Here is a 56,100-nt window from a genome sequence, read left to right as displayed (position 1 = left end):
AGCAGGCCGACATGGGCCTCGACCGTATCGAAGGGGCGTGCGGCGAAGTCGGCGGTCAGGCCGGCGCAATAGAACACGCGGCCGAGCTCGCGCGTCAGCAGGCCGGGGTCGTCGCGGCCGGGCACATGGACTTCATGCCCGGCCTGGCGCAGCGCCTGGACCAGGCGCTGGCCGACAAAGCCGGCGCCACCGATCACGGTACAAGGCATGGAGCCAGGGATCGAGCGGCTCACGACAGCGGGTGATGCAGGGCCGGGTCGCGGTGCCACAACAGCTTGGGGCTCACGCCATGGCAGACGGAGAAGTCCGCGCCCTGCAGCAGGGCCGGATCCTTGACCGCCACCATGTTGAAGCCGTGTGCCGGGCCTTCCAGGTAGACCTCGTCGACCGGGATCAGCTCGATCGGGCGGCCGGCCATGTCCACGTTGGAGTTGAAGTCGCGCACGGCGAACACGGTGTAGCCAAAGCCCCGCAGCGACTGGATGATCTCGGCGTTCTCCAGGCCCTTGCTCCAGTCCACATAGTGGCGGTGCACCTCGAACACGATGTTGGGCGCGTCGGGCGCCGGGCGCGACAACTGCGCGCGCGCGCCCTTGAACACGTCCAGCTCGGCGCCTTCGATGTCCAGCATGATCAGGCTGAGTTTGTCCAGCTTCTGCTGCGCGCAGTAGTCGTCGATGGTGATGGTGGCGAAGGTGTCGTCGCCGGCGGCGACATCGGCGCGCTCGGCGTGGGCGAAGGAGTCGTTGCCGACCAGGCGCAACTGGGTGCTGCTGTCGGACCACAGGCCCAGGCGCCAGCTATGGATGTTCTCCACGTTGTTGAGCCGGGCGTTGTTGCGCAGCATGCCGAGCTGGTCGGCATTGGGCTCGAAGGCGTGGCAGGCACCGCCGGCGGCGGCCAGCTGTTTTGCCATCAGGATCACCTGGTCGCCAAAGTAAGCGCCCCCGATCACCGCGTTGCCGCCTTGCCGGCACAGCTTGACCAGCAGCTTGGTGGTCTGCGGCTCCCACACGTGGTCCGGCTGCGCCGGCGTGCTCATCAGGAAATCGCGCGCGATCTTGGTGCGGTAGAGGAATTCGAACACCGTGCCGTCGGCCAGCGTCTTGCGCAGGCGGGACTCGTCGTTGTACATGGCATCGACGATGGGGCCGGTGATGTCATCGCGCACGCTGCCTTCGTAGGCGGAAAGATCCTGCTCGATGCTCTTGCACAGCGCGACCAGCCGGTCGCGCGCGGCCGCGCTGGTGCCAACTTCGCGCAGGGCTTTGGACAGTTTCTGCAATTGATCGGTACTCATTGTATGGCTCCGAAGTTTGGCTGGTTGGTCGGTGACCGGTTGATGTTGATGCTGATGCTGATGCTGATGCTGATGATTCGACGATTCGATTCGCTTCGATTCGATTCGATTCGATTCGACGAGTCGGAATTCAGGAAGAGCCGAGTGCCGCGAAKGATGGCAGCGCCAGGTCCCTGGCTGAGATCAGACGTGTATCGCAAGGAGGCCAGGCGATGCCGATCTCGGGGTCGTCCCAGCGCACGCCGCCGCTATGGGCGGGCGCGAAGGGCACGGTCATCTGGTAGAAGACCTCCGACAGCTCGGTCTGCGTCTGGAAGCCATGCGCGACACCTCTGGGGATATAGAGCGAGCGCTGGTTTTGCGCCGACAGCTCCACCGAGTACCATTGCCGGTAGCTCGGCGAGTACGGGCGCAGGTCCAGGATGGCATCGAAGATGGCGCCGGTGGTAACGCGCACGAGCTTGTCCTCGCCGGCCGGCTCGTACTGGATATGCATGCCGCGCAGGATGCCGGCGCGCGTATTGCGCGACACGCTTTGCTGCACGAAGCGGCCGTTGAGCCCGCGTTCGGCAAACGCGTCCACGCACACCGTGCGCGCAAAGAAGCCGCGCTCGTCCGCCAGCGGCTCCGGGTCCACCAGCCATGCGCCCTCGATGGGGGTCGGTGTAAATATCATGGCAACACCGCGGTTTCCGGAATGGCAACCACGAAGCGGCCGCCCCATTCGCGGATGCCGGCCATCTGCGCCATGACTTCGTCCTTGATGTTCCAGGGCAGGATCAACAGGTAGTCGGGCCGGTCGCTGAAGACCTGCTCCGGCGCCACCACGGGAATGCGCGTGCCGGGCAGCAGGCGGCCCTGCTTGGTGGGGTTGCGGTCCACCACGTAGTCGATGAAATCGGTGCCGGCGCCACAGTAGTTGAGCAAGGTATTGCCCTTGGCGGCCGCGCCATACGCCGCGATGCGCTTGCCGGCGTTGCGCGCCTCGATCAGGAACGCGAGCAGGTCTCGCTTGGCCTTGCGCACGCGTTCGGCGAAACCCGCATAGAGCGAGGCCGAGACAAGGCCGGCGGCGAGTTCTTCTTCCAGCGCCGCGGCAACAGCGGGGCGGGTGGCATGGTTGGCGACCACATGGCAGGCGAACACGCGCAGGCTGCCGCCATGGGTAGGCAGGTGCTCGACATCGAACACACGCAGGCCAGCCCTGGCAAAGATCGGTTGCAGCGCCGACAGGGACAGGTAGGAGTAGTGCTCGTGATAAAGCGTGTCGAACTGGTTCTGCTCGATCAGGCGCAGCAGGTGCGGAAACTCCAGCGTGATCACGCCTTGCGGCTTGAGCACGCTGGGCATGCCGCCGACAAAGTCGTTGATGTCCGGCACATGCGCCAGCACGTTGTTGCCGAGCAGCAGGTCCACCTCCCAGCCTTGCTGGCGCAGGTCGCGCGCGGTGTCGCGGCCGAAGAACAACTCACGGCTATCCACGCCCCTGGCGCGCGCGGCGGCGGCGGTATTCGCCGTGGGTTCCACGCCCAGGCACGGAATGCCGGCCTGGACGAAGTACTGCAGCAGGTAACCGTCGTTGCTGGCCAGTTCCATTACGCGGCTGTCTGCGCCAAGGCCGAAGCGGTCCGTCATGGCGCGCACGTAGCGCTGGGCGTGCTCGAGCCACGAAGACGAGTACGATGAAAAATAGACGTAGTCGTCGTGGAAATGCGTTTCCGCAGGCGTGGCGTCGCGCAACTGGACCAGCCAGCAGTGCTGGCACACCATCGCGTGCAGCGGGTAGTAAGTCTCCGCCAGGGCTGTGTCACCGGCCTTGATGAAAGCGTTGGAGACCGGCGACAAGCCGAGGTCGACCACGGTTTGCGCGAGCGACGAGCCGCAAGCGCGGCAAGCCGGTTCGGCGGCAGCATGGCTGGAGTGAGTGGTGCGGGCGGCGTCTGTCATGCGCAGAATTGCTCGATTTGTCGTTCGGTGACGGATCGCGCGTGGGCCGGGGCCTCGTGCACGGCGCGATACCAGTGGGCGGTTGCCGCAAGCGCCTGGTCGAGCGACCAGCGCGGCTGCCAGCCGAGCAGTCCCCTTGCCAGGGCGGAGTCCAGGTGAAGATTGCGGGCTTCGTGCGGGGCGGTGCCGGTGGGGTCGGGGCGATGCTCCCACTGCAGTTCGGGCCAGTGTCGCTGCAGGCCTGCCAGCACGGCGCCCACGGGCAGGTTGTCGGCAGCCTGCGGCCCGAAATTGAAGGCCCGGGCAAGATCCTGCTCGCCGGCCATCAGGCGTGCGCCAAGCAGCAGGTAGCCGTGCAGGGCTTCCAGCACATGCTGCCAGGGCCGCGTGGCATGCGGATTGCGGATCGCGAGGACGCCACCCGCAGCGGCGGCGCGTGCGGCATCCGGAACAAGGCGATTGTCGGACCAGTCGCCGCCGCCGATCACGTTGCCGGCACGCGCGGTGGCGACCAGCACGCCGCGTTCGGCCAGAAAGGCATTGCGATAGCTCGCTGTCACCAGTTCAGCGGCGGCCTTGCTGGCGCTGTAGGGGTCATGGCCGCCGAGGGCATCGGTCTCGCGGTAGCCCCAGAGCCATTCCTTGTTGTCGTAGCACTTGTCGGTGGTGACCACGACGACAGTGCGTACCGACGGGCAATGGCGAACCGCCTCCAGCAGATTGACCGTGCCCATGACATTGGTGGCCCAGTTCGTGACCGGATCGCGATAGCCCGCACCCACCAGCGGCTGTGCCGCGAGATGGAAGACGACCTCCGGCTGCGCTGCCTGCAACGCGCCAGCCAGTGCGCCTGCGTCGCGGATGTCGGCCAGATGGTGGGCGTGCAAGGTGCCCTGGACGCCGGCGGCGGTGAACAGGCCCGCCTGCGAATCGGGGGGCAGTGCATAGCCTGTCACCCGCACGCCCAGGCGTGCCAGCCACAGTGCCAGCCAAGCGCCCTTGAAGCCGGTGTGGCCGGTCAGGAAGACCGAACGGCCGGTATAGCGATCAAGCATGCGTGTCACCATGTCTTCCAGGGTGCCGCGCCGGACTGCCACAACTGCTCCAGCATGTTCTTTTCGCGCAGCGTATCCATCGGCTGCCAGAAGCCCCGGTGCTCGAAAGCCAGCAGGTGCCCACGCGTCGCAAGCTCCTCCATGGGCGCCTGTTCCCAACTGGTCTTGTCGTCGCCGATCAGGTCGATCACCTCGGGCTGCAGCACGAAAAAGCCGCCATTGATCCAGGCGCCATCGCCGCGCGGTTTCTCCGCGAAGCCGGCCACCATGCCTTCGCTGGTGCGCTCAAGGGCGCCGTAGCGGCCCGGCGGCTGCACCGCCGCAACCGTGGCCCAGCGGCCGTGGTTGCGGTGGAAGGCGATCTCGGCGGTGAGATCGATGTCGGACACGCCGTCGCCATAGGTAAAGCAGAACGGCTCGCCCGGCGTCAGGTACTCGCGCACGCGGCGCAGGCGTCCGCCGGTCTGCGAATCCTCACCCGTATCCACCAGCGTGACGCGCCACGGCTCGGCCTTGCGGAAGTGCACGTCCATGCGGTTTTCCGACATGTCGAAAGTCACGTCCGACATATGCAGGAAGTAGTTGGCGAAGTACTCCTTGATGACGTAGCCCTTGTAGCCCAGGCAGATGACGAAGTCATTGATGCCATGTGCGGCGTACATCTTCATGATGTGCCACAGGATTGGCTTGCCCCCGACCTCGATCATGGGCTTGGGGCGCAGGTGCGATTCTTCGGATATGCGGGTACCCAGCCCGCCCGCCAGGATGACGGCTTTCATGCAGCTTCCTCCAGCACCTGGATGCTCAGGATTTCGTTGGTTGAGGGTTTGCCCTGGCGATCGATCAGGGCAAGGTCGAGGCCGAACTGCTGCTGCAGGATATCGGCCACGGGACTCGTGTCATGACCGCCTTCGCGCATCCGCTCGCTGAGCAGGCGGTAGAGCGGCAGGTGGTATGGACGCAGGTTGATGGCTTCCATCAGCAGTTCGAGCGCGCGGTCGTAGCGGCCCTCGCGCTGCGCCATTTCTCCCAGTGCGAAGGCGATCAGCCAGTGCTTGCTCCACTTGGCCGACATGTTCTCAAGCAGGCTGTTCAGCTCGATATGGCGTCCTTCCTGCAGCAGCAGACCGATTGTCAGCACGAGTTCTTCCATCGGATGCCAGGCGCCATTGCAGAACACGCCGTCCTGCGTACGCGGCTTGAGGTGGCTCACATCCCGGTGCTGGCTGACCAGTTGCGTCGCCTGGTCTTCGAACCAGCGGGTAAAGCCGGCCACGTCGGCGATGGCGCTCTTCTCGAAGCGATGCCGCAGGGAGAGCCGCAACGCGTTGAGCTGCTCCACGTCCGCGGCAAGCTGCGTAGCCATCGCGACGTAGGCCTCCTCGGTTTCGCAGACCAGGCCTCCCAGCCCCACGGCGTGCAGGAAGGGGGCCGATACGCGGGTGTGGAATGCCGGGCCGGCCAGCGAGACCACGGGCACTCCCATCCAGAGCGTGTCGCAGGTCGTGGTGCCGCCCGTGACCGGCGAGGTATCCAGTGCGACATCGATATCGTGGTAGGTCAGATACTGGTTCTTGCCTTCCCGGGGGATGCAGGTGACGCGTTGCGTGTCGATGCCGGCTTGCTCCATGCGCGCCAGCAGCGGCACCTTCACTTCGTCCGCATCGATCCCCGACGCCTCGACCAGCAGCCGGCTGCCGGGGCAGCGCGCCAGTACGGCGCTCCACATCCGCAGGGTCCGGTCGGTAAGCTTGCCGATGTTATTGCAGGAGCCGAAGGTAATGAAGCCATTGCGCAGCGCCGGCGTTTCCCGGACCTGGTACTCGGTCTGATAGACCGTCAGCGGATTGCCAACCAGCGGGTGGTAGACGGCGAAAGGGCCCGGCGCGCGCAGCAGGTTTTCGGTGTAGTTCGGCTCGGCCCCGGCCGGATCGCCAATCCAGTCGGTAATGCGATGCTGGATTGCCGGCATGCCGGTACTGCCGGGATAGCCAAGCCAGGTGAGTTGCACAGGAGCCAGGCCGTGGGCCATGTAGTGCAGCGGAGAGATGCCCGTATATCCCCCGAGGTCAATCAGCACATCGACGTTTTCTTCCCGGACCATCCTGACGATCTCGCTGTCCGGCTTATTGGCCAGGTTGACAAAGCGGTCGCAGTAGATGGATATCTTGTGCGTGACGTTGTCGTGGTAGGCGTGCAGGCCAAGCGCCACTACCTCGAATCTGGCCCGATCGAGGTTGGCGATCAGCGGGATCAGGAAATAGGCGCAAGCATGCCTGTACAAGTCGTTCGACAGGATCCCGATGCGAACCCTGTCCGATCGAGGGCGGGGCTCCACGGGCAATTTCGGCAGCCGCTCGCGCGCCAGCATTTGCGCATACGCGGAGGCTTCGGCCAGCAGGTCCTGCGCGGCCGTTTTCTCGCCGAACAGGAGCATGAACAACAGGTTCGAGCGGATGTTCTTGTTGGTCGGCGCGATTGCCGCGGCGCGCTGCAACACCCGGATCGCATCCTCGGCAAAGCCGGTGTTTTTCAGGTCGTTGGCATAGTTGGCCAGGATCGCCGGATGATCCGGGGCGATCTCGATGGCCCTGAGCGATGCTTGCTTGGCCTCGGCATGCATGCCGAGATTGTTCAGCACGATGGCGTAGTTCGCCCAGCCCTCGAGGCACTTCGGGTGGGATGCCACGCAGTCGCGCAACATGTTCCTGCCGTCCTCCAGCCTGCCCATCGCCACGAGGATGCGGCCGCACATGGACATGATGTCCGGCTGGCCGGGAAGCGCGGCCAATCCCTCCTGTGCGAACCGGTATGCATCGTCGAGACGATGCAGTTGCAGCGAGGAAAACGCACCCCAGTAGTATGGTTTGAACAGATGCGGGGCGAGCTTCCCGGCCTTCTCCGCATGGGCGATGGATTCCTCGAAGCGGCCGGCGAAATGACTGGTCTTGGCCTGCTTGATATACCGGTCCGCTTTGGCGTTGGATGCGACGTTCTTCATAGGGGAAGGATGGATTGATCAGCCCGGCAGGCGATTGCCGCGCAGAATGCTGCCGCAACGGCGCCAGGCGGATGAACCAGGGGGCGTGCTCCACCCTGGACAAGCGGTAGCTCATGCATGTGCCGGCTCGGCTTGCACTGGCTGCCTGACTTCGACGCCGAGGACTTCCAGCACCGTCGGTGCACCCTGCTGCTCGACGAGTGCCAACGGCACCCCGAGTTGTTGCAGCATGAATTCACCAAGCATGGTCTTGTCGTACTGGTACTCGTCGAGCCGCGCGCTAAGCAGGCGGTATAGCGGCAGGTGATAGGCCCGCAGGCCGATGCTTTCCATCAGGTATTCGACCGCGGTCTCGTGCTGCCCGTTACGATGCTCGATCTCGGCGAGCGCGTAGGGAACGATCCAGTGCCTGGTCCACTTCGCGGAGAAGTTCTCGAGCAGGGCCCGCAGTTCCACGTGACGTCCGGTCTCCAGCAATCCCGCGACGGCAATCACGATTTCCGCCATGGTGTGCCAGTTGCCGGAGAAGTACACGCCGTCGTGCGAGCCAGGCGTGCTGTCGACCGGGCGGTGAGCCTTGACCGCTTCGGTGAGCTGGTCTTCGAGCCAGCGCGCGAAGGCGGCGCCGTCGCCCAGGGGGCCTTGCTCGAAGCGCTGCCGCAGCGACAGGCGCAAGGCGTTGAGCTGGCCGATGTCCGCAGCCAGTTGCACGGCCACATCGGCATATTCCTCTTCATTGCGGCAGATCAGGCCGTCCAGGCCGAGCGCATGCAGGAAACTGGCGGACATCCGCGAGTGGAAGGCCGAGCCTGCCAGCGTGACCACCGGTACGCCCATCCACAAGGCGTCGCACGTGGTGGTGCCGCCGGTCAGGGGCACGGTGTCCAGCACGATGTCGATGTCGTGATAGGTCAGGTATTGGTTCGCTGCCTGCCTGGGGACGCAGACCACGCGGGCCGGGTCGATGCCGGCCTGGGCCAGGCGCGCCAGCAGGGGGGCACGCACAGCCTCGCTGTCGATGTCGCGTGCCTCGATCAGCAACCGGCTGTCCGGGCAACGGGCCAGCACCGTGTGCCACAGCGCCACGGTCTGGTCGGTGACCTTGCCCAGGTTGTTGCAGGAGCCGAAGGTAACCGTGCCGGTGCGCAGCGCGGGCGTTTCCTGGACCCTGTACGTGGGGCCGTAGACCTTGAGCGGGCTGTGTATCAACGGGGCGTACGTGCAAAAAACGCCGGGCGCCCTCAGCAAGGTTTCCGCATAGTGCGGCTCGAATCCTTCCGGATCGCAGGTCCAGTCGCTGATGCGGTAGTGGATGGATTTCAATCCGGTGCTGCCGGGATAGCCAAGCCATGTCATCTGCACCGGCGCCAGTCCGTGCACCATATAGGGCAGCGGTGAAGTCCCGGTATGCCCGCCGAGGTCGATCAGCACATCGAGCTGCTCGTTGCGGACGGTCTCGACAATCTCGGCAGTCGATTTCCCGGCCACTTCGATGAACTGGTTGGCATGTAGGCGGAATTTCTCCGTCACATGGTCGCTCAGCGGGTGAAGCGAGAACGCCACCACCTCCACCCGCGCGCGATCCAGGTTCGCGATCAGAGGCAGGACGAAGTAGGAGCAGGCGTGCCGCATCAGGTCGTTCGAGATCAGCCCCAGCCGTATCGGCCCGCTGGTGCGCTTTGGCGCGCTGTCGTTGTGTGGGAAACGGGGGCCTGCCAGCAGTAGCGCTTCATAGGCCTTGGCCTCGCGTAGCAGGTCGAGCGCCGTGGTCTCCTGGGCGAACAGCATGGCGAACAGCAGATTGGCGCGGATGGCGAGATTGCGCGGGGCCAGCTTCACGGCCTTCCTGAGTGGGGCCATGACTTCGCCCATTTCGCCGGTTTCCTTCAGGGCGATGGCGTAGTTGCACGCCGCGGTGGCCTCATCCGGATTGATGGCCAGCGCCTTGAGCGCCGCCTCTTTTGCCGCGGCGGGCTCACGCAGTTCCAGCAGCAGGGCGGTATAGTGCACCCACGCGCTGAGCGAGCCGGGCTCGGTGCTGACGCAGTGCTGCAGCAGTTGCCTGGCTTGCTCATGCTCGCCGTTGCGCAGCAGCACGAAGCCGCCGAGGGACATCAGTTCGATGTCGTCAGGAAAATGCTGCAGCCCATCGCGCAGGATCTCGCGGGCCGACTTTGTATCCTCTAGCGCCAGATGGGCCGCCATCTGCCAGTAGCAGGCATCGGCCCGCTTGCCAAGGATCTGCTCTGCCTTTTTGGCTTCCCTGAGCGCCGCGCGATACTGGCCAGCCTGATAAAGCGTGCGAGCCTTGTCGATCTGGCGGGGCGACTTCGGGGCAATCTGGATAGGTTTCATCGGTTGGGCCCGTCTTGGCGGGCTGGTACAGACAATGCGCTCAATGGCGATGCCGCTGCATACCGGGGAAGCCGGTTTTGCTGCGGTGATTGCCAGGCTGTTCCGGCCCCTAAAACTTATCAGGACGACAGGCGCGGGGAGGCCGGAATACAAGCCAAAAAAGAGGCCAATTCCAGAGGTGGGGCAGCGGTGAGGCGAATGCTGCGCTTTCGCGCGGGAGACCGATAGCTGCCGGGGAACTCAGCGAGGAGCGCTGCGCGTATCCGGCGCCGGCGCGGAACCGGCTTCGGCCTGGCCCTTTTCCAGCTGGTAGAGCCAGGCCAGCAGTTCGGCCACGGCCACGTACAACTGTTCCGGGATGCGCGAGTCCAGGTCAACCTGCAGGAGCAGGGTTACCAGCGCGGGGGAATTGTGGACATAGACGCCGCTCGCGTGGGCGCGGGCGATGATGGCGTCGGCTACCTCGCCATAGCCCTTGGCTACCACGCGGGGGCTTTGGTCGCGCGTTTCGTCGTAGCGCAGCGCGACCGCGGTGCCGCGCTCGCTATCGTCGGGATGTTTCACCGCCTGGTGCTCCCGGCCGGTGGAAAGATCCCGTCCACGGCCAGTGCGGTGAGATCGAGGCCGGTCGCGGCGAGGCGATCCTGGAGTTGTGCGCGCGCCGACGCCAGGAGGTTGACGGAGGCGGGCGCGGCAAGGCGGGCTTCGATGCCGTTGCCGCTCAGCCTGAGGCGGGCTTCGACGGTGCCAAGGTTGGGGAATTCCAGGACCAGCCGGGTCGTCCATACGCCGCCGGCAGTGGCATCCGGCTCGCCCTCCCCACGCCCGGGGGTGTCGTCCTGCTCGCGCGTGATCTGCCATTGCATCGGCGTACCCGGCCACGCTTCGCCCATCCAGCGGAATTGCTGGGTTGCCAGGGTGTCGAGCTGCTGGCGCACCAGCGTGGTGGCATCAGGGTGCACGGCAGGGCCGGCGGCGCTGGCGGGCTGCAACGGGTCGTTGCCCGGCGCGCGTCCGCTGGCGACGCTGTCCGTCGTGGGATGCGGCATACGCGGCACTGGCGTGGCGGACGCCGCCTGGTAGGCCTGGGTTGCCTGCTGGGCCAGATGCGCGGAAGGTGTGGGCGGATTCGCGGCGGCGCTGGGAGCGGGCGCTGGATAGGTGCCGGCAGGCTTCTGCGCTGGTGCCGGCGTGTCGGCGTCAGCGCTTTCCGCGGGAACGGGGAGGCTGCCCGAATCCGCCGCCACGGCGATAGCTGCCTTGGCGGCGCTGGCGGCCGCCTGGGCGGCGGCTTGTGCCGAGGCTGGCTCCGCCGCGCCCGCAGCCGGCTGATACGTCAACTGCAAGACCGGTTGCGTGGCATCCGTATTGGCCGGCGCAGCGGGCGGGCGTCCCAGCATGGCCTGGGGCTCGCGCATCAGGGTGTCGAGCGGGCGCTTGCCGTTCAGCCATTGGCCGAGATGCGACTCATAGAACAGGCCGCTTTGCCCAACCTGGCGGGCCAGCGCGCCAGCCAGTGAGCCGGCCTGGCCGCTGAGCGGCGGCGTGGCCACGACAGGCACTGCGCTGCGCAGCGGCGCGGCGTCGGTGCTGTCCAGGATATCCAGGATGATGCGCGCGGCCGTGCTGAGCGACTCGCGCGCCGAAGCCGTTGCCGCGCCGTCGGGGGCGGGCGGCATGCCGGTACCGACCGATCCGGCCCTGCCTTGCTGCACGGTGTTGCCGCCCGCGGCAGGCCCCACGGTGTCGGTGACGGTGCCAACAGGCTGCAGGGCGGCCAGCTTGGCTACGGTAAGGGCGGATTTGAGCGCCTGCGGGTCTGCGCGCAGGGCAAGGGCTGCATCTGCCGGAAGGATGATGCCGACCATTCGCCGTATCAGGCCGGTGAGCCGTAGGTGTGATGCAGTTCCTGGCGGCGGCGCGAGTTATTCAGCAGGTAACCCAGTTTCTCCATCCTGGGCGTGACCAGGTTGCGGATGGCGGCATCCTGCGACAGGATGGTTTCCAGCATCCGGTAGCGGTAGCGCCGCTCTTCGGCCGTCAGCGACGCCACGTCGTCGATGCTCTTCAGCGTGTTTACCTGGGCGACGTATCCGGTCTGCAGCGTGCCCAGCGTATCCCACTGGCCCGCGCGCGCGGCCTCGCACATCAGGCCGGACAGGCGCAGCAGTTCTTCATAGCAGGCGATGATCTGTTTCTTTTGGGGCAGCATGTCAGGCACCTATGGAGACGGTTTCCGTCTGCCTGAACGCCTGAGGCGCAGGCTCCGTCCCGGCCGCGGGATCGACCTGGCTCCAGGCCGAGGCGATGTCGGCCAGCAGCTTGTCCACCTCGTTCAGGCGGGCCTCGTCGTTATGCAGGTTGGCCAGCATCAGCTGCCGGGTCATATAGTCGTACAGCGCATCGAGATTGCCGGCCAGCTCCGCGCTGGCCCCATGATCGAGCGAGGCGCGCAGCCCGCTTTCGACGATGCTGATGGCGTGGGAGACGGCCTTGCCCTTGCCGGCAATATTGCCTGCTTCCATATGGAACCTGGCTCGGGCAATCGCCGCCCGCGCACCGTCGAACAACATGACGATGAGGCGATGGGGAGAGGCGCTCATGGCCCCGGTCTCGTTGCCGACATTGGAATAAGCATTGGCGGCGGTGCGTGCGTACATAGCGGCGATCCCTGAGTTTGATATGACGAGTGTGCCAGTCCGGCTGCGATCAGCCCTTGGAGCTGGACGAGCTGAACTGTTGCGTCAGGTAATTCTTGGTCGAGTTCATCTGCGCCATTATCGTGTCCAGGTTCTGGAACTCGGTCTTGTATTGCGCAATGGCGGCGGTGATCTGGTCCTGTGTGTTGGTGTACTCGGTTGCCAGCGACTTGAGTGTTGCGGTGACGCCGTTGGTGGCGGAGGTCAGGGCACCCGTGGTGCTGACAAAGCCGGCCGCTGCGGCCGAGAGCTGGTTGCCGTAGCCCGATTTGCCGTCGGTACCGCTCAACAGCTGGGCCACGCCCGTGCGGTTGCTGGCGAGGGCGGCGTTCAGCTTGCTCGAATCCAGTGCCATGCTGCCGTCGGCGTTGAAGCTGATGCCAATCTGCGTCAGGTTGGTCAGCCCACCGGTGCCTGCGGGCGTCTGCGGCGTATTGATCACGTTGCGCAGCTGGTTCTCGACCACGCGCAGGGTCGAGTCGCCCAGCAGTACGCCGGCGGATTTGCTGGCCGCGTCGTAGGAGGAGAGCTGCGCCGCCGTGGACTGCAGGGTGTTATACGCGGTGACAAAGCTCTGCACGGCGGTGGCCATCGCGCCGGTGTTGATGGCGACGCTGACGTTGCTGGTGCCGGTGGCGGCCAGGTTGAGGGTAACGCCCTGTGCCGCGCCCTGCACCGTGTTGGAGGCGCTGGTGACCGCCAGGCCGTTGATGGTAAGTTTGGCGTTCTGTGCCGCGATGTTCTGCGTCATTGCGGTGGTGCCGCCCGGGTTATACGTCAGCAGGTTGCTGATGGTGGTGGGGTCGCCACTGCCGTTGCTGCTGACTGAAATGCTCATGCTGGAAGCCGCACCGGTGGTATTCGAGGTCACCACCAGGTGATAGGGCGTGCCGCTGCCGTCATTGACGATGCTGGCGGTAACGCCGGCGTTGGCGGCATTGATGGCGTCGCGGATCCCGCTGAGCGTGTCGTTGGTGCCGTTGATATTGATTGACGCTGCCGGGGTGCTGCCGGGTGTAAAGGTGGTGGTGCCGCCGCTGGTGGCGGTGGTGCCGAACTGGATCTGGATGGTGGCGCTGCCCAGCTGCAGGCCGGTGCTGTCGACGACGCCGTTCGAGACCAGCGTTTGCGCCTGGGCCAACTGCGAGACGCTGACCGCGTAGCTGCCCGCCACCGCGGTGCTGTCCGCCGTGGTGGTGAGCACGCTGGTGTTGCTGGACGAGGTGGTGGTGCTGTTGTACAGGCTGGCCGTGCCCAGCGCGGCGGAAATCGTCTGGAACGACGCCAGCGCGCCCTGCAGCACGCCATAGGCCGACAGCTTGGTATTGGCAGCGGTCTGCTGGTTGGTGATGGGGGTGAGTTTGCCTTGCTCCGCCGTCTGCAGATTGCTCAGCAGGGTGCTCAGGTCCAGCCCGGAGCCAACGCCAAGCGACGAAATCGGTGAGCTGGTTGAACTCGATACACTCGTTGAACTCATGTTTGGACCTGTGGTTGGTTTCTACGGGGGAAGATCGCCCGTTCAGGCGGTTTGATGAATCAGCAAGCCCTGCAGTTTATCGATGGCGCGGATGATGCGCAGGACTTCTTTTGAGGGGAACTGGCGGATGGTCTCGCCGTTGGTCTTGTCCACGACGCTCGTCACCAGACGGTGCGTGGTTCTGTCCATGCTGACGCGTACCTCGAGCGGGGTGGCCTGCAGCGCATCGTTGATGCTTTTGAGCGCGCTGTCCAGCTCGCCGCTGGCGGGCGCATGGGAGCCGTTCGCCGGCTTTGGCCCTGCCGCATGCGCACCCGCCCCCGCGGCGGCTGCCGCTGCTCCAGCCGCATTCACGGACGATAATGGGCTGACGGACTGGGTCGCCGTCATTGGCAGTAGCGGTTCGGTCGAGCTGATCATGATCTGTCTTCGCAACGGTTGGGCCGGTGCACGAAAGGCTCCGGTGGAAACGCTTTCAGAGCGGAGACCGCTCTGGAAGCATTCCCGGCAGGACGGGCCCGGGTAGGGCCCGTCCTGCCAGGAGACTGCCGTCTGTTGCTACGATTAACGCAGCAGCGACAGCACGCCCTGGTTCGACTGGTTGGCCTGGGCCAGCACAGAGGTACCAGCTTGTTGCAGGATCTGGGCGCGCGACATGTTCGACACTTCGGTCGCATAGTCAGCGTCCTGGATCCGCGAGCGCGAAGCCGACAGGTTGGTCACAGCCGAGCCCAGGTTCGAGATGGCCGAGTTGAAGCGGTTTTGCACTGCGCCAAGCGAGCTGCGCAGCTTGTCGACCGTGGCCAGCGCCTTGTCGATCAGGGCCAGCGGGTTGGTGCTGCCCGAACCGGTGAACTGGGTGCTGGCGGTGGCGCTGCCGGCGGTGCTCAGCTGGATGGCGGTTCCGTCGGTGACGGCCGTGGTCGTCGAGCCGCCGTTGGCCTGGGCGCCGGCTTGCGTACCCGCCGACAGCGCGTAGTTGTTGCCGCCCTGGGTGACGTAGGCGACAGCAGCGCCGCTGGTGTCAGCGCCGACCTTGACCAACTGGCCAGTGACGGTGTTGCCGGAGTTGCCGTTGGCGGTATCGCCGACCGTCAGGTTGACCTTGTTCAGGGTGACGTTGCCGGTGGCGGTGTCGACCGAGGCAGCGTAGTTGTCGTTGCCGTACTTGACCACGTAGTTGCTGGTGGCGTTGCCGGCGGTATTCAGCACGTTGTTCAGCGTCAGGGAGCTGGCGTTGACGGTCGAGCCGACGAGGGCGGACAGCGCGTTGGCAGCCGAGGTCAGGTTGACGGAAACCGGTGCGGAGCCCGTGCCAGCGGCAACCGTGGTGATGGCTGCGCTGGTGCTCAACGAGTTCTTGGCCACCGTGAAACCGGTCATGCCCAGGGTCTTCGAGCTGATTTCTTGCAGGCCGATCGAGATGGTCTGGCCGTCTTGCGCGCCAACTTGCACGCTCAGGGGCGCAGCGGTGGACGACAGGACCTTCACGCCGTTGAAGTCGGTTTGTTGCGAAGTGCGGTCGATTTCAGCCAGACGCTGGGTGATTTCGTCCTGGATCGATTGCAGGTCGCTTGAGGAGTTGCTGCCCGTTGCGGCTTGGACGGACAGGGTACGGATCGCTTGCAGGTTGTTGTTGACTTCGTTCAGCGCGCCTTCCGTGGTTTGCGCCAACGAGATGCCGTCGTTGGAGTTGCGCTGGGCTTGGGTCAGGCCGTTGATGTTGGAGGAGAAGCGGTTGGCAATCGCCTGGCCGGCGGCGTCGTCCTTGGCGCTGTTGATACGCAGACCCGACGACAGGCGCTGGATCGCGGTGTTCAGCGATGCCTGCGACGAGTTCAGGTTGTTCTGCGTCATCAGAGACAACGTGTTGGTATTGATGGTCATCGACATGGTACAACTCCTATTTTTTTGACAGTAGGTAGTGCAATCCGGCTATCGCCGCAACGCTGGCTGCCTAGCAAAGCAGGGCGAGAAGTGCCACCGTTGTTTGGGTTATCGGTTGGCGCCGGAAAAGATTTAGAGTGATCTTTGAACTTTGCGATGGATTGAAACCGGGGTGCGGATCGGGGGTGCGCATGCGAGCCCGGACGGGCTGGCCCGGCGCCCCCGGCGGCGCCTAGCGGCGCTTGCGGGTGCGCGGCGTATACAAACTGACAAAGTCCTGCGAGGTTTCCGCCGCAGGCACGCCGGCCGTGGCCTCGGGCGCATTGGCGGGCGTGATCACTGCAATGGAGTGCTTGTAGAGGATCTGCGGCTGCGGGTCATGCGGCGTTTCGGCCAGCAACACCATATAGTTGTCCGCGGCCAGGATCACGCCGTGCAGGCGGATTCCGTTGAACAGGTGCACGACGACAGGATGGCGACTTGCGCTGTGGGTGGAGAGTTGCAGATGCTGCAGTTTCCGGCTCGGCCGATTGATCCTGGTTTCCTTCTTGTTCACAACTTCTCCGGAAGAGCCCGCGCGGGTTCTGGCGGTTGGCAACGGTCCAATAACCGGGCCTGGGCATGGGGGCGCCTCATATAGAGATTTTCCTCTAATGCAACGATTGCAGCACAAGGCTCGCATGTGGACCGATGCTTGCTTGTGTTGCGAATCCCAACGCCACCAGCGCCCGCACCCCATGTGGCATGGGTTTGCGGGCGACAAGGTGACCCTGGCCTGCCGCCGCGAGGTTCCCGTGCCGGGTATTAGTCACTTTTGTGCCATCGTCGGCACGTTTGCCATCAGAGTTTTCCCTGATAGAAATTGGATTTACACCTCATATAAGCAGGGCTATATTCGCTAATGAGCCTTTCGGCTCAATAGCAGTCCTGGAAAGCCTACGAGCACCCCGCACGTGGGCTTTTTTTTGCGCCCACTTGTTTGGTTGTGCGCCTTTGGCCGCATGCGCCGCTGGACGTACTTCAGAGTGCCTGATGACATTAGACGACAGGTAACATCCCGCCAATCGTTCGAACTGCCGGGCCTTTTGCCTTTATTTCCCCTTTTATTTCCGTATTTTTCGCTTTCTTCGGAAATGTTCGAAAATGTCTTGCTGCAACCCTCAAGCTTGCCTCGTTCCCTGCCGTTAAGTCCGCGATGCGGCGTCGCCCCGGAAATCTGTCCGGGACGCGGAAAAAGCGCGCGGAATAATAATAGAAAAGGAGCCGGAAGATGCGTTGGTTGCGAAACTTTGGCATTGGGGCGCGCCTGACGTTGGCGTTCTCGTTGATGACGTTGCTGATGGCTGCCGTGGCGGCGCTGGGCATGATGTCCCTGCGCACCATGGACGAAACGATGCGCGTGACCGTGGCAGCGCGCTTGGGCAAGGTGCTGGAGGTCGAACACGTCAAGCAGGCTGCGCTGCAGGTTGGCATCCTGGTGCGCGATGCCACGCTGAACGAGGATCCGCTTGCGGTACGGCGCAACGCCGAACGCATCGGCACATTGCGCCAGGGCATGGGTTCCACCCTGGATGAAGTGGGGCAGTCCCTTTCCAAGTCCGGCAGCCCGGAAGTTCAGCAGGTTTTTCGCCGCCTGATCGAAGCACGCAATGCCTATAACGGCCAGCTCGACATGGTGCTGCGCCAATTGGAGGCTGGTGAGTTCGATGGCGCGCGCAGCGCGCTGGTGGCGACCCTGCCGGCGGCCCAGGCGCCTTATTTCGACCAGTTGAGCGAACTGACCGAGGTCGGACGCAAGGCAGCGCAGGCTGCCGTGCAGGAGGCGGGCGCCAGCTACGAGATGGCCCGCGACCTGCTGCTGGGCCTGGCTGCGGTGGCGGTGGCCCTGGCGGTGGCCTTGGGCGTCGGCATCACGCGTTCGATCACGCGGCCGGCGCACCAGGCGCTGGAAGCGGCACAGGCGCTGGCGCACGGCAACCTGACGTACGCCATCAAGGTGAGGAGCGACGACGAAATGGGCCGCATGCTGGGCGCGCTGGGGCGCGCTTTCGGCCAACTGGCGACGCTGGTGCACGGCATACAGGGCGCGAGCCGCTCCATCGATGGCGCCACCCGCGAAATCGCCAGCGGCAACACCGATCTTTCCCAGCGCACCGAAGAACAGGCTGCGTCGCTTGAGCAGACCGCTGCCTCGATGGAGCAGCTCACCTCCACGGTCAAGCAGAATGCCGCGAATGCACGGCATGCCAATGAGCTGGCGGCCAGTGCCTCCGGCGTGGCGATCGAGGGCGGGCGCGCCGTGCGCGGCGTGGTCGAGACCATGCAGCAAATTTCGCAATCGTCGGCCAAGGTCGCGGAGATCGTCGGCGTGATCGAGGGGATTGCCTTCCAGACCAATATCCTGGCACTGAACGCGGCGGTGGAAGCCGCCCGTGCCGGCGAGCAGGGGCGGGGCTTCAGCGTGGTGGCGGCCGAGGTGCGCAGCCTGGCCCAGCGCTCTTCGTCGGCAGCCAAGGAGATCGGGCAACTGATCAATGGCTCGGTGGGGCAGGTAGCCCATGGCGCCAGGCAGGTGGAGGACGCCGGCCGCACCATGGACGATATCGTTGGCGCGGTGAAGCGCGTGACTGACATCATGGGCGAGATCGCCGCGGCCAGCGAGGAGCAGTCGTCCGGCATCGAACAGGTCAACCGCGCCATCAGCCAGATGGAAAGCGTGACGCAGCAGAATGCCGCACTGGTCGAGCAGGCCGCCGCCGCCGCCGAGAGCCTGCAGCAGCAGGCTGCCGGGCTGGTGGACGAGGTGTCCCGTTTCCAGGTAGCACCGGCGGATGCGCGCGCGGTGCAGCCTCGCGAAGCGGCTCGGGCACCGGCGCTGCAAGCGGTGGCGAAAGCACGTGTGGCCCCGGCCGCCCCGCTGCTGCAAGCAGTACAAGCCGCGCCCGCCGCCCGTGTGGTGCCGGCCGCCACCGCCAGGATAGCCACCCGGCCCGCGGCGGCAGCGCCGCGTACTGGCGCGGTCAGGCCCTCCCGCGAGCCTGTGCTGCCTGGCAAGACCCGTGCGCCGGTGGTGCGCCAGGCGCGCGAACCGGTGCTGTCTTCCAAGTCGGTCCCGGCCGCTCGCCAGGCCAAGCCTGTGCCGGCCGTATCATCCGCGCCGCGCCGCGCCGCGAGCGCGCCGGCCCTCGCCGTGGCCAATGGCGACTGGGAATCCTTCTGAACTTGCGCGTCGTTCCGAAACGGGGCCCGGCGAGCCGGCCGGGCGCGGCTGCAAGGTGGAAGGCTTAGGCCTACAATTACGCCCTTGTATAAAAAACAGGCAGGAGCGATGCCACCCGTGCGCGGCGGCATCGCACTCCATGTCCCCGCAGTGCGTTCTCTCTCCCGCCAGCCCATGACCGCCGTCTCCGTGCCGTCGTTTCCGACGGTTGCCATTCCGCCTTCTATCGTCTCTTCACCCACCTGCGCAGTTTCCGTGTCGTCGGGCTCTGCCCCGGCCCCCGCCGGAGGTGCCGGCAGCCACGGCAATGCGGCGTCCGGGCCTCCGGCCATGCCGCCGGTACCGGTGATGCAAGTCATCTTCGGCCTGATGCTGGCCATCCTGCTGGGCGCGCTCGAGCAATCGATCGTCGCCGTGGTGCTGCCGGACATCGCGCTGCAGCTCAATGGCTTCGAGGAGATGGCGTGGGTGATCTCGGCTTACCTGGTGGCGTCCACCGTGGTGACCCCGATCTACGGCAAGCTGTCGGACTTGCTGGGGCGGCGCTCGGTGCTGTCGTTTGCCATCGTGCTGTTCCTGCTGGCCTCGGTAGCCTGCGCGCTGGCGCAGACCATGCCGCAACTGATCATCGCGCGCATCCTGCAAGGCCTGGGCGGCGGCGGCCTGATCTCGGTGGCGCAAGCCACCATCGCCGATGTGGTGCCGCTGCGCGACCGTGGCCGCTACCAGGGCTATGTGAGCGGCGTGTGGGCCGTGGCCAGCATGGCTGGCCCGGTGATCGGCGGCTACCTGGCGCACTACCTGTCGTGGCGCTGGATTTTCTGGATCAACCTGCCGCTGGCGCTGGTCGCGCTGGTGGTGGTCCGCCGCACGCTCAGGCACCTGCCGGCGGGCGGGCGCCGCCATCGTATCGATTACCTTGGGGCGCTGCTGTTCGGCGGTGGCCTGAGCGGTGTGCTGGTGTTCCTGACGCGGCTCGGGCAGGGCCAGTCGGCCGCGACGCCGCAGACCCTTGGCTTGCTGGTGGCGGGCCTGGTCGCCATGGTGCTGTTCGTGTGGCAGGCGCGCCGGGCCAGCGAGCCGATGATCCCGCTGGACATGCTGCGGGTGCCGACCGTCGCGATCTGCTGCATCGCGCTGTTCCTGTGCTTTTTCCAGTTGATCGCCATGTCCGTGCTGTTGCCGCTGCGTTTCCAGGTGGTGGGCGGCGTGCAGGCCGACACCGCCGCGCTGCGGCTGGTGCCGCTGACGCTGGCCATCCCGTTCGGTGCGTTTTTCTCGGGGCGGCTGATGTCCTGGAGCGGCCGCTATAAGCCGCAGCAACTGGTGGGCACGCTGGTCGCGCCGCTTGCGATCGTGGCGCTGGCGTTCGTCGATCCGCATGCGGCGGTGCTGACCGCGCTGGTGATGGTGCTGCTCGGCCTGGCCATCGGCCTGCAATTGCCCAGTGCGATGGTGGCCACCCAGAACGCGGTGCCCGCGCACCAGGTCGGCGTGGCCACGGCGCTGACCTCCTTCTCGCGCATGCTGGGCGGCGCGGTCGGCGTGGCGGTGCTGACCACGGTGCTGATCGCCCTGTTGCGCCACGGCGGCATGGGCGTATCGGACCTGAAGGGTGGCGAAGACATCCTGATGAGCATGTTCCGCCGCGCCATCACAGGCGGCGATGCCGCCGATGCGGGTGCGGTGCGTGCCGCCGCCGAAGTGGCGTTCCGCATCCTGTTCCTGCTCAGTGCCGTGGTGTCGCTGGTGGCGCCCTTCCTGGTGGCGCGCCTGCCGGAAGCCACCTTGCGCGGCAGCAAGAGCGACGGCATGGCGGCGAGCATGGAATGATGGCTGGCGAGGTCAGGGGCCCGGTTGCGCCCCTGACGTGCTTTTTCCCAGGAAGCCGAATTCCACCGGCGTCTTGGCGTAGAACACCTGGATGTCTTCCTCGGCCAGCCGGTCGAACAAGCGCTGCACTTCCTCCTCCGTGGCAATCACGGTGATTTCTTCCGGCCGGTCGGCCAGTTCCATGAAATGCCAGGTGTGGAAGCGGCGGTCATGGCCGATGCCTTCCGCCGCCACTGTGTGCGTGGCACCGCGGATATGCAGGTCCCGCAGGACCTGCAGCAGCCAGTGCGACAACTGCTTGCCGTGGTGGCGCCGGTTCTCGATGGTGAAGAGCGTGAGCTGGAAGCCTTGCACGATAGCCCCCCTGCGCGCCCCGCCACGGCCTCCGCGTGCCGCGACCGTGGCATGGACGGCCGCCGCGGCAAGGTGCTTTCTCCAGTTTAGGCCAGCCGCCGCGGGCAGCCTGACACGCGCATTATCCGAGGGTTAACCCTGGTTCGTCCGCGCCGGACTTCCTTGTGGTCCGCCACGGCCCTCGCCCTCACTCCGGCGCTTCCTCCGCAACGGGCCCTTCGGCATCCAGTTCCTTCATGTTTTCCAGCAACTTGAGCAGGTAATGCAGCGTGTGGGTGATGTCGCTGGTTGAAAAATCGGTCAGCGCCCGCTCGTAGTAGTCGCGGATCTTGGGTTGCGCCAGTTTCAGCCACACATGGCGGCCGGTCTCGGTCATGGTGACCAGCCGCGAGCGCCGGTCGCGCCCGTCGGGCGCCAGGCTCAGGTGTCCGTCGCGCTCCATGCGGCTCACCAGGCCGGACAGGTTCTGCCGGCTCACCATCAGGTAGCGGGCCAGGTCCCCCACGCTCATGCCCTCGGCCGCCTGCGGCCTGGAAAGTGCCCCCAGCACCGCCCATTGCTGTGTCGTCAGGCCTTCGGCCTCCACGGCTCTCGATCCCGTTTTATGCAACATATTTGCGCATTGGTATAGGCGAAAGAACAGCCTGTTTGCCATTTCCATGCGCGCCGCCGGGGCGAGATCGTCTTCAAAATCGGGGTTAACCATCATGAATTCCTGGGTGGTCTTGCTTGCATTGGTTTGGTCGCACGCCTAATATACGTCAATATATTTACCTATTTAACGGCTGGCGCGCGGCGCGTCAGCCGCACGATAGCACCCTGGACCTGGAAGGAGAACACTGTGCAAGGACTCGAAGGCAAGACGGTCATCGTGACCGGTGGTGGTGGCGGCATCGGCGGGGCGACCTGCCGGCGCTTCGCACGCGAAAGCGCTGCCGTGGCGGTGCTGGACCTGAACCTGGAAGCGGCAAGGCAGGTGGCTGCCCGGATCCGCGAGGAAGGCGGCCGGGCGGAGGCGTTCCAGTGCGACATCACGGACCGCGCCAGCGTGGATGCGGCGGTTGCCGCCACCGTGAGCCAGCTTGGCCCCATCGACGTGCTGGTGAATAACGCTGGCTGGGACATATTCAAGCCGTTCACCAAGACCGAACCGGCGCAGTGGGAGCGCCTGATCGCCATCAACCTGACTGGCGCGCTGCATATGCACCACGCCGTGTTGCCCGGCATGGTGGAGCGCAAGCGCGGGCGCATCGTCAACATCGCCTCCGACGCGGCACGGGTGGGCTCCTCCGGGGAGGCCGTCTATGCCGCCTGCAAGGGCGGTCTGGTGTCGTTCTCAAAGACCATCGCGCGCGAGCATGCGCGCCACGGCATCACCGTCAACGTGGTGTGTCCAGGGCCGACCGACACGGCGCTGTTCGCGGACTACAAGCAAGGCGCCGGCAACCCGGAAAAGCTGATGGAAGCCTTCACCCGCTCCATCCCGCTGGGCCGCATCGGCCAGCCGGAAGACCTGCCCGGCGCGATCGTGTTCTTTGCCAGCGATGACGCTGCCTTCATCACTGGCCAGGTGCTGAGCGTGTCCGGCGGCCTGACGATGAACGGCTGACGCCGGCAAACACAAGACAAGTGAGACAAGTGAGAAAAGTGAGAAAAGTGGAGATAGCGCAATGAACTTCGAAGACATTCTGTACGAGAACCGCAACGGCGTGGCCTGGATCACCATCAACCGGCCGGACAAGATGAACTCGTTCCGCGGCCAGACCTGCGATGAACTGATCAAGGCCCTGAACAAGGCCGGCTACGACAAGGCCGTAGGGGCCATCGTTCTGGCCGGCGCCGGCGACCGCGCCTTCTGCACGGGCGGCGACCAGTCGGCGCACGACGGCAACTATGACGGCCGGGGCACCATCGGCCTGCCGATGGAAGAACTGCACGACGCCATCCGCAACGTGCCCAAGCCCGTGATTGCGCGCGTGCAGGGTTTCGCGATCGGCGGCGGCAATGTGCTGTGCACGATCTGCGATCTGACCCTCTGTTCGGAGAAGGCGATCTTCGGCCAGGTAGGGCCGAAGATGGGATCGGTCGATCCAGGTTATGGAACCGCGTTCCTCGCACGGGTGGTCGGCGAGAAGAAGGCCCGTGAAATCTGGTACATGTGCCGGCGCTATTCGGGCCAGGAGGCCGTCGCGATGGGCCTCGCCAATGCGTGCGTGCCGCACGACCAGCTGGACGCGGAAGTGCAGAAGTGGGGAGAAGAACTCTGCGAGCGCAGCCCTACGGCACTGGCCATCGCCAAGCGCAGCTTCAACATGGACACGGCACACCAGAGCGGCATCGCCGGCATGGGCATGTACGCGTTGAAGCTGTACTACGACACCGAGGAATCGCGCGAAGGCGTGGCAGCGCTCAAGGAAAAACGCAAGCCGGAGTTCCGAAAGTACGCAAAGTAAGAGCGGCCGGCAAGCCTCGCTGCCGATCGATTTCACGCATGCCAATTGGCGCGCCCGCCGCGCGCCAGCCCCGTTTTTTTCCCCTGCTCACCCAGGAGACAAGCGAATGAACCCCTATCTCAATGAAGACCTCGTAACACTTGGCGACCACGCACGGCGCTTCGCTACCGATCGCATCGCGCCGGGCTACCAGGAGCGCGATGCGTCCCGCGTCCTTGATCGTACCCTCATGCGGGAGATGGGCGAGATGGGGTTCATCGCCCCGGAACTGCCGGAGGAGCATGGCGGTCAAGGCCTCGGGTGCCTTGCCGCCGGCGTCATCCACGAGGAGGTGGCCCGGGCCGACCTGAGCCTCTCGTACATCAACCTCCTGGCTTCGCTCAACGGGCAGATCCTTGCGCACCACGGCAAGCCGGAGGTGGTGCGCCCCTGGTTGACGCGGCTCACGCGCGGCGAAGCGTTGCTGGCGATCGCGCTGACCGAACCGCGCGGTGGCTCGGATGCTGCCAACCTGCGGCTGCGGGTCGAGCGTGTCGGCGACGCGTACGTGATCAACGGCGAGAAGACATCGATCTCGGCAGCCGACCAGGCCGACGCGGCGGTCGTATTCGGACGTACCGGCACCGTCGAGTCCGCTGCGCACGGCGTCACGGCGCTCCTCGTGCCCATGGACCTGCCCGGGATCACGACCAACCGCTTCAACTGCCACGGGCAACGAGCGATCGGGCGGGGTTCGATCTTCTTCGAGAACGTGCGTGTCCCGGTGGACCACCGGCTCGGCGACGAGGACAAGGGCTTTGTGCAGGTGATGCAGGGCTTCGACTTCTCGCGGGCGCTGATCGGGCTTCAGGTACTCGCCGTGGCCCGCGTCGCGCTTGAGGAAACCTGGGCCTATGTCGCGGAACGGCAGGCGTTCGGCAAGCCGCTTTCCGCGTTCCAGGGTGTATCGCATCCGCTGGCCGACTTCGATACACAGGCCGTGGCGGCACGGCTGCTGTGCCTGCAGGCGCTGTGGTTGAAGGATAACGGCGCGCCGCACAGCGCGGAGGCGGCCATGTGCAAGTGGTGGGCTCCGAAGCTCGCCTACGACGTCGTGCACCAATGCCTGCTGATGCATGGGCATGGCGGCTATGACCGCGGCTTGATGGAGCAGCGCCTGCGCGATGTGCTGGGATTCCAGATCGGCGACGGCACCACCCAGATCATGAAGACCATCATCGCCCGCGACCGCGCCGGCCGTGGCGCGGTGCCGGCCTGATCAGGCTTGTTCCTGCTTGTTCCTGCTTGTTCCAAATAACGACAAAAGGAGACCCCCCATGGAATTCGACGCCGTCCTGCTGGCGCCACGCCGCGCGCAGAGCATCGCCAAAGGCCACTGGCACGATCGCACGATCAATGACGATCTGGACGCCTGCATTGCTGCCTGTCCGGGCAAGCTCGCACTGACGGCGGTACGGGGCGAAACGGGGGAAACACGGCGCTTCACCTATCGCCAGCTGGGCGCGATGGCGGACCGGATCGCCGTGGGACTGGCCCGCCTGGGCGTGGGCCGCAATGACGTCGTGGCGATGCAACTGCCGAACTGGTGGGAGTTCAGCCTGCTCTATCTGGCCTGCTCGCGCATCGGTGCGGTGCTCAATCCTCTGATGCATATCTTCCGGGAGCGCGAGCTCTCGTTCATGCTCAAGCACTCAGAGGCGAAAGTCCTGATCGTGCCGAAGGTGTTCCGGGGCTTTGATCACGAGGCAATGGCCAGATCCTTGCAACCGGGTTTGCCATTCCTGCGGCGCATCGTCGTCGTGGGCGGCGACGGTGCCGATGACTTCGAGGCATTGCTTGCAACGCCAGCGTGGGAGAAGGAGCCGGATGCCAAAGCCATCCTCGCAAGCCACCGGCCCGGTCCAGACGACATCACGCAGCTGATCTACACATCCGGCACGACCGGCGAGCCCAAAGGCGTGATGCACTCGGCCAACACCTTGATGGCCAACATCCTGCCTTACGCCGAGCGTTTGAATCTGGGCCATGGCGACGTCGTGCTGATGGCATCGCCAATGGCGCACCAGACCGGCTTCATGTACGGCCTGATGATGCCCGTCATGCTGCAGGCCAGCGTGGTCCTGCAAGACACCTGGGAGCCGGGCAAGGCCATCGAAGTCATCCGCGCCGAAGGCGTCAGCTTCACGATGGCCTCGACGCCATTCCTGACGGACCTCACCAAGACGGTCCAGGAGACCGGCCGTGCCGTGCCAAGCCTGCGGACCTTCCTGTGCGCCGGGGCGCCCATCCCGGGCCCGCTGGTCGAGCAGGCGCGCCAGGTGCTAGGCACGAAGATCGTATCGGCGTGGGGCATGACGGAGAGCGGTGCCGTCACCCTGATCAGGCTCGATGACGAGGACCATCTTGCGTTCACCACAGACGGTTGCCCGCTCCCGGGGGTCGAGCTGCAGGTCATCGATTCCGACGGGAAGCCGCTGCCACCCGCTGAGGTTGGCAGGCTTGTCGTGCGCGCCTGCTCGAATTTTGGTGGCTACCTGAAGCGGCCGCATCTGAACGGCACGGATGCCGACGGCTGGTTTGACACCGGCGACCTGGCTCGCATGGACGTCAATGGCTACATCCGCATCAGCGGACGCAGCAAGGACGTGATCATCCGCGGTGGCGAGAACATCCCCGTGTTCGAGATCGAGGCGCTGCTCTACAAGCACCCCGCCGTATCGCAAGTCGCCATCGTCGCCTATACCGACCAGCGGCTCGGCGAGCGAGCCTGCGCCGTGGTCGTGCCCAAGCCGGGCCAGCGTCTCGACTTCGCCGGCATGCTGGACTTCCTCAAGGCGCAGAAAGTCGCGATCCAGTACATCCCCGAGCGGCTGGTCGTGCGCGACACGATGCCTGCCACACCCTCCGGGAAGATCCAGAAGTTCAGGCTGCGCGACATGTTGAGCGACGGCACACTTTGAAAAGTCATCCGTCCCTGGCACCGTTGAGCATCCGGCGCACGCCCCGGCTCTAAGGGGAAAAAGGCTGAATGTCAAGTCAACGGACGCCTGATACGATGCGTTTAGTGGAAAGCTGGTCTGTCTGGCCGGCTCAATGTTCGCGTGCTCATAGCCGCCCGGACGGCGGCCTTCCAAGGAAATGTCATGAAGAAGATTGTCGCTACCGCTTTCGCTCTGTGCCTTGGGGCTGCTTCCATCGCCGCGCAGGCGCAAAACACCGGCAAGGTCGATCCCTACACCCAGGGGGCGAAGGCCGGAAAGCCGGACCCGTACACCGATGGTGCCAAGGCTGGCAAGGCCGACCCCTATACCGACGGGGCCAAGTCTGGCGACAAGTTCGATCCGTATACGCAGGGCGCAAACAAGAGTTCGCGCGCCGACCTGACGGACTCGAAGTCGAAGAAGTCGTCGCACAAGAAGCAAACCAAGAAGGCTGTGCCGGCACCTGTTGCCGGGACCTGAGCCGTCTGGCTCCGCGGCGACGGTTGCCGCAAACCGGGTAAAGCCCGCAACCAGCGGGCTTTACTTGCTGACACGATACAGTGACAGGGATCAACGCGACTCGCCGGGCGGCGTGATTGCGGTCGTGTCGATCCGCGAATCTTGCCGTTCTCCCTGACTTCCATACGCAGCGCGAAGCCCTTGCTCGGGCAATACCAATCGGCAATCTGCATGACACGAAGGTGTCGTCATGATCAGCGCATCGACAAGCTGCGCCGGCCCAGGCGAGGAGCGCTTTTCGCAAGTGATCGGTATGCACTCTTGCGGCCCGAGACCAGCGCGTTTCCCAGCTGTTCGCCTTGCCCGCCGGTGACGTCGCTTCGGCTGGCCGCGGCGGCCCGGGGGTATTAACAAATACTTACAGCACAAGTGCCCGGCCCACATTATGCTCGCGGAGCCAAAAAATGTGGCGGGCCAGACCTGTTTTCCGACGGCCGGTGACGCGGGCGAGGCCCGCGCGCGGATGTCGGTGCTGGCTGCGAATTCCAAAGAGAGGAGAATCTCATGAGCGGGATCCGCTTGTTGACCCTTGTAGCAGTTGCCACCCTGGCAGCCACTGCCGCATCGGCTCATGCGCAGTACGTTAAAGGCGGAATGGGCGAAGAAGTCAGGATTGGCGCCGATTTCGGTGGAGGATCTGCCCATCCCGTCGGCAGCCGCCGACTGCTCGATAGCGATGGCCTCATTGCGGCAGGGCGCGACAAGGGGCGGGCGCGTGCCAGGAATCGATACGAAGTTCGTGGCGGCAGCCAGCATGGGAAGATCCCTTTGCTTCCGGGCAAGAATTTGCCATAGGTGGTCTCGACCCTCGTCAGCCATCGGCGGGAATGGCCCCGGCTCGGGGCGTGACAGTGGACTTGATTCAACGCCCTCGCGCGAGGTGCGCGGAACGAGCCCCGTGATTAGTGTTCGTAGTGCTCGGCTCGCCGCCGCCGCCCGTGATTCGCATGACGAATGCCGCGCTCCGGTCGCGTGCGACCGGAGCGCGTAGCCTGCGGCGGCGTTGTGCGTTATGCGCCGTAGTAGAAGGGGGTGCGCACAGCATCGATGCGGAGTTGGGCGCTAGCCATCGACGGGTTGCTGGTCGCCTGCGGCGTGCTCTGCGCGGCGGTACTGGCGGCAGCGTTCTCCGCTTGCACCTTGGCTTCCGCCGCCTGGATGTCCTGCGGATAGTGGGCGTTTTCGCCACCGCCAGGCCGGTAGCCCGCCTGTTCCAGGCGAATCAGGTCGGCGCGGACTTCGGCGCGGGTGATCGGCGCCTGCTCGCTTTGCGCGAAAGACACGGCTGGCACGGCCAGGGCGCAGGAGATCATTACAGTGCGAATCAGTGCTTTCATGATGCATTACCTCTTTCGGTGAAATGGCCCGCTATCGCCTGGGCCGCGGCGCTTTCATCGACATGATGGAAAGGCTGTACCCAGTATTGGCCCCGGGCACTGACCCGAGCCTGACCATCTCATTACAATCGTGTCATCTGCGCCCCTTGTCGCAGGGGGCGGGGAACGCTGTCGATCGATTACAGATTTGTCATTCAAGGGCGGCGCGGCGGGGGCTATCATCCGGCATGCGGGGCGCCGCTGCGCGCCTTGCATGCACCGGCTAGACGAGGGCGATCATGAGAATTCTGGTGGTGGAGGACGAGCCCAAGACGGGCGAATACCTGCGCAAGGGGCTCACCGAGTCCGCCTTCGTGGTCGACCTGGCCGTGACCGGCGCCGACGGCCTGCACCAGGCGCTGGATGTCAGCTACGACCTGGTGATCCTGGACGTGATGCTGCCCGGCATGAACGGTTGGGAAGTGCTCAAGCAACTGCGCGAGCACAAGGACACGCCGGTGCTGTTCCTTACCGCGCGCGACGAGGTGGAGGATCGCGTGCGTGGCCTGGAGCTGGGCGGCGACGACTATCTCGCCAAGCCGTTTGCCTTCGTCGAGTTGCTGGCGCGCGTGCGCACGCTGCTGCGGCGTGGACCGGTACGGGAAGCCGACCGCATCGAGATCGAAGACCTGGAGATCGACCTGATCCGCCATCGCGTGACGCGCGCGGGGCGCCGGATCGAGCTTACGCCGCGCGAGTTCTCGCTGCTGCATTTCCTGGCGCGACGGCACAGCGAAGTGCTCAGCCGTACCCAGATCGCCTCCCATGTCTGGGATATGAACTTCGACAGCGATACCAATGTGGTCGACGTGGCGGTGCGCCGCCTGCGGGCCAAGATGGACGATGACTTCCAGCCCAAGCTGATCCATACCGTACGCGGCATGGGCTATGTGCTGGAGAGCCGACACACCTGATGCGCAGGATCTCGCTCACCGCCCGCCTGGCGCTCGCCTTTGGCCTGGTCGCCGCGCTCGTGTTCGGCGGCGTGGGCGCCTACCTCTACTGCGCGCTCGCCACGCAGGTGATCGAGCGCGACGATGCCGAATTGCTGCGCAAGGCGGTGCGCGTGCGTGGCGAACTGGCGGAACTGGCGGAACTGGGCTCCCGTGCCGGCGAGTGGCGGGAGGTGGCCGGCGTGGTGTCCGGCAACGAGGAGTTCGCTCTGGTCGTGCGCGCATCCGGCGGCTCCTTGCTGGTATCCGCCAATACCGGCAAGGAGCCACCGCCCGATTTGCCTCCACTTGCCGCGGATACACCGTTCGACCCCGCGTCGATCCGCACCTGGACGCAGCAGCAAGGCTATCCCGTGCACGGCGTAAGTGCCCTCGTGCGTCGGCATGCGGCCGCGCCGCCGCTGACGTTCACGCTCTACCAGACCGCCATCTCGCGCACCACGATGTTGCGCGCCTACCGCACCAAGCTGCTGCTGGCCGGACTGCTCGGCGCGCTGGCGGTGGCCGCGCTCGGCTACCTGGTGCTGCGCGCCGGCATGGCGCCGCTGCGGCGCATCGCCGCCGGTGCCTCGTCGGTCACGGTGCGGCGCCTGGCGTTGCCGGTGGACCCGGCGCAGTTGCCGCCCGAACTGGAGGAACTGGCCGCGGCCTTGCAGCAGATGATGGACCGCTTGCGCGATGGCTTTGAGCGGCTCTCACAGTTTTCGGCCGATCTGGCGCACGATTTCCGCACGCCGATCGGCAACCTGCTGGGCCAGAGCCAGGTCGCGCTGGCGAGCGAACGCAGCGCCGACGAGTACCAGGCCTTGCTGGCCTCCAATATCGAGGAATACGAGCGGCTTGCCCGCATGATCGAGAACATGCTGTTTCTCGCGCGGGCGGAGAACGCCCGCGTGGCCGTCAAGCCCGCGCGCCTGGACCTGGCGCGCGAACTGGGCGCGCTGTCGGATTACTTCGAAGGGCTGGCCGAGGCGCGCGGCGTGGCGATTGCGGTGGACGGGGGCGGCGCGGTGGAGGCCGATCCACTGCTGCTGCGGCGCGCGGTCAGCAACCTGGTGGCCAATGCCATCCGCTACACGCCGGCCGGGCAGACGGTGGTGCTGGCGGCACGTTCCACGCCGGACGGCATCAGCATCGAGGTGCGCAACCCTGGCGCCGGCATCGCGCGGGAACACCTGCCCAGGCTGTTCGACCGCTTCTTCCGGGGCGATCCCGCCCGTGCCAACTCAGGGGAGTCGGCAGGCATCGGCCTGGCCATTGTGAAGTCGATCATGGACTTGCACCACGGCCGCGTCGAGGTGGAGTCGGAGGTTGGGGGTACCACGGTGTTCAGGCTGCTTTTTCCGGCAGGGATGGCCGATGCCGCACCGGTTCGGCACTTCGCGTGATGTTGCGGCCTGTGCTCAAGGTACGGCTTCCTCCCACCCGGTCCGAAGCGCGAAACATGGCCGGCGCCACTCAATTCACGCCCGCTGCAAAAAAACCTGTTCAAAAATCAAAAAGCTTGTTGTAGAATGCGGCCTCCGTTTCGCAAGTAGCAGCAGCAAGCAGCAGGAAACGGAGATTGTTCCCCGATAGCTCAGTTGGTAGAGCGCCGGACTGTTAATCCGTAGGTCCCTGGTTCGAGCCCAGGTCGGGGAGCCAGATAAGCGGGAGTAGCTCAGTTGGTAGAGCGCAACCTTGCCAAGGTTGAGGTCGCGAGTTCGAGCCTCGTCTCCCGCTCCAGACATACGCGTACAGAGTTCCACGGAAGTCTGTACGTCCTTGAAAAAAGGGGCGAAAGCCCCTTTTTTCATTCCAGCGGGTTCCACCTGGAATCCACCAGCCTGGCAGCCAGCACCATCTAGTCCATCCGATACCGACCGGACTGTCCCTCGCCGTATCAGCCGAAGGCGGCAAAAGCTGGCATTTCCGCCACTGCCGGGGCGACAAGCAAAGGCGCTTCTCCTTCGGTAGCTATCCTGAAATCTCCTCAAGAACGCAGCGTTCGAACCTGTTTGGGAAGACTCGCGGCGTTTTCGATATTTATCCTATAGACGCAATCCTTCGCAGCAATAACACTCTCGAACTGCTGGCAGGTGACTGCTCGCTGGTTTTGCTTTCAACGGCCTAGAGACCGTTGGCGAGAATGGAAAGCGAGTGAAGGTATGTCAATGACTAGCCCCAACCGAATTCTAAGATTTCTGGCGTTACCCATATGCGGCGGGTTGACTGTTTCTCTTCCATTTGTGGCCTATTCGTGGGCGAAAGATGCGCCGTTTGAAGTAGGTGGGGCTTTCCTGTTCTTTTTAGTTGGAACCATCCTGGTTGCAGTTGTGGGTTGGCCGCTGCTGGTTTTAATTGAATGGAAATTCTCCCGGTACCGGATTCGGTACATTATAGGAGGCTTTGCCTGCGCTCTGTTGATCTGGCTTTTTTTTGAAGGGGCATTCTATGTCGGGGCCTGGGAAACAATCTGGACAAACCGATATTTCTGGGGTGAACGGGCGCCTCGCAGAATCGTGCTCTTCTCGTTAATAGGATTGGGTGCAGGCACCCTGTATTCCGGTGCTGTTGCCATCATCAACAAGAGAGCGCCGGAGCGGAAGATTGATGGAGACTGGAATAAATGAAGCCAAAGACTAGATTTGAATTGTTTCGCTGGACATATTTTTTACTTCTCTGGCTCATTACTACGGGATTAATTATTGCGATATTTGAAGCTGTCATTGGTCCTGCATTTCAATGGGCGTACGGCCCTACGCATCAATTGCCGACTTGGAACCAAGGGGGGCAAGCAGTGGTATTCGCGGTGCTGTTCAGTTTGTTCGCGGCGACAGTGTCATGGTTTTACGAGAAAAAAACGTCTGGCCGATAGGCGTACCTGATGCAGGGCGGCCTGGTGGATGGCGAACTGATCGCGCCAATGTTGTCCAGGTCGGTGCGTGCCTTACGGGCACCGGCGCTAGCGTGGTCTGCCACGAGCGCTCTTCCTGGCATTCCCGGCGCGAGGCGCCTCTTTACCCGCCAAGGCGCCGCCGCCGTTTACCTGCTCCATCCACGACAAGGCGTCGACGTACGACAGGAACTGGCGGAGGTATCCTGGCGAGAGTTCGCGCATCAGTGAGAGCGACCGATGTACGAGGCGGCTCGAGTTGAGCGGGCCGGCATTATCGGGCACCTGCTCCAGCGACTGCCGCAACTGCCGATCGGTACTGACCCTGGACCAGGCCTCCCTGAAGTAATCGAGCACCTTCAGTTCGGGATAGGCTGCGCGCGGGGGCACCGCGTGAATCGCTGCGGGGCCGCCTCCGTCCGCTGGTGCCTGGCTGGCGATGTAATCGATCAGTCCGGCAAGCGCCCCGCGAGCGGGCTCGCATGGCGATGGTTTGCCGCCGATATCGTCGATATCGCCAGCCTTGCATGCGGCGTTTTCAAGATCGCCGGCATAGGCCTGGAGCAGTTTGGACAGCTTGTCGTCCAGGATGGCTCGCGCATCGCCGCTGTGGCCGGCCGCCCGTCGCGCCAGCGCCTCGATGAAATGAAAGCGCACGGGATCCAGGCGGTCGGCGCCTCGCTCGCGCCATGCGTCGAGCGTGGCCCGGGCTTCGGATGTCTTGCCGGCGCGCGTCTCGTCAGTCTCGTCACTACTCACGGGGTTTCACCGTAGCGGTGGACGGCCTGGGGATTGGCGCAATTTCCACGCGCCGGTTCCTGGCCCGCCCCGCGTCGTCGGCATTCGAGGTCACGGGCTGCTGGGAGCCGAACGCGGCCGCGAATACCGAGGAGGGCGGGAGGCCTTCCTCGATCAACGCACGGGTTACCGTCAACGCGCGCTGGGCCGACAGCTCCCAGTTGTCGGCGAACCGGCGGTTGCCCTCCCGCATCCGCTGGTCATCGGTAAAGCCGCTCACCATCAGGATCTCCTCTCGGGCCCGGAGGTAAGCGGACAGCGGCGCGGCCAGGCTCTTCAACACTTCGCGGCCTTCGGGCTGCAATTGATCGGAGTTGCGGGCGAACAGCACACTGCCGCTGATGCCGATGCGCCCGTTGACCAGCGTCACCCGGCCCGCCGCCAGCGGCCCCGCCAGCGCCTGCTCCAGGGCCTCGCGGCGATGCTTCTCCTCCTGCCGCTGTCTGACCTCCTCTTCCAGCCTGGTCGAGAGTTCCAGCTGCACGCCGATGACGCCCACCAGGATCAGGACAAAAGCGCCCAGCAGCACCGACATCAGGTCGCCGAAGACGGCCCATATCGGCACTGTCGGCTCTACGCCGGCGTCGATGTCCTCGCTCATGCTGCTTCGACGCCGGCGGGCGCCTGCCGACCGGCGATCTGCCGCAGCTCTTCGACGATCTGCTTCTGCGACATCATGCTCAGATCGATGACTTCCCTGGCCTGCGCCACGTAGTAGGCAAGCTGTTCGTCGCTCCGCGCGACGGACTTGTCCAGCGAGGCCTCGATGCGCTGCAGGTGGGCCACCAGCTTGTCGTTCGACTCGCCGAACAATTGCACGGCCATGCCGAATGCTTCGCCCAGGCTTGCCACCTCGACGGCACTGCCGGTGACCTGCGCGGCGACGGCTTCCAGCTTCCCGGTTTCGGTCTCGACCTTGTCGGTGAACCGGGTGCCGACACGATCAAGCAGATCCGCCGTGGTGCCGACCAGCGCATCGACGGCCGTCCGCTGCTCGGTGGAGGCATGGTTCACGGCATCGAGCAGGGTTTCCAGCGTTTCCAGCAGGCGGCTGCGCTCCTCCAGCATCGCGTTGTCGCGGACCATGCTGTCGGAGAGTTTTTGGCGCAGTTCGCCGATGACGTCGGCCGCGGCCTTGGGGGCCTCCGAAGCCGCTTGCACAAGCCGGGAGATTTCGGCGATGGTGTTGCTGGCGTGCGCCTGCGTCTGGGCAGATATCTCGCGCGCGGTCCGGGCCAGCGTGTCGCAGACTTCCTGCTGCCGGCCCGCATTGTGCGTGCCCGCCTGCTCCCATTGCGTGCTCAGCGTGGCGGCCATCGAACCGAGCGTCCCGGTCCAGGCCGCCAGCCGCTGCTGGTCCCGCGATGCCAGTTCCGCGTGCAGGTCAACATGCGACTGGCCCACCGTGCGCACCAGCGACGCCGACTGCTGCTCCAGGGTCGCCGCAGCCGCGGCCAAGGCCTGTTGGTTGTCGCCCGCCAGTTTCTCGCTGACGCGTTCGTGCTGGGACAGCGCGTTGCACCATGCTTCCGTCATGCTGCCCGCAGTGGCTTCCAGGCGGGTGGAGACGCCTTCCAGCAGGCCTGCGGAGCGTTGCTCGAAGGTGTCGGCGAATCGAACCAGCGAGGCACGCAGGTCCTGGGTCAGCGCCTCGCTCGATCGCTGGTGCCCCGCCAGCGCTTCGTTCCAGATGTCCGCCACGGTACCGGTCGCGGCTTCGAAACCGGTCGACAGGCCGTCCAGTTGCCGCTGCACGGCTTGTGTGACGGTGTCGTGCAACGAGGCCGTCTCGCGAGCGAGGCTTGCCATCGTGGCATCCACGGCCGGCTGGATCGCCGTGCCGGCTGCGCGGGCGCTCTCGGCGACGCTCTCCTTCATGGACTGTTCCACGGAGGCAGCCAGGCGGCTGTACGCAGCCTCGGTCTTGGTGTGGAAGGCGTCCTGGCTGGCGATCTGCCGCTCGTTCAAGGCCAGGCTCTGCTGCTCCATGGCAGCCATCATGGCCTGCAGCCGATCGACCAGGGTGGGCATCACCTCGGCCTGCCGCTGCAGGAGCTTGAAGGTTTCCTCGCGCTGGTGCGTCAGCGAGTGGATACGCAATGTCGTCGCGATCTTCTCGTCGAGCATTTGCGCCGCCTGGAGGCGCTCGCGCCGGGACAGCGCGGAAAGCAGCCCCAGCATCGCGGAGGTGGCCACGCCCGCGACCGAAGTGCCGAACGCAAATCCCAGGCCCTTGACCGGCGCGGCCAGCGAAGCGCGGATGGCCTGCAGGTCCGTAGCGCTCTCCAGCGCCATCCCGGTGCCCTTCAGGGTGGCCACCATGCCCAGGAACGTGCCAAGCATGCCCAGCAGCACCAGCAAGCCCACGAAATACGGCGTCAGCGCCGGCCCCGGCAAGCCCACGCGCTCACCCTCGATGCGCAGGCGCGTCGCATTGCGCAGGCTGGGGTGCAATTGATCCAGCCAGGCGCCCAGGCTGGCCGGAGGCTGGGACAGGCCCGCCACTGCCCTCGCCAGGGTGGCGGTGGCCTGGTGATAGCGTTTCAGCTCGAGCGCGCCTGCCAGGTAGCAGGCGCCGACCAGCATCGTGACGGACAGCGCCAGCGCGTTCGAACCGGCGTAGCCGGCGCCGATCCAGCACACGGCAACCAGACCCACCAGGAAAACAGCGAAATTAAAAAGATATCTGGACATGGCGTCCTGGTTAGCTGGAGCGAAGGGCCGCGAGCAGCCCTTCGACCGGTTGAAAACGAATATCCAGTTCGGCAAGCAAAACGCTCCGCATATCCTTGCGGAACGCATCCAGCCATGCGCCGGGCGTGACTGCCGCGGGCTCCCCCGAGGCCTGGGCGTCGGCCAGCGTCGCCTGCTCCGCCTGCCGCAAACGCTTGAAGTGCCCTTCGAGCAACACCGGCACGGCAGCAAGCAGACTGCGCTCGCGCGCACTGAGCGCCCGCTCCATGACGGCATCCACCACCGCGAGCCGGGACATGCCGGGCGTCCTGGCGGCCAGCATCGCCCGCAGGCGGCCGCGCAGGTTGCCGATGTCCATCTCCATCGCCTGCTGCATAGCGAGATAACGCTGACGATAAGTCGCGAAATCGGCGGCAGCATCCATGGGCTCCCCCTGGGTGAAGGCCTGCGCCTGCCCGCGCCGCCTGGCGTTGGCGGATGCGCCATCGCCGGCGATGGCATCCGCCAACGCAGTTCGCACACGGGTGCAATCGCGCTCCTCGGCGCTGCCGAAGGTTCGCGCGCCGGATGGCATCGACGGCGGATTGCCGTTCAGGGCCGCGGACAGCTCGATGGCGTCAGCCCAGCCGAGCCACTGGCTCAGTTGGTCCGAGAGCGATTGCCTGGATTCGGGAACAGCGACGTCCGTCAGGCGCGCAAGCAGGCGTATGAGCGTCGGGCCGCTGAAACTTGTGCGCTGTGACACTTGCACCATACCGGCGGAGTCAAAAACCGACTAGTTTACACGCCGGCGGGGGAGGGTCCCACTCCCTTTCGCTTTGAACTACCAACTGAACTACCAACAAGCAGGCAGAGCCACGACACTGTCGTCAGCGGCGGCGGCGCAAGCTCCACACGATCGTCAGCATCCTCGCCCGTTCGGGCGCCAGGTTTCGCGAACGCAATGCCGATGGAAACTTTCGCGACAAGGGGGTTGCCGAGCAGGGGTGATTAGTCCATAATGCAGTCCATCGATTCAGCGGGAAGTCGAAAAACTTCTTAAGAATCAATGGGTTATGAGTAGATTATGGGCGGCGATGGCAATCTCGTCTCCCGCTCCGTTGCATCAGGCAAGGGAGCAAGTCGTTGCAGTTGACGGTCAGTAACTGCCCATGTGGCTCAGTGGTAGAGCACTCCCTTGGTAAGGGAGAGGTCGGCAGTTCGATCCTGCCCATGGGCACCATCTCTTTTTGCATTCCCCCCCCGAAGTCAGGTTCGTTCCATCGGTCAGTCCTGCGCCATATTCCGTAATGCCAGGTTCGACTGACACTGACGCACTCCCCCGAACATAAAGCCCGACACCGTGATGCCGCCGGCGAAGCGAAGCCTGGATTTACACCCGGACGCAGGTAGCAAGGCGAACAGCGTGCTCGGTTGCGGCGGCAGAATGGATCGGCGAAGCCCCCTCCCGGCCTGAAAGACAGGCATGCAACTCACTTGACTGAATGTTGTCACGACCGGCTTTTTTTGCGGCGTAGAGAAGCGCATCGGCCGCGGCGATCAAGGTCTGTCCGGTCGCGCCCTCCACCGCAGTCGCAAAATTGACGGCAACTACGCCAAAGCTTGCCGTTGCCACGACGCGCTGGCTGGCACCGACAATCGTTGCCTTGCCGGCAATCGCGCCGCGCAGGCGTTCGGCAATTTGCACGGCGTCATCCAGAGCGGTTTGCGGCAAGACCAGGATGAACTCCTCGCCGCCATGCCGGACAACGCTGTCAATATGCTCGCGGGTTTTCTCCTGGAGGATGGCCGCGATATCACGCAGGACAGCATCTCCGATCTGGTGGCCGTAGGTGTCGTTGATCACCTTGAAGTGGTCGATATCGCACGCGATGATCGACAGGCAATGGCCCGAGCGCTGTGCTCGCGAGAATTCAGCGTTCAGCAGATGGTCATACAGGTGCCGCCGGTTGAAGCATCCCGTGAGATGGTCCCGGACGGAAAGCTGCTTCAGCGTCAACTGGACCCTGTATTCGTCGCGCCGGAGGCTTTGGTATCGCCTGGCAGCCACCACACCGAAGCTGTTGGCCAGCAGCAGGAGCATCGACATCGTCAGCACATCGGATGCCGTGAGGTTCGCCAGGTTGACAGCGATCACGATGAAGACGGCCGTGCTGGCGAACGCAATGGCCTGCGCGACGATCAATCGATTCGGGATGAAAATGTAGACGACGATCAGCATGATGCACATGGACATCGCATGCCAGGGCATCTCGTGAGGGCGGTGCCAGGCGACCAGCATGAACGCCGCCATCCCTACGACTTCAGCCGCGGTTGCCGCGAGTCGAGGGGCGACGAGTGACCTGGGCCGAAGACGGATCAGGTAGAGCCCGGTGAACGCCGTGACCGCGACGAGCGCGCGGGCAAGGAACAGTGTCAGCACATCCCGGGTGTACCCCAGTGCCCCGACATCGGTCAACGCAAATGCAAGATAGAAAAGCGAACAGAAGCTCAGCGTGCTGTGCAGCGAGGCATGAACGCGATCCAGCTGGTCGGCCTGGAAGTCTTGCTCTAGCTCCTGGCTGGCGAATTCGACCCGCAGGCGGTCGATCCCAAAAGTGGGTTGCGATTGCGAGATCATGGTTGAGTTCAATAGCGCTCCGCCAAGGCAGCCACGACGAAGTGCCAATCATAACCCGCACGCAGAAGTAAAGGCCCCCGCCGTTGTGGGGGCAACACGTGAGCGTCCCGACCGGCAAACAGGCCAGCACCTTGTTGCCCGGTCACTGCCGGTCACTGCCATACCAAGCCCACGACAATCAGGTCAATAGGGGAAACCCGACGGCGGTCCTTGCCCGCCGGAGAGCGAAGCCGGACTATTGCGCAGCGTCACCGTCGCTGCCACCCAGCGAGCGCAGCAGCGCCGGAACCTTGGCGCTGCTGGTCGCCTGCACACGGGCGATGAGGTCGTAATCAACCCGACGCATGCCATAAGTCTGCGCGATATCGCGCTGCAGCCGGTGCCAGAGGTGACAGGTCATCTGCGCATCGGCCATCGCACGGTGTGCACGTCCGGCCTGGGGCAGCCGCAGCATCTCCACCAGCGTCGACAGCCTGTGGTTGCGGGCCTGCGGGTAGACACGCCTCGAAACCAGCATCGTGCAGGCGAAGGACTGATCGGCCGGCATCCCCAGGTGCGCGAGTTCAGCTTGCCAGAACCTTCGGTCGAAGCCCGCGTTGTGGGCCACCACGGGATGCTTGCCGACGAACCGGGCCGCTTCGCGCATCACCGTCGACGCGGCGGGTGCCGACGCAATCATGTCGTTTGTGATGCCCGTGAGGTTCACGACATCCGAGGGGATGCGTCTTCCCGCATTCATCAGGCTTTGATAACGGTCGACGATTTCCCCGTCGCGCAACAGGATCACAGCAATTTCCGTAGCCCGGTCGCCTTGACGCGGCGACAGTCCCGTCGTTTCAAAATCCAGAACCGCAACGGTCTGCATGTCATTTCCCTTTGGGGTTCATCCGACTTTCGTTTGGGTCAGCGCCGCCGGCACCGGCTTTGCCGCGCGCCGCCGCGCCCGCGCCGCCAGCCCGCTGCCGAGCGCCCAGCGCAAGGTCGGCGCCAGCACGCGCATGCCGGCCAGCGAAACCGGCCGGCGGATTGCCTTGGCGCCATGCAGGCCAAGTTCGCGCTGCACCCAGCCCGGCAGGAGCGCGATGCCGGCATCGCCCATGATACGCACCGCCGGGACCAGCAGGGGACTGGCCACGGGCATCGCCATGACCAGCTTCACCACTTCGCGGGTCCGGTCGCTCGCGGCCAGCTGCGGGCGCATGCGCTCCAGGTAGGCGGCGATGGCGGCGGCGCTGCGCGGCACGTCCGTCGCGCCCAGCATCTCGGCGATACGCGCCACCTCGGCGTAGTAGCGGTCCTGTTCGGCCGTGGAGAGCGGTCCGACATAGCGCAGGTAAGCAGTGAGAAAGCTCGACACCTCGGCCACATGGACCCAGGTCAGCAGCGCGGGATCGTCGGCCGCGTACGGGCGGCCGTCCGGGGCAGTGCCCTTGACCACGGCGTGGATGCGCTTGACGCGCTCGATCAGCGCCAGCGCATCGGCGCGGCTGCCGTAGGTGGTGCCGGCAATGAACTGCGCGGTGCGCCCCAGCCGGCCCTGCATATCGGTGCGGAAGGTGGAGTGATCCCACACGCCGGCCAGCGCAAGCGGATGCATGGTCTGCATCAGCAAGGCGCTGACGCCGCCTGCCAGCATGGCCGGGAAATCCGCATGCACCCGCCAGCAGACCGCTTCCGGGCCAAACAGGCCGGGGTCGCCGGGCGGGTTGTCGTAGTCGAGGCTGAGGCCGGAGTTGCTGCGGGTCAGGCCCCGCACCTGTGCGCCCGCCTGGGCGCGCAGACGGTCGAGCCACCGCCGGCGAAGCGTGCCGGCCTGGGGCGTGGAGGGTGGGGTGCCGGGTTGGTGGCCTTGCGAGCCGCTCATGGGTGCCTGCAGTTTGCGTGCGGATTCGACCGATCCCTATTATCGCTCAGTAGTAATGCAGGTCGGTCGCCTTGCCCCAGAATACACGGTAGGCATACAGCGTGTAGCCCAGGATGGTGGGCAGCACGATCGCCGCGCCGACCAGGATCACGCCGAGCGACTCCGGCGCGCTCGCCGCCTGCCAGATGTCGATCTTGTCCACCACCAGGTAGGGGAAGATGCTGTATGCCAGGCCGTTGAACGCCATCAGGAAGATCACCGCGGTGCCGGCAAACGGCACCCAGCACCAGCGGTCGTTGCCGTGGTCGTGCATGGCCGGCATGCGCCGCAGCAGGCGGTCGATGATGACGAGCAGCGCCACGGTGACCAGCGGGATCGGCGCCAGCAGGATGATGTTGGGCAGCGAGAACCATTTGTCGAAGATGCGCTGGCTCACCATCGGCGTGACCAGCGAGATCGCCGCCACGCCGATGCCGGTCAGCCACAGGCTGCGCCGCGCCCAGTACATGGCGCGCCGCTGCAGGCTGCCGCTGGTTTTCATGATCAGCCAGCCCGCGCCCAGCAGGCAGTAGCCGGCCACGAGGCACAGCCCCACCCCCACCGCGAAGGCCAGGTCCAGCCAGCCGTGCTGGAAGCCGGTGATGTACAGGCCGAGCATCAGGCCCTGCGAGAAGCCGGCCAGCAGCGAGCCGGCGTAGAACGCGCGGTTCCACCAAGGCTTGTGGTGGGCGCGCGCCTTCACGCGGAAGTCGAATGCCACGCCGCGGATGATCAGCCCCGCCAGCATCAGCGCCACCGGCAGATAGAGCTGGGTCAGGATCATGCCGTGCGCGATGGGGAAGGCCGTGAGCAGCAGGCCCACGCCGAGCACCAGCCAGGTTTCATTGGCGTCCCAGAAGGGGCCGATCGAGGCGATCATGGTGTCCTTGTCGGCATCGTCCGCGCGGCGCAGCAGCACGCCCACGCCCAGGTCGTAGCCGTCCAGGATCACGTAGATCAGCATCGAGATGCCCATCAGGGCCAGGAACACCAGCGGCATCCAGCCGGCGGGTTGGGTCAGGTCGTTCATTCTGCGCTCCGCAATTGGCCAGGCAACACGGCTTGAGGGGTTTCGATCCCGCCGCCCACGTCGGGGGCGGTTCCCGCCTTGCGGGCCAGGTAGAAGACCACCGAGACATAGGCGGCGATCAGTGCCAGGTAGAGCGCGAGATACATCGCCAGCGTGGCGCCGATCATGGCCGCCGGCACCTTGGAGGCGGCCTGCGCGGTGGTCAGCACGCCGTACACCAGGTAAGGCTGGCGGCCGATCTCGGTGACGTACCAGCCGGCCACCAGCGCCACCCAGCCGGAGAAGGTCATGGCAACCAGGGCCCTTGCCATCCACGGCGCGGGCTGGCCGCCGCGGCGCAGCTGCCACGCCGCCGCCCACGACACCGCCAGCATCAGCAGGCCCACGCCCACCATGATGCGAAAGGCAAAGAACAGCGGCGCTACCGGCGGGTGCTTGTCGCCAAAGGCGTCGATGCCCTTGACCTCGCCGTCCGCGCTATGCGTCAGGTAGATCGAAGCCAGCTTGGGAATGGCGATCTCGAAATGGTTGCTTTGCGTGGTCGCGTCAGGCAGGCCGAACAGCACCGCGGGCGCGCCTTTTTCCGTCTTCCAGATACCCTCCATGGCGGCGATCTTGGCCGGCTGGTGATGCAGGGTGTTCAGGCCGTGCAGGTCGCCCGCCACGATCTGCAGCGGGATCAGCGCCGCCGCGATGGTCACGCCGGTGCGCAGCGACGACAGCACTTCCGGCGCGCGGTCGCCGCGCAGCCAGCGGTAGGCCGAGAGGCCCGCCAGCAGGAAGGCCACGGTCAGGCCCGAGGCCAGCAGCATATGGACGAAGCGGTAAGGGAAGGACGGATTGAAGATCACCGCCAGCCAGCTCGTCACGTGCGCGCGGCCATCGATCATCTCGAATCCCGCCGGGGTTTGCATCCACGAGTTCAGCGCCAGGATCCAGAAGGCCGACAAGGTGGTGCCGCCCGCCACCAGCAGCGTGGCGATGGTATGCGTGCGGTTGCTGACCCGGCGCATGCCGAACAGCATGATGCCAAGGAAGGTGGCCTCCAGGAAGAACGCCGTCAGCACCTCGTAGGCCAGCAGCGGGCCGGCCACATTGCCGACGGTTTCCATATAGCCCGGCCAGTTGGTGCCGAACTGGAAACTCATGGTGACGCCGCTCACCACGCCCAGCGCGAAGGTCAGGGCAAAGATCTTGACCCAGAAGCGGTAGGCCGCCATCCAGCGGTCGTCGCCGGTCTTGCTGAAGCGCAGCTTGAAGAACAGCAGCACCCAGGTCAGCGCGATGCTGATGGTGGGAAACAGGATGTGGAACGTGATGTTGGCGGCAAACTGCACGCGCGCAAGCACCACCGGGTCCAGCGACGAAAACATGGATCTACTCCTTCCGGGTGCGGGTCGACCTGGCCTTCACGGCACTGGCAGGGGGTTTGTCGGCGCGGGCCTTGCCGCCGATGGCAACGCTGAGCTTGTCCTTCACATCAAGCAGCTTGTTGACCTTGGAGCCGAGCTTCATCAGCTTCTCCAGCGTGGCCACGTCCAGCTTCTGGATCTCGCCGAACCAGCTCGTTACCAGCAGGATCAGCTGGTACATCTCCGTCATCCGCTCTTGCGCATGACGGTCGTTCGGATCGGCGGGGGTCTCCAGCTGCACTTCGCGCAGCATCGACAAGGTGGGATCGATCTCGCGCCGGCGGCGCTCCTCGGCCAGCGTGCGAAAGATTGCCCAGACATCGTCCGGCGCCGAGAAATACTCGCGGCGGTCGCCCGGCTGGTGCGACAGCTTCACCAGGTTCCACGACTCCAGCTCCTTCAGGCCGATGCTGACGTTGGAGCGCGAAAAACCCAGCGCCTCGGCGATCTCGTCGGCATTGAGCGGGCGGGAGGCGGTAAACAGCAGGGCGTAGATCTGCCCGACCGTACGGTTGATGCCCCAGCGGCTGCCCATCTCGCCGAAATGGAGCACGAAGCGCTGGATCAGGGGCGAGAGATGCATGCTTGTTTGTTTTGAATTTTTAGGAAGTTGTGAAAGTTTAGTATGAAGTGGGTGGGTGTGCCCGGGTTGGTGGGTGCGGCAAAGTGTCGCTGTCCGGTCGAGGAGATGATATTTGTCACGTCTCCTATCCCCGCGCATCGGCGGCTCTGCCAACCAGGAGCCATGTACGCAAGTCACCGATGCCCTTCGCGGTGACCACACCGCGCTCTTCGAGCTGGAATTCTTCTCCAAGCTGAAGTCGTGTGGCTTCCGTCACCTGAATGCGATCGGCGATGCCATGGGATTCCATCCGGCTGGCGATATTCACGGTATCGCCCCACAGGTCATAGATGAACTTTCTCCGCCCGATCACGCCGGCGACGACGGCGCCGCTGTGGATGCCAACTCGCAACCGCAGGTTGTAGCCGCTCCGCGCATTGAATTGCTTCAGTGAATCAATCATGTCCATTGCCATGTGCGCGGCGCGAGCCGCATGATTGGCGGCAGGGACAGGCAGTCCCGCGGCCGCCATGTAGGCATCGCCGATTGTCTTGATTTTCTCGAGCCCCCGGTTGTCGGCGATATTGTCGAAGTCGGCAAAGATCTCGTTCAACACCGCCACTAGCTGTTCGGGGCGCATGCCGGGAGAAAAGCGGGTGAACTGCACGATGTCGGCGAATATCACCGATACGTCCTGGAACCTGTCTGCGATGATCTCCGGTGGACCGCTGGCGACGAGATCGGAGCGCAATTTAAGCCGCTCCGCGATGGGGGCGGGCAGCACGTTGAGAAGCAGCCGATCGGTTACCTGCTGCTCACGCACGAGCTTCTCGTAAAGGTGTCTGAGTTCATCGCCTTGGTGAACGATCGTCTCCCGGCTCGCCTCCAGTTCGCGCACCTTCTGCTCGAGTTCCTTGCCGTAGTTCAATGCCTCACCATGCAGCAGGCGCACTTCCAGCATATTGCGAACCCGCATCAGTACCTCGGCAAGTTCAAACGGTTTGCTGACGAAGTCTCTGGCTCCTGCCTGCAATGCGCGTAGTCTGTGGTCAGGTTGGGCGGTGACGACGATCACTGGAAGGTAGCTGTCTGGCTGGGCGTCCTTGATGGCTTCCATGACCTCGAAGCCGTCCATGCCGGGCATCTGGAGGTCCAGCAAGATCAGGTCATAGTGGTTCCTGTCATGAAGCTGACGAACCATGCGCGGATCGGTGGTCGACGCAACACAGGTATATCCGGCTCCGCGAAGCATTTGCTCGAGCAGCAGGACGTTGGCCTCCAGATCGTCAACAATCAGGATGCTCGCCGCCAGGATGTTCGATGCGTTGATCATGGCGAGATTCCACTTTCATTAGCCTTGGGTCGTCCGGCCTTGCGGTTGTTCAAGCGCGGCGCTCAGCGCATCCATGAATTCACGGATCTTGATCGGCTTGGTCAGATAGCGGAAGAATCCCGCCTTGATGCCTCTTTCAATGTCGCGTCGCATTGCATTCGCACTGAGGGCGATGACCGGGATATGCCTGGTCTTCGGGTCTTCGCGCAGGCGTTCCAGTGCTTCGATGCCGTTGATGTCAGGCAAATGGATGTCCATCACGATCACATCGGGCAGGGAGGCCCGGGCGAGCGTGACACCCAGCGCTCCCGTGACCGCGGATGAAAAATGTATATCGGCGCGGCGGGCGATGAGTTGCTCGACGAGATTCAGGTTGGCAGGATTGTCTTCCACGTACAGCAGGGTGCGTACCGAAGCGGGTGACTCGATTTGCGCCTTGACGGGCATGTGCGTTGCCGAGCTTTCGCCAGCCATTTCGGGTGGTCGCGCAGCGGGCAGTTCGACCCAGAATACGCTCCCCTCGCCCGGCGTACTCTCGGCGCCAATGTCCCCCCCCATCAATTCGACCAGGCGCTTGGCTACCACCAGGCCGATGCCGGTACCTTCCACTGGGCCAGCTTCATGCCCCAGACGATTGAACGGCTGGAATAGTTGTGCCAGCCGTTCCGGCGTCAAGCCCGCGCCGGTGTCGCAGACACTGACGCGCAGGCGATCGCCTTTCGGGTTCAACTGTATTTCGATGGATCCCTGGTCCCGGTTGTACTTGATGGCATTGGAAACCAGGTTGACGAGAATCTGCTTTAACCGGGTCCTGTCAGCGCGCACAAAGCACGGGGAGTCGCCCCCGGGAAATCGCATGCGAATCTCGCGCCTGAGTGCCTCTTGCTCAAGCATTGCGTGACATTCGCGCAAGATATCCACGACCGATACCGGCTCGGGGGACAGCGACATGTGCCCGGCCTCTATCTTCGCAAGATCGAGAACCTCATTGACCAATTCCAGCAAATGCCAGCCCGCCTTCAGAATTTGGTCGATGCTTGCCTGTTGCGAGGGGGATGGCGACGGGGAGTCGGAGGCCATCAGTTGCGCGAAGCCAAGGATGGCGTTCAACGGGTTGCGCAACTCATGGCTCATGCTTGACAGGAACTCGGACTTTGCGCGGTTGGCACGTTCGGCCGATGCCTGCGCCTGCTTGAGGTCCTCGATGTCGGTGCAGGATGCCAGCCACTTCACGATCTTCCCATCGGCATCCCTGAGTGGCGACCCGCGCTCAAGGTGCCATCGATAGGCGCCATCGGATGCCCGTCTCAAGCGATACTCGATCTCGTATTCTCTTCCTGCCGCCACCGCCTCCGTCCAGCGGTCGATGTTGTTGTTGAAGTCTTCGGGGTGTATGGCGGATTGCCAGGCTCCGGACTGCGTTTGCGCGTGCGCGAGGCGCTGCAATTGCTCGAGGCCAGCGTGCATGAAGGGGATGTATTCGATCCTGCTGCGTCGGGACGTGTCTTTCCCGTCAGCATGAGCGATCTGACCGAAGCGCTGGTACTGCCAGCGCTGGGTGAGCAGTTGCAACAGCATGCCCCCGGCATGCACGTGCGTAGTTACTACACTGACCGCAATGAAGTCCCCACTGCGCTCGCGAACGGCTCAATCGGCCTCGCCATCGACGCGCCGTTGATCTCCGACCCGTATCTCCACCACGCACCGCTCGGCCAGGATCGCTACGCGTGCATGATCCGGCATGACCACCCGTTCAAGGGGGATGCGCTATCTATGGCGGATTACCTGGCGATGGGGCATATCCACGTGTCTAGCCGCCGCCGGGGCAGCGGGTATGTCGATGCCGAGCTGACGCGGCTTGGTCAGCGCCGGGACATCAGGATGCGCGTGCAGCATTACATGGTCGCGCCGCTGATCGCAATGCGCTCCGATCTGGCGCTGACAGCGCCGCTGCGGCTCCTGCAGCGGTATCCGGCGCGCATCCTTGAGCTGCCGTTCGCGATTCCCGATCTGGAGTGGCATTGCTACTGGCACCGCAGTGCTGACCGGGACCCGGGCAACCGGTGGCTGCGCGAGCAACTGATGCATCTGATGCGCGATGCGGCAAATCGGCCGTGAAGCACCCAGAAACACGCTGGGGCTTCACGGAATCTTGCGTGGCCGTCAGACCGCCTTGAACATGTCTTCGACCACCTTCCTGGCATCGCCGAATACCATCATCGTCTTGTCCATGTAGAACAGTTCCTTGTCCAGACCGGCGTAGCCGGCGGCCATCGAACGTTTGTTGACGATAATCGTCTTGGCCTTGTACGCCTCCAGGATCGGCATGCCGGCGATCGGCTCGTCAGACCGTCATGCCGCCATCGACGACGATGCATTCGCCGTTGGTGTAGCTCGCGGCATCGGATACCAGGTAGAGCACCGTGCCCGCCATCTCGCGCGGCTCGGCGTGGCGGCGGAGCGGGATCTCGCTGATCTGGCGCTCGTAGCTCTCCTTGTCCTCGAACAGCGCACCGGCGAACTTGGTCTTGGTCAGGCCTGGCAGCAGGGCGTTGACGCGGATGCCCAAGGGTCCGCACTCCATGGCGAACGCGCGCGTCATGTGGGCCACGGCGGCCTTGGTGATGGAGTAGATGCCCTGCTTGTCGCCAGGGTGCAGCGCGTTGACCGATGCGGTATTGACGATGGTTCCCCCGCCTTGTGCCTTCATCATCCTGCCGGCCTCGACCGACATGAAAAAATAGCCTCGGATGTTCACTTCCACAGTCTTCTCATACGCAGCGAGATCGGTTTCGAGGATGTGCCCGAAATGCGGATTGGCAGCCGCGTTATTGACGAGAATATCGAGCCTGCCGTGCGAGCGGCGGATATGGTCGAACGTGGCAGCGATGTCTTCCATGCGGCCGACGTGGCAGGCGATGGCTTCGGCCTTGCCGCCTGCCGCGCGGATGCTCTTGGCAACGGCCTCGCAATCACCCAGCTTGCGGCTGGACACGATCACGTGCGCGCCCTGTTCCGCAAGCAGCTTGGCGATCTCCTCGCCAATGCCGCGGCTGGCGCCCGTTACCAGTGCGATCTTTCCGGTCAGATTGAACAGATTCGTGCTCATGCTTTGCTCCTCCAATAGTGTTGTGCGTTTTGGGCTGCAGCAGTCTCAGCGTTGGGTGTCGATCAATCGCACGGCTTCTTCTGCGAGCAGCCCCGCCATGTCTCCAGCCTTGCTCGCCTGCGCGCTCGATGCGTTGCCGTTGAGCGCGCGTTGCTTGACGCCCTGCGCAATGGCGGCCAGGCGGAAGAAGCTGAACGCCAGATAGAAGTGCCAGTTCTCAATCGGGGCGATGCCGCGCAGCTCGCAATAGCGCGCGACCATCTGTGCTTCCTGAGGAATCCCGAGCGCGTCGCGATCCTGCCTCGCGAGCCCCGGAACAGGCGAGCTCGACGGTAATCGCAGGCACATGCAGAAGTACGCCAGATCCGCCAGAGGGTTGCCCAGCGTGGACAGCCCCCAGTCGAGTACGGCTTTCAGGCGGTAGCTGTGCGGCTCGAACATCATATTGTCGAGCCGGAAGTCGCCATGCACGAGTGAGGGCTTGTCCGTATCCGCCGGGCAGGCCGAAGGCAACCATTCAATGAGCCGCTCCATCGCCTCGATGCCCTGCGTCTCCGCCTGGCGGTACTGCTTGGTCCAGACGCGGATCTGACGCGCGAGGTAGTTGCCGGGCTTGCCGTAGTCGGCCAGCCCGACCGATTCGACATCGATGTCATGCAGTGCGGCCATGGTGCGCAGCATCGCGTCGAAGTAGATGGCGCGGTCGGCGCGCGGCGTGTCGGGCAGGGCAGGGTTCCAGAAGATGCGCCCGTCTTCGAAGCTCATCAGGTAGAACATGCTGCCGATGACATCGCGGTCTTCGCACAGGTGATATGGGCGCGCCACGGGTAGCGCCGTGCCGGATAGCGCGGTCAGGACGCGAAATTCGCGGTCGACGGCATGGGCGGATTTCAGCAGATCGCCTGGCGGTTGCCGGCGCAGCACGTAGCGTGCCTTGGGTGTCCGCAGGAGAAAGGTGGGGTTCGACTGACCGCCGGAAAACTTCGCCGCAACGACGGGGCCCTCGAAGCCGGGGACATGATCTTCCAGATATCGCGCCAGCCGGGCGATATCGAGTTGCTGTGATGCGTGTGTCATGGTCAGGGGGCGTTCGGGTGTTCACCCGCGATTTTGGAAAGCTGCGCCATTCAGGATCGTCTGGATACGGGATGCCGTGAAGGTGGCCAGCTGCAACGATTCCGCGTTGAAGAAGTACCTGGAGACGCCGCGGTTGCGGATACGAAGGTTCAGCGCAAGGCGTTCGACGGAGGCGCCGTGCGCGTCCGCCACGTTCTGCTGCCCGCCGCGGGTCGAAAGCCGACCGTTGTTCTCCGTCCGAACGATGCCTGTTCTTGCCCTGCGAGATATCGTTCCGCCACCGTGCGCTCACCAACTCACCGGAAGCAGGATAGCGGCCCGTCACGCATTTTTGAAATTCATAGTCTGAACGCTCAGCCATTCATAGTGTGAATGGCGGCGTTCCGAGTTGCCTGGTGCCATTGGATGTGCACAAGATCCGCCCTGAGCGCCAGTTTGTTGCTGTGAGACGTGACAGCCAGGACGGCTGGTTTGAAGATGGCGACGGCCCGAGTAACGTGACCTTGATCAAGGCGCTGCGCGGCACCAAGTGGCACCTCTGGCACGGCTGCCCCTATCCAGCGTTGCGACGGCTGGAAAGTCTTGGCTGGGATCTCGATGCCGAGGCCAGCCCCGAGGAGGCGAAGCTCCTTGCCAAGCGCGAGGAGCGCATTGTGCCTACCCGTCCTATACTGATTGCAATAATAAGGAAGTACGCCATGAACTCTCTCTCCTCAATCCCCTGTCTTGCCCTGGCATGCGCAGCGATCACGCTGCTCGGCGGCTGCACGACATTTGCGCCGGTTTCGAGCGGGCAAGCCGCAATCGGTCAGCCTGTATCTGCCGTGGAGGCCAAATTCGGCAAGACTGCCGAGGAATATCCGCTGGCCAATGGTGGTACGCGACGGCTATACCCGACGGGGCCGCTTGGACAAAACACGTACGCCGCGGATTTCGACAACGGTGGAAACCTGACCTCTTTCCGGCAAATCCTGACCACAGCGGAATTTGCCCGGATCCAGATCGGGCGATCCACGCAGGAAGATGTTCTTCACACCTTCGGCAAGCCTGAAGCTATGACCTATTACCCGCTGAGCGATCGGCGGGTGTGGACGTACCGTTTCCGTGATGGCGGCTGGTTGCCGTCATTGATGAACGTTATCTTCGACCGCGACAACGTAGTGAGGGTCACGCAAATCGTTCCCGATCCGCTGCTTGACTCGTACAACTGAGGATCGGGTGACTGCCGAAATGGCCTGGATTCAGTGCTGCACAGGCGTGACGACGCTATTCTGCGGGGCGCTGACGGTGGGGCCCCCCTGCCGTCGCGCCGTGGACTCGCGCACGACAAGCCGCGGCTCGAGCATGGTGTAGCCGTCGTCGGCATTGCCGTCGAGCACATGCAAGAGCTTTTGCGTCGCCAGCTCGCCCATCCGTTCGCTCTGAAGATCCATCGTTGTAAGCGCGGGCGAGGCGTATTCGCCATAGGGGACATTGTCGAATCCGGTCACCGACACGTCCTCCGGCAGCCTGCATCCAAGCGCACGGGCTTCTTTCATGAAGCCAAGCGCGATCAGGTCGTTGTAGCAGACCACTGCTTCCGGGCGCTTCGGACCGAGCATGATCGCCGAGCAGGCGCGCTCACCGGCCTGGGCGGATGGCGCTTGCGCATCATGCACCTCGAGCGAAAGCCCTGCTTCCTCAAGACACGCCGCGACACCGCGAAGCCGTTCGGCATTCCAGCGCGACTGGCCGAAGCCAAGGTAGGCGATGCGCCGGTGCCCCTCATTGAGCAGATGGCGCGCGGCCATATACGCGGCCAGATAGCTGTCCGTCCCGACGCTGGGAAAGGGAAGGTGCGAGGTGCGCCCGAAAAGCACGACAGGCTTGTTCAGTTCCAGCATCCATTGCGCGGATTTCTCCGGCATGCGGGAGGTAATGATCAGCCCGTCAACCCGTTGAGCGAGTGCTTCGATCAACTGCCGTTCACGCGCCTGGTTTTCTTCCGTATCAACAAGTAGCAGTGTGTAGTCGTGTTGCAGCGCAATCCGGTTCGCGCCCTTGACGATGTTCGTGAAGTGGGGGTTGCGGATATCGAGAATGGCGAGCCCGATAGCGCGTGTCTTGCCGGTGATCATGGACCGTGCCAGCGGGTTGGAACGATAGCCGAGCTGCTCGATCGCCACTTTCAGCTTTGCCTCAACTGGCGCGGAGAAACGCTGGGTCCCATTCATGAACTTCGACACTGTGGCAACAGAGACACCAGCCGCCGCCGCGACGTCGCGAATGGTAGGGGAATTTGTCTTCATATATGAGCCTGTCGGTCTCTTCTGAGCGCAGTTGCCGGCCCCGGCAGCAATCGATGAGGCGGATCGAAGAAGTCGGTGTGGCGAAATTATAGGTGGAAATCGTTTTCGTAGCAGCGCGGACATCCGCAAGGGTCAGAAGGGACCATCACATGCCTGCCTTGGCATCGAGAGTTTCCTGATGATCCAGGCTCGCGCAGTGATCAGCCCAAATGCAAGCGCATCGACAACATGGCGTACTGGCCGGGACTCACCGTGTTGGTGACAGGATCGAGACGGCCGGACCGTGCCGCGGTACCGGCGCTTTCGCTGAACCATGTGAAGGTGTCACGAAGCAGGGCATGGCGTCGCAATGCAACGCGCAAGGGACCGTCCAACTCCTTTGCAGGCCAGGTTGTCCTGCCGACGCGGGGTTTCCATGCCAGATGCTGTCGGCGTGAACAGCGGCCTCGGCTTGGCCGCCCATCGCGAAGTAGGGGGGTGAAAACCCAGGCCGACCGGCATCGGCCGCGTGGAGGCATGGGTTACCTGCAAGGCCATGCCGATGCCTTGAGCATCGGATTGCTCGATGCGTTGCCGCGCCATCAGTAGCGCGGCTTGACGCGGGTCCAGTCGGGGCGGAACTTGCGCATTTGCGACACGTCATCGCGGTTCGTGATGCCGCAGCGTAGGTATTGTTCGTGAAGCGCGCCGAGCGCATCGTGATCGATTTCGACGCCGAGCCCCGGTGCGTCGGTGACCGTGACGCAGCCGTGCTCGATCCGGATCTTGCCGCCCTTGATGACCTCGTCGTCCTGCCACGGGTAATGCGTGTCACAAGCGTAGGTAAGGTTAGGCACGGCTGCCGCCAGGTGTGACATCGCCATAAGGCTGATGCCCAGGTGTGAATTCGAGTGCATGGACATGCCGAGGCCAAACGTATCGCACATCGTCGCGAGGGTCTGCGTCGCGCGCAAGCCGCCCCAGTAGTGATGATCGGACAGCACGATCTGCACCCCGTTCAGAGCGACGTTGCGGCGGAACTCTGCCATGTCGGTCACAACCATGTTGGTTGCCAGCGGCAGGCCGGTGGCCCGGTGGAGCGCGGACATGCCTTCGAGGCCTGGTGTCGGGTCTTCGTAGTACTCAAGATCGCCTTGCAGCCGTCCGGCCATCCGGAGGGCGGTGTCAAGCGACCAATTGGCATTCGGATCTATGCGCAGCGGATGATCGGGGAAGGCCTGCTTGAGCGCCTTCAGGCAATCGACCTCGTGGTCCGGATCGAGCGCGCCGGCTTTTAGCTTGATGCTGCCAAAGCCGTAGCGCTCAATCATCGTCCGTGCCTGCTCCACGATCTGCTCCGCATCCAGGGCGGGCCCCCACGTGTCGGGGCGATAGGACGGGTCGATCTGGCTGGCGAACTTGAAGAACAAATAAGCGGAGAACGGGATTTGCCGTCGCACCGCACCACCGAGCAGTTCGTGCACCGGAATGCCAAGCGACCGTGCCTGCAGATCCAGCAGCGCGACCTCAAAAGCACCAAACACCTTCCGATCTGCGTTGCTCGCTTGCGAGCCTGGAGCCACGTCGAGTTCAACGCCCTTCGAGGCAGGCGCGCCGGCGGATAGAACGCGTTGCCAAAGCCCGTTCAGGTCGAATGGATTCAATCCAATCAACAGGTCCTTAGCGCGGGTGAGGCCGTCAAGCACGGGCTTGTCGCCGTAGGTTTCTCCCAGGCCAACGAGCCCGTTGTCGGACTCCACCTCAATGATGGAGCGCAAGGCGTACGGCTCATGGACCCCGCTGGCATTGAGTAGCGGGGGGTCACTGATGGCGATGGGCGTGACACGGACGGCGACGATCTTCATTTAGGGTTTCCTCTTGCTTATAGGGCGCCGCCGCCGGGATGGCCGGCCGTCTCGACATGCGGCGCGCTTGTCCTTGTCGATAGGGCCTCCCACCGTGAGCAGTCGGCGGCTCAAAAATCCAGGGTCGTTTTGGATAACGTTTTCCTATGCTATCCAAAAATCTCGCGGCCGTAAACCATTGCGTGGAGTGAAGCAGGCGACTGAGATTGGAATCTCCTCCTGCCACAACGACAATCCGGCTGCGTTGGAATAAATACGTAATAATCAGCAAGTTAAGTCTATCCATCGACATGATTGCATGCCATCGGGGATAGCGCGGTGGCCGTAGATGCATCGTCTGCGCCACTTGGATTCAGTGCGAGCAAAGCAGCTAGGGTTTTCATGAATGAGCACATCAAGGAAAACGATTGACTCGCCGGGCACCGCTGCATATAGTCAGGAAAACGTTTTTCTTGATGCGGCTTACCAACATTTCTCAATATGCAGATGCAGTTCAATTTCAGTGGCAAGTTGGCGGTAGTGACCGGGGCATGTGGGGCCATCGGCGCGGCGATCGCACAAGAATTTCATCGCGCGGGCGCGCATGTTGTTGCCGCCGGCCGCAATCGGGCCGCGCTGGCGGCGTTGCGCGAGACGCTAGGTGGGCGATGCGAAATCGTTGTCGGCGATGTGACAAATGATGCGCATCGAAGCGAAATCATCGCCTGCGCGGCGCGGCATGGCGGCATTGATGTGCTGGTGAACAACGCCGGCATGACACAGACCAGGAAGCCAACCGGCGAAACAGGTCTTGCGGATTTCGATGAGATCGTTGGGGTGAACCTGCGCGCAATGTACGCGTTCACCCTTGACGTGATCCGCGGTTGGACTGCTTGTGCGCACAAAGGCGTGGTAGTGAACGTTTCATCGCCTGGCGCGCAGCGCGCGCATCGCAACAACGCGGTCTATGACATTAGCAAGGGTGGTGTCGATGCATTGACGCGCTGCCTGGCCGTGGACTTCGGTCAGCATGGCATTCGGGTGAATGCGATCGCGCCTGCCCAGATCCCGCATTCGCACACTCCGGACGTGAACCCGGCGGCAGCCCATGGCTTGCCGCTGCCGCGCCACGGGTTGCCTGAGGAGGCCGCATGGCCGGTGCTGTTCCTGGCTTCCGATGCAGCGTCATTCATCACGGGCCATGTGTTGCCAGTGGATGGCGGTCTTCTCGCGCAATTGCGGATGCCGGCGGTTTGAGTTGGAGGGCGCGGTTGGCCGCGTCCGATGAGCAGATCAGTKAGTCAGCACGGTGCCGGATGCGGCCGCCGTGACGGATAAGAAGGAACATGAGACAACATGGTCGGAAAAATAAAAACTCTCTGCATTGCAGCGATGACTTGCACAACCATCAATGCATATGCGCAGGGCTCTGTCACGCTGTATGGCGTCGTTGATACGACCCTGGAGATGGCACGGACCACCGGCGCCAACAACAACGGCGCCAATGTTCCGTGGGTTTCCCGGCAACAGAGTAACAGTTCGCTATGGGGGCTCCGTGGCCGCGAGGATCTGGGTGATGGCTTGTCCGCCATATTCCAGATTGAGTACGGGTTCAGTGTCGACTCCGGCTCGGGACCCAGTGCACGGGACCAGTTCGTGGGCTTGTCGAGCGACAAGCTGGGTATGCTGCAGCTCGGTCTCCTGACCACGCCGATGCGTGCCATGGGCGGCAAGCTGAACTTCATGCCCGGCAGTACGTCGTTAGCGAACAACATCGGTGTGATGACGACATTGAACGGCACGCAGACGAACCTCAATGCGCGCCTGGCCAATTCGATTCAGTACACCACGCCCCTCTTTGGAGGTCTCAGCGCGCAGGCGGTGTATTCGCCGGGAGAGAACAGTACGCCGCCCACCAACAGTAATGTTTCGGGCTCGGCCGGAGCCCCACTGAAGGGGATGTACGCTTACGGTCTGGGCGCACAGTATGCGGGAGGTCCAATCTATGCAGGCTATGCCTATGAGTCGCGGCGCGGACAAGACCTGCTTGGCGCGGGTTCGGGCCTGTCCGGTACGGGAAGTGCGGGCATGGGCGTAGCGGCGACGGGTTACTCAAATGATTGGGAGCATCGCTTTGCACTCCGTTATGAGGCTAGTCTTGTCTCGCTCGGCTCGACAAGTTTCGGGCTTGGTTGGGACCGATTGGGGTCAACGGGTGTCTTTGGTGGAGGACAGACGGCGGGGAACGGCGAGGTCTATCGCGACTCCTTTACCATCTCCGTCATGCAGAAGGTCGGTGTGCAGGATTTCATCCTGAACTACGCCGTAGCGCGCCCGCTCAGCTGTTCGGGCGCCGCAGCCTCGGGTCAATGCTCCTCGGCACAACAACCGCACACGGGGGCGCAGCAGTTGGTATTCGCCTACCACTATTGGCTCTCTGTGCGGACCATGCTGAATGCCTACGCTAGCCGGATCCACAATAGTTCGTTCGGAACCTACGATTTCGACACGGGACCGGTGATTGGTGCCGTCGCGAGCCGGGCGTCGGGCGGCTCGCCTGTCGCCGTGGGCGTGGGTATTCGTCATACGTTCTAATCTCCACAAGGATTCTCCCATGCAGCGCAACCGGTTCAAGGCACGCTTATTGGCCCGTCCGGATCCAGTCATGCACGCCACCGATTCCCACACCACGCTGCTGGCGCCCCAGCGCCCGGCCGGTCTTTCCGATCCACGCGCGCTGCTGCGCGAGCTGTTCGATACCGCGGTCGGCGCCGTCAGCGCGACCCACTGCCTGCCGCCGCAACTGCCGGCGCCGCCCAAGGGCCGCACGGTGGTGATCGGCGCGGGCAAGGCTGCCGCCGCCATGGCGCAGGCCGTCGAGGCGCACTGGCAAGGTGAATTGTCCGGGCTGGTCGTCACGCGCTATGGACATGGCGCGGCGTGCCGCCGCATCGAGGTAGTGGAAGCCGCGCATCCGGTACCCGACGAAGCCGGCCAGCGCGCGGCGCAACGCATGGTGGAACTGGTCGAGGGCCTCACCGCCGACGACCTGGTGCTGTGCCTGATCTCCGGCGGCGGCTCCGCGCTGCTGGCCGCGCCCGCGCCCGGCATCACGCTCGCCGACAAGCAGGCCGTGAACCGCGCGCTGCTCAAGCGCGCTGCTCAA

At 64.2% G+C, this 56,100-nt stretch carries 51 protein-coding genes, 3 tRNA genes and 3 pseudogenes (1 of these 57 only partly in view); 20 read left to right on the top strand and 37 right to left on the bottom strand.

Annotation, left to right across the window (positions count from 1 at the left end; genetic code table 11):
* From AC1DQ3_RS16440 to AC1DQ3_RS16365, 16 genes are all read right to left on the bottom strand, one after another.
* Window positions 1-209, bottom strand: the beginning of a protein-coding gene (locus AC1DQ3_RS16440; RefSeq protein ID WP_477121227.1) for an NAD-dependent epimerase/dehydratase family protein. Its footprint begins 601 nt before the window's first position; 209 of the gene's 810 nt are visible here — the first part of the coding sequence; it begins with the start codon at window positions 207-209; its stop codon lies off the left edge, out of view.
* Between the two features lie 20 nt (window positions 210-229).
* Window positions 230-1,300: an FkbM family methyltransferase gene (locus AC1DQ3_RS16435; RefSeq protein ID WP_477121226.1), complete on the bottom strand. Its 1,071-nt coding sequence runs from the start codon at window positions 1,298-1,300 to the stop codon at window positions 230-232.
* 130 nt (window positions 1,301-1,430) lie between these two features.
* On the bottom strand, window positions 1,431-1,976 hold the full coding sequence (gene rfbC / locus AC1DQ3_RS16430) for a dTDP-4-dehydrorhamnose 3,5-epimerase (protein ID WP_477121225.1): 546 nt from the start codon (window positions 1,974-1,976) through the stop codon (window positions 1,431-1,433).
* Window positions 1,973-3,247 carry a methyltransferase domain-containing protein gene (locus tag AC1DQ3_RS16425; RefSeq protein ID WP_477121224.1) on the bottom strand — a complete coding sequence of 425 codons (1,275 nt, stop codon included), beginning with the start codon at window positions 3,245-3,247 and terminating at the stop codon, window positions 1,973-1,975. The genes rfbC and AC1DQ3_RS16425 overlap by 4 nt, the downstream gene beginning before the upstream one ends.
* On the bottom strand, window positions 3,244-4,302 hold the full coding sequence (rfbG, locus tag AC1DQ3_RS16420) for a CDP-glucose 4,6-dehydratase (RefSeq protein WP_477121223.1): 1,059 nt from the start codon (window positions 4,300-4,302) through the stop codon (window positions 3,244-3,246). Before rfbG ends, AC1DQ3_RS16425 begins: the two co-directional genes overlap by 4 nt.
* Window positions 4,303-4,307: 5 nt before the next feature.
* Window positions 4,308-5,081, bottom strand: a complete 774-nt coding sequence (gene rfbF, locus AC1DQ3_RS16415; protein WP_477121222.1) for a glucose-1-phosphate cytidylyltransferase — start codon at window positions 5,079-5,081, stop codon at window positions 4,308-4,310.
* Complete coding sequence (locus AC1DQ3_RS16410; RefSeq protein WP_477121221.1) at window positions 5,078-7,303, bottom strand: O-linked N-acetylglucosamine transferase family protein; 2,226 nt, start codon at window positions 7,301-7,303, stop codon at window positions 5,078-5,080. Before AC1DQ3_RS16410 ends, rfbF begins: the two co-directional genes overlap by 4 nt.
* A 111-nt stretch (window positions 7,304-7,414) precedes the next feature.
* Window positions 7,415-9,658 (bottom strand): O-linked N-acetylglucosamine transferase, SPINDLY family protein, encoded by a 2,244-nt coding sequence (locus AC1DQ3_RS16405; protein ID WP_477121220.1) that lies wholly within the window; start codon window positions 9,656-9,658, stop codon window positions 7,415-7,417.
* 240 nt (window positions 9,659-9,898) lie between these two features.
* Complete coding sequence (locus AC1DQ3_RS16400) at window positions 9,899-10,222, bottom strand: EscU/YscU/HrcU family type III secretion system export apparatus switch protein (protein WP_477121219.1); 324 nt, start codon at window positions 10,220-10,222, stop codon at window positions 9,899-9,901.
* Window positions 10,219-11,526 carry a flagellar hook-length control protein FliK gene (gene fliK / locus AC1DQ3_RS16395; RefSeq protein WP_477121218.1) on the bottom strand — a complete coding sequence of 436 codons (1,308 nt, stop codon included), beginning with the start codon at window positions 11,524-11,526 and terminating at the stop codon, window positions 10,219-10,221. Before fliK ends, AC1DQ3_RS16400 begins: the two co-directional genes overlap by 4 nt.
* 8 nt (window positions 11,527-11,534) lie before the next feature.
* On the bottom strand, window positions 11,535-11,870 hold the full coding sequence (locus AC1DQ3_RS16390) for a flagellar protein FliT (RefSeq protein WP_477121217.1): 336 nt from the start codon (window positions 11,868-11,870) through the stop codon (window positions 11,535-11,537).
* 1 nt (window position 11,871) lies between these two features.
* Complete coding sequence (gene fliS, locus AC1DQ3_RS16385) at window positions 11,872-12,318, bottom strand: flagellar export chaperone FliS (protein ID WP_477121216.1); 447 nt, start codon at window positions 12,316-12,318, stop codon at window positions 11,872-11,874.
* 49 nt (window positions 12,319-12,367) lie between these two features.
* Window positions 12,368-13,834, bottom strand: a complete 1,467-nt coding sequence (gene fliD, locus AC1DQ3_RS16380) for a flagellar filament capping protein FliD (RefSeq protein ID WP_477121215.1) — start codon at window positions 13,832-13,834, stop codon at window positions 12,368-12,370.
* Window positions 13,835-13,876: 42 nt separating this feature from the next.
* Window positions 13,877-14,254: a flagellar protein FlaG gene (locus AC1DQ3_RS16375; RefSeq protein ID WP_477121214.1), complete on the bottom strand. Its 378-nt coding sequence runs from the start codon at window positions 14,252-14,254 to the stop codon at window positions 13,877-13,879.
* Between the two features lie 144 nt (window positions 14,255-14,398).
* Window positions 14,399-15,727: a FliC/FljB family flagellin gene (locus AC1DQ3_RS16370; RefSeq protein ID WP_477121213.1), complete on the bottom strand. Its 1,329-nt coding sequence runs from the start codon at window positions 15,725-15,727 to the stop codon at window positions 14,399-14,401.
* A gap of 226 nt (window positions 15,728-15,953) precedes the next feature.
* Entirely contained in the window at window positions 15,954-16,277 is a 324-nt protein-coding gene (locus AC1DQ3_RS16365; protein WP_477121212.1) for an RNA chaperone Hfq, read from the bottom strand.
* A 714-nt stretch (window positions 16,278-16,991) separates the two neighbouring features.
* Here AC1DQ3_RS16365 and AC1DQ3_RS16360 point away from each other — a divergent pair.
* Together AC1DQ3_RS16360 and AC1DQ3_RS16355 are read left to right on the top strand one after the other, a co-directional pair.
* Window positions 16,992-18,941, top strand: coding sequence for a methyl-accepting chemotaxis protein (locus AC1DQ3_RS16360; RefSeq protein ID WP_477121211.1), 1,950 nt, complete (start codon window positions 16,992-16,994; stop codon window positions 18,939-18,941).
* A 348-nt stretch (window positions 18,942-19,289) separates the two neighbouring features.
* Window positions 19,290-20,774 (top strand): MDR family MFS transporter, encoded by a 1,485-nt coding sequence (locus tag AC1DQ3_RS16355; RefSeq protein ID WP_477121210.1) that lies wholly within the window; start codon window positions 19,290-19,292, stop codon window positions 20,772-20,774.
* Window positions 20,775-20,786: 12 nt separating this feature from the next.
* Here AC1DQ3_RS16355 and AC1DQ3_RS16350 read toward each other — a convergent pair whose 3' ends face one another.
* Complete coding sequence (locus AC1DQ3_RS16350) at window positions 20,787-21,128, bottom strand: DUF190 domain-containing protein (RefSeq protein ID WP_477121209.1); 342 nt, start codon at window positions 21,126-21,128, stop codon at window positions 20,787-20,789.
* 187 nt (window positions 21,129-21,315) lie between these two features.
* A complete protein-coding gene (locus AC1DQ3_RS16345) occupies window positions 21,316-21,834 on the bottom strand; it encodes a MarR family winged helix-turn-helix transcriptional regulator (RefSeq protein ID WP_477121294.1) in 519 nt (172 codons plus the stop codon).
* A 135-nt stretch (window positions 21,835-21,969) separates the two neighbouring features.
* Between AC1DQ3_RS16345 and badH the strand changes: the two genes are divergently transcribed.
* The 6 genes from badH (at window position 21,970) to AC1DQ3_RS16315 (ending at window position 27,876) form a co-directional block, all read left to right on the top strand.
* Window positions 21,970-22,737: a 2-hydroxycyclohexanecarboxyl-CoA dehydrogenase gene (gene badH, locus AC1DQ3_RS16340; protein WP_477121208.1), complete on the top strand. Its 768-nt coding sequence runs from the start codon at window positions 21,970-21,972 to the stop codon at window positions 22,735-22,737.
* 61 nt (window positions 22,738-22,798) lie between these two features.
* Window positions 22,799-23,581 (top strand): 2-ketocyclohexanecarboxyl-CoA hydrolase, encoded by a 783-nt coding sequence (gene badI / locus AC1DQ3_RS16335; protein WP_477121207.1) that lies wholly within the window; start codon window positions 22,799-22,801, stop codon window positions 23,579-23,581.
* Between the two features lie 106 nt (window positions 23,582-23,687).
* Window positions 23,688-24,839 (top strand): cyclohexanecarboxyl-CoA dehydrogenase, encoded by a 1,152-nt coding sequence (gene aliB, locus AC1DQ3_RS16330; protein WP_477121206.1) that lies wholly within the window; start codon window positions 23,688-23,690, stop codon window positions 24,837-24,839.
* A gap of 58 nt (window positions 24,840-24,897) precedes the next feature.
* A complete protein-coding gene (gene aliA / locus AC1DQ3_RS16325) occupies window positions 24,898-26,541 on the top strand; it encodes a cyclohexanecarboxylate-CoA ligase (protein ID WP_477121205.1) in 1,644 nt (547 codons plus the stop codon).
* Between the two features lie 183 nt (window positions 26,542-26,724).
* Window positions 26,725-27,042, top strand: a complete 318-nt coding sequence (locus AC1DQ3_RS16320; protein ID WP_477121204.1) for an amino acid ABC transporter permease — start codon at window positions 26,725-26,727, stop codon at window positions 27,040-27,042.
* Between the two features lie 543 nt (window positions 27,043-27,585).
* Window positions 27,586-27,876 carry a hypothetical protein gene (locus AC1DQ3_RS16315; RefSeq protein ID WP_477121203.1) on the top strand — a complete coding sequence of 97 codons (291 nt, stop codon included), beginning with the start codon at window positions 27,586-27,588 and terminating at the stop codon, window positions 27,874-27,876.
* Between the two features lie 215 nt (window positions 27,877-28,091).
* Here the strand turns inward: AC1DQ3_RS16315 and AC1DQ3_RS16310 are convergent, their stop codons facing one another.
* A complete protein-coding gene (locus AC1DQ3_RS16310) occupies window positions 28,092-28,418 on the bottom strand; it encodes a DUF4148 domain-containing protein (protein WP_477121202.1) in 327 nt (108 codons plus the stop codon).
* Between the two features lie 278 nt (window positions 28,419-28,696).
* Between AC1DQ3_RS16310 and AC1DQ3_RS16305 the strand changes: the two genes are divergently transcribed.
* From AC1DQ3_RS16305 to AC1DQ3_RS16285, 5 genes are all read left to right on the top strand, one after another.
* Entirely contained in the window at window positions 28,697-29,371 is a 675-nt protein-coding gene (locus tag AC1DQ3_RS16305; protein ID WP_477121201.1) for a heavy metal response regulator transcription factor, read from the top strand.
* Window positions 29,371-30,798 carry a heavy metal sensor histidine kinase gene (locus AC1DQ3_RS16300; RefSeq protein WP_477121200.1) on the top strand — a complete coding sequence of 476 codons (1,428 nt, stop codon included), beginning with the start codon at window positions 29,371-29,373 and terminating at the stop codon, window positions 30,796-30,798. The genes AC1DQ3_RS16305 and AC1DQ3_RS16300 overlap by 1 nt, the downstream gene beginning before the upstream one ends.
* A 180-nt stretch (window positions 30,799-30,978) precedes the next feature.
* Window positions 30,979-31,054: transfer RNA gene (locus tag AC1DQ3_RS16295), tRNA-Asn, on the top strand.
* A gap of 5 nt (window positions 31,055-31,059) precedes the next feature.
* Window positions 31,060-31,135 (top strand) — tRNA-Gly (locus tag AC1DQ3_RS16290).
* A 428-nt stretch (window positions 31,136-31,563) separates the two neighbouring features.
* A complete protein-coding gene (locus AC1DQ3_RS16285; protein WP_477121199.1) occupies window positions 31,564-32,022 on the top strand; it encodes a hypothetical protein in 459 nt (152 codons plus the stop codon).
* Window positions 32,023-32,354: 332 nt separating this feature from the next.
* Here the strand turns inward: AC1DQ3_RS16285 and AC1DQ3_RS16280 are convergent, their stop codons facing one another.
* From AC1DQ3_RS16280 to AC1DQ3_RS16265, 4 genes are read right to left on the bottom strand one after another with little or no spacing between them, the layout of a single operon-like run.
* Window positions 32,355-33,044 carry a DUF2894 domain-containing protein gene (locus tag AC1DQ3_RS16280; RefSeq protein ID WP_477121198.1) on the bottom strand — a complete coding sequence of 230 codons (690 nt, stop codon included), beginning with the start codon at window positions 33,042-33,044 and terminating at the stop codon, window positions 32,355-32,357.
* Complete coding sequence (locus tag AC1DQ3_RS16275; RefSeq protein ID WP_477121197.1) at window positions 33,037-33,684, bottom strand: OmpA family protein; 648 nt, start codon at window positions 33,682-33,684, stop codon at window positions 33,037-33,039. The genes AC1DQ3_RS16280 and AC1DQ3_RS16275 overlap by 8 nt, the downstream gene beginning before the upstream one ends.
* Window positions 33,681-35,777 carry a DUF802 domain-containing protein gene (locus AC1DQ3_RS16270; RefSeq protein ID WP_477121196.1) on the bottom strand — a complete coding sequence of 699 codons (2,097 nt, stop codon included), beginning with the start codon at window positions 35,775-35,777 and terminating at the stop codon, window positions 33,681-33,683. Before AC1DQ3_RS16270 ends, AC1DQ3_RS16275 begins: the two co-directional genes overlap by 4 nt.
* Before the next feature lie 10 nt (window positions 35,778-35,787).
* On the bottom strand, window positions 35,788-36,531 hold the full coding sequence (locus AC1DQ3_RS16265; protein WP_477121195.1) for a DUF3348 domain-containing protein: 744 nt from the start codon (window positions 36,529-36,531) through the stop codon (window positions 35,788-35,790).
* Window positions 36,532-36,924: 393 nt separating this feature from the next.
* Here AC1DQ3_RS16265 and AC1DQ3_RS16260 point away from each other — a divergent pair.
* Window positions 36,925-36,999 (top strand) — tRNA-Thr (locus AC1DQ3_RS16260).
* Window positions 37,000-37,149: 150 nt separating this feature from the next.
* On the opposite strand, the gene AC1DQ3_RS16255 is transcribed toward AC1DQ3_RS16260, so the two are convergent.
* The 8 genes from AC1DQ3_RS16255 to AC1DQ3_RS16220 all read right to left on the bottom strand — a co-directional run bounded on the left by AC1DQ3_RS16255 (window position 37,150) and on the right by AC1DQ3_RS16220 (window position 46,104).
* On the bottom strand, window positions 37,150-38,397 hold the full coding sequence (locus AC1DQ3_RS16255) for a GGDEF domain-containing protein (protein ID WP_477121194.1): 1,248 nt from the start codon (window positions 38,395-38,397) through the stop codon (window positions 37,150-37,152).
* 235 nt (window positions 38,398-38,632) lie between these two features.
* Window positions 38,633-39,262, bottom strand: a complete 630-nt coding sequence (locus AC1DQ3_RS16250) for a 3'-5' exonuclease (RefSeq protein WP_477121193.1) — start codon at window positions 39,260-39,262, stop codon at window positions 38,633-38,635.
* Window positions 39,263-39,280: 18 nt separating this feature from the next.
* Complete coding sequence (locus tag AC1DQ3_RS16245) at window positions 39,281-40,261, bottom strand: oxygenase MpaB family protein (RefSeq protein ID WP_477121192.1); 981 nt, start codon at window positions 40,259-40,261, stop codon at window positions 39,281-39,283.
* Window positions 40,262-40,307: 46 nt separating this feature from the next.
* The gene (locus AC1DQ3_RS16240; protein ID WP_477121191.1) at window positions 40,308-41,330 is read right to left on the bottom strand and encodes a cytochrome d ubiquinol oxidase subunit II; all 1,023 of its coding nucleotides are present in this window, start codon (window positions 41,328-41,330) and stop codon (window positions 40,308-40,310) included.
* Complete coding sequence (locus AC1DQ3_RS16235) at window positions 41,327-42,703, bottom strand: cytochrome ubiquinol oxidase subunit I (protein ID WP_477121190.1); 1,377 nt, start codon at window positions 42,701-42,703, stop codon at window positions 41,327-41,329. Before AC1DQ3_RS16235 ends, AC1DQ3_RS16240 begins: the two co-directional genes overlap by 4 nt.
* Before the next feature lie 4 nt (window positions 42,704-42,707).
* Window positions 42,708-43,325 (bottom strand): GbsR/MarR family transcriptional regulator, encoded by a 618-nt coding sequence (locus tag AC1DQ3_RS16230; RefSeq protein ID WP_477121189.1) that lies wholly within the window; start codon window positions 43,323-43,325, stop codon window positions 42,708-42,710.
* A 124-nt stretch (window positions 43,326-43,449) separates the two neighbouring features.
* On the bottom strand, window positions 43,450-44,637 hold the full coding sequence (locus tag AC1DQ3_RS16225) for an adenylate/guanylate cyclase domain-containing protein (protein WP_477121188.1): 1,188 nt from the start codon (window positions 44,635-44,637) through the stop codon (window positions 43,450-43,452).
* An 18-nt stretch (window positions 44,638-44,655) separates the two neighbouring features.
* Complete coding sequence (locus AC1DQ3_RS16220) at window positions 44,656-46,104, bottom strand: ATP-binding response regulator (RefSeq protein ID WP_477121293.1); 1,449 nt, start codon at window positions 46,102-46,104, stop codon at window positions 44,656-44,658.
* Between AC1DQ3_RS16220 and AC1DQ3_RS16215 the strand changes: the two are divergent.
* Window positions 46,063-46,755: pseudogene (locus AC1DQ3_RS16215) on the top strand (LysR substrate-binding domain-containing protein); the annotation flags it as partial. The gene AC1DQ3_RS16220 and the pseudogene AC1DQ3_RS16215 overlap by 42 nt on opposite strands.
* Before the next feature lie 45 nt (window positions 46,756-46,800).
* Here the strand turns inward: AC1DQ3_RS16215 and AC1DQ3_RS16210 are convergent.
* The 4 genes and pseudogenes from AC1DQ3_RS16210 to AC1DQ3_RS16195 form a co-directional block, all read right to left on the bottom strand.
* A pseudogene (locus AC1DQ3_RS16210) lies at window positions 46,801-46,977 on the bottom strand (NAD(P)(+) transhydrogenase (Re/Si-specific) subunit beta); the annotation flags it as partial.
* 4 nt (window positions 46,978-46,981) lie between these two features.
* Complete coding sequence (locus tag AC1DQ3_RS16205; RefSeq protein ID WP_477121187.1) at window positions 46,982-47,746, bottom strand: SDR family oxidoreductase; 765 nt, start codon at window positions 47,744-47,746, stop codon at window positions 46,982-46,984.
* 45 nt (window positions 47,747-47,791) lie between these two features.
* On the bottom strand, window positions 47,792-48,823 hold the full coding sequence (locus AC1DQ3_RS16200; protein ID WP_477121186.1) for a phosphotransferase: 1,032 nt from the start codon (window positions 48,821-48,823) through the stop codon (window positions 47,792-47,794).
* Between the two features lie 21 nt (window positions 48,824-48,844).
* Window positions 48,845-49,015: a hypothetical protein gene (locus AC1DQ3_RS16195; protein ID WP_477121185.1), complete on the bottom strand. Its 171-nt coding sequence runs from the start codon at window positions 49,013-49,015 to the stop codon at window positions 48,845-48,847.
* Between the two features lie 284 nt (window positions 49,016-49,299).
* Here AC1DQ3_RS16195 and AC1DQ3_RS16190 point away from each other — a divergent pair.
* A pseudogene (locus AC1DQ3_RS16190) lies at window positions 49,300-49,476 on the top strand (ISKra4-like element ISBte1 family transposase); the annotation flags it as partial.
* 45 nt (window positions 49,477-49,521) lie between these two features.
* A complete protein-coding gene (locus tag AC1DQ3_RS16185; protein ID WP_477121292.1) occupies window positions 49,522-50,034 on the top strand; it encodes a hypothetical protein in 513 nt (170 codons plus the stop codon).
* A gap of 30 nt (window positions 50,035-50,064) precedes the next feature.
* Here AC1DQ3_RS16185 and AC1DQ3_RS16180 read toward each other — a convergent pair whose 3' ends face one another.
* Window positions 50,065-51,111: a LacI family DNA-binding transcriptional regulator gene (locus AC1DQ3_RS16180; RefSeq protein ID WP_477121184.1), complete on the bottom strand. Its 1,047-nt coding sequence runs from the start codon at window positions 51,109-51,111 to the stop codon at window positions 50,065-50,067.
* A gap of 581 nt (window positions 51,112-51,692) precedes the next feature.
* A complete protein-coding gene (locus AC1DQ3_RS16175) occupies window positions 51,693-52,955 on the bottom strand; it encodes a glucarate dehydratase family protein (RefSeq protein ID WP_477121183.1) in 1,263 nt (420 codons plus the stop codon).
* Window positions 52,956-53,435: 480 nt separating this feature from the next.
* Between AC1DQ3_RS16175 and AC1DQ3_RS16170 the strand changes: the two genes are divergently transcribed.
* The 3 genes from AC1DQ3_RS16170 to AC1DQ3_RS16160 form a co-directional block, all read left to right on the top strand.
* Entirely contained in the window at window positions 53,436-54,191 is a 756-nt protein-coding gene (locus tag AC1DQ3_RS16170) for an SDR family NAD(P)-dependent oxidoreductase (RefSeq protein ID WP_477121182.1), read from the top strand.
* 99 nt (window positions 54,192-54,290) lie between these two features.
* Window positions 54,291-55,529: a porin gene (locus AC1DQ3_RS16165; protein WP_477121181.1), complete on the top strand. Its 1,239-nt coding sequence runs from the start codon at window positions 54,291-54,293 to the stop codon at window positions 55,527-55,529.
* A gap of 70 nt (window positions 55,530-55,599) precedes the next feature.
* On the top strand, window positions 55,600-56,100 hold a 501-nt coding region (locus tag AC1DQ3_RS16160), incomplete at its 3' end, for a DUF4147 domain-containing protein (protein WP_477121180.1).

Source organism: Cupriavidus sp. 01T418 (genome assembly GCF_056398885.1).
The sequence above is the reverse complement of the archived record's forward strand: the minus strand, read 5'-3'. Positions and strand labels throughout refer to the sequence as shown.

Coding starts and splice junctions, on each gene's coding strand:
- AC1DQ3_RS16300 (WP_477121200.1), top strand. CDS start 29,371: ATGCGCAGGATCTCGCTCACCGCCCGCCTGGCGCTCGCCTTTGGCCTG.
- AC1DQ3_RS16370 (WP_477121213.1), bottom strand. CDS start 15,727: ATGTCGATGACCATCAATACCAACACGTTGTCTCTGATGACGCAGAAC.
- AC1DQ3_RS16355 (WP_477121210.1), top strand. CDS start 19,290: ATGCAAGTCATCTTCGGCCTGATGCTGGCCATCCTGCTGGGCGCGCTC.
- fliS (WP_477121216.1), bottom strand. CDS start 12,318: ATGTACGCACGCACCGCCGCCAATGCTTATTCCAATGTCGGCAACGAG.
- AC1DQ3_RS16185 (WP_477121292.1), top strand. CDS start 49,522: ATGAACTCTCTCTCCTCAATCCCCTGTCTTGCCCTGGCATGCGCAGCG.
- AC1DQ3_RS16245 (WP_477121192.1), bottom strand. CDS start 40,261: ATGAGCGGCTCGCAAGGCCACCAACCCGGCACCCCACCCTCCACGCCC.
- AC1DQ3_RS16170 (WP_477121182.1), top strand. CDS start 53,436: ATGCAGATGCAGTTCAATTTCAGTGGCAAGTTGGCGGTAGTGACCGGG.
- AC1DQ3_RS16425 (WP_477121224.1), bottom strand. CDS start 3,247: ATGACAGACGCCGCCCGCACCACTCACTCCAGCCATGCTGCCGCCGAA.
- aliB (WP_477121206.1), top strand. CDS start 23,688: ATGAACCCCTATCTCAATGAAGACCTCGTAACACTTGGCGACCACGCA.
- AC1DQ3_RS16435 (WP_477121226.1), bottom strand. CDS start 1,300: ATGAGTACCGATCAATTGCAGAAACTGTCCAAAGCCCTGCGCGAAGTT.
- AC1DQ3_RS16320 (WP_477121204.1), top strand. CDS start 26,725: ATGAAGAAGATTGTCGCTACCGCTTTCGCTCTGTGCCTTGGGGCTGCT.
- AC1DQ3_RS16200 (WP_477121186.1), bottom strand. CDS start 48,823: ATGACACACGCATCACAGCAACTCGATATCGCCCGGCTGGCGCGATAT.
- aliA (WP_477121205.1), top strand. CDS start 24,898: ATGGAATTCGACGCCGTCCTGCTGGCGCCACGCCGCGCGCAGAGCATC.
- AC1DQ3_RS16375 (WP_477121214.1), bottom strand. CDS start 14,254: ATGATCAGCTCGACCGAACCGCTACTGCCAATGACGGCGACCCAGTCC.
- AC1DQ3_RS16175 (WP_477121183.1), bottom strand. CDS start 52,955: ATGAAGATCGTCGCCGTCCGTGTCACGCCCATCGCCATCAGTGACCCC.
- AC1DQ3_RS16180 (WP_477121184.1), bottom strand. CDS start 51,111: ATGAAGACAAATTCCCCTACCATTCGCGACGTCGCGGCGGCGGCTGGT.
- AC1DQ3_RS16270 (WP_477121196.1), bottom strand. CDS start 35,777: ATGTCCAGATATCTTTTTAATTTCGCTGTTTTCCTGGTGGGTCTGGTT.
- AC1DQ3_RS16275 (WP_477121197.1), bottom strand. CDS start 33,684: ATGAGCGAGGACATCGACGCCGGCGTAGAGCCGACAGTGCCGATATGG.
- AC1DQ3_RS16285 (WP_477121199.1), top strand. CDS start 31,564: ATGACTAGCCCCAACCGAATTCTAAGATTTCTGGCGTTACCCATATGC.
- AC1DQ3_RS16255 (WP_477121194.1), bottom strand. CDS start 38,397: ATGATCTCGCAATCGCAACCCACTTTTGGGATCGACCGCCTGCGGGTC.
- AC1DQ3_RS16240 (WP_477121191.1), bottom strand. CDS start 41,330: ATGAACGACCTGACCCAACCCGCCGGCTGGATGCCGCTGGTGTTCCTG.
- fliK (WP_477121218.1), bottom strand. CDS start 11,526: ATGGTCGGCATCATCCTTCCGGCAGATGCAGCCCTTGCCCTGCGCGCA.
- fliD (WP_477121215.1), bottom strand. CDS start 13,834: ATGAGTTCAACGAGTGTATCGAGTTCAACCAGCTCACCGATTTCGTCG.
- rfbG (WP_477121223.1), bottom strand. CDS start 4,302: ATGCTTGATCGCTATACCGGCCGTTCGGTCTTCCTGACCGGCCACACC.
- badI (WP_477121207.1), top strand. CDS start 22,799: ATGAACTTCGAAGACATTCTGTACGAGAACCGCAACGGCGTGGCCTGG.
- AC1DQ3_RS16345 (WP_477121294.1), bottom strand. CDS start 21,834: ATGGTTAACCCCGATTTTGAAGACGATCTCGCCCCGGCGGCGCGCATG.
- AC1DQ3_RS16265 (WP_477121195.1), bottom strand. CDS start 36,531: ATGGTGCAAGTGTCACAGCGCACAAGTTTCAGCGGCCCGACGCTCATA.
- AC1DQ3_RS16305 (WP_477121201.1), top strand. CDS start 28,697: ATGAGAATTCTGGTGGTGGAGGACGAGCCCAAGACGGGCGAATACCTG.
- AC1DQ3_RS16410 (WP_477121221.1), bottom strand. CDS start 7,303: ATGAAGAACGTCGCATCCAACGCCAAAGCGGACCGGTATATCAAGCAG.
- AC1DQ3_RS16205 (WP_477121187.1), bottom strand. CDS start 47,746: ATGAGCACGAATCTGTTCAATCTGACCGGAAAGATCGCACTGGTAACG.
- rfbF (WP_477121222.1), bottom strand. CDS start 5,081: ATGAAAGCCGTCATCCTGGCGGGCGGGCTGGGTACCCGCATATCCGAA.
- AC1DQ3_RS16220 (WP_477121293.1), bottom strand. CDS start 46,104: ATGCACGCTGGCCTCGAGCAATTGCAGCGCCTCGCGCACGCGCAAACG.
- AC1DQ3_RS16230 (WP_477121189.1), bottom strand. CDS start 43,325: ATGCATCTCTCGCCCCTGATCCAGCGCTTCGTGCTCCATTTCGGCGAG.
- AC1DQ3_RS16250 (WP_477121193.1), bottom strand. CDS start 39,262: ATGCAGACCGTTGCGGTTCTGGATTTTGAAACGACGGGACTGTCGCCG.
- AC1DQ3_RS16225 (WP_477121188.1), bottom strand. CDS start 44,637: ATGATCAACGCATCGAACATCCTGGCGGCGAGCATCCTGATTGTTGAC.
- AC1DQ3_RS16390 (WP_477121217.1), bottom strand. CDS start 11,870: ATGCTGCCCCAAAAGAAACAGATCATCGCCTGCTATGAAGAACTGCTG.
- AC1DQ3_RS16405 (WP_477121220.1), bottom strand. CDS start 9,658: ATGAAACCTATCCAGATTGCCCCGAAGTCGCCCCGCCAGATCGACAAG.
- AC1DQ3_RS16315 (WP_477121203.1), top strand. CDS start 27,586: ATGAGCGGGATCCGCTTGTTGACCCTTGTAGCAGTTGCCACCCTGGCA.
- AC1DQ3_RS16360 (WP_477121211.1), top strand. CDS start 16,992: ATGCGTTGGTTGCGAAACTTTGGCATTGGGGCGCGCCTGACGTTGGCG.
- AC1DQ3_RS16165 (WP_477121181.1), top strand. CDS start 54,291: ATGGTCGGAAAAATAAAAACTCTCTGCATTGCAGCGATGACTTGCACA.
- AC1DQ3_RS16310 (WP_477121202.1), bottom strand. CDS start 28,418: ATGAAAGCACTGATTCGCACTGTAATGATCTCCTGCGCCCTGGCCGTG.
- AC1DQ3_RS16235 (WP_477121190.1), bottom strand. CDS start 42,703: ATGTTTTCGTCGCTGGACCCGGTGGTGCTTGCGCGCGTGCAGTTTGCC.